The following is a 57671-nucleotide window of genomic DNA, read 5'->3' as shown; positions in this document are numbered from 1 at the left end:
GCGCTAAAAGCTTTGTCGCGTGCTGTCTTAAGACGCTTAACCGCCTCTGAGCGATTGACTGAATCTAGATAGCTATCAACATAGTCATCCTCATAGTACAGCGAACTTGCTACAAGCGTCGCGGCTCTGTCAAAAAACTCAGATACTGACCAAGAGTAATCACTGATAGTAGACGTAAATATCTGTAATGCTAACACCTCTATATGAAATGATTGCAGGTAGTCGCCATGCTGTTTATTCCACCATTTTATCATTTTGATAATACGTTTGAATTTATCCCCGCAAATACCATTGCGATCCGTCAATGCACTGGAGTGTTTTCTTGGTCGTGATTTAAGCCAGGTCTCATTATTCATGTTGGGAACATTGTAGTGATTTACGCTACCATCATCGTTAACTGTTCTCGATACGGGTACAATATCAACGTTAGGCCAAGTGTCGTAGTAAAGTGTTACTGCCTGTCCATTGCGTCTTACCCTTGTCTTATACCCACTTAGGCTTTTCTGAATCTCTGCCAACACCTCAGACGGAAGTTTATCTTTCATATGCTTTTCATAATGCAGAGCGACCATTATATCTAAGTCAGCATATCCTGATATAGCAGTGTAACGAGGAATTGAGCCTGTAGAAAACGAGTCTAAAATTGTAAAATCATTCTTCAATAGTGAGACTAATCTATCCCTACGCTTATTGGCGGTGTCATGATAAGTACTTGAAAGGCTAATATTCTGACAGAATTCATCAAACGCCGCTGAAACTGTATAGACCATAATACTTGTGGATAATTTTCCTATTGCTTAGGTTTTCTTTAGGTATTATAGTGAAAGCATTAAACAGGTGTCAACAAAGTCGCTGGGGCATCAAGCAGAAATATTTGACTTCATCGAAGCGTTTCAAAGAACAATATAAGAGTTACAATATTAAATAATTGTAATAACATAATATTGATTAACTTTCAATACATACTAGCGCATTGTTATAAAAAGTGCAAAAATTCCTCTTGGCTGGGCCGGAGGGATTCGAACCCCCGAATGCCAGGACCAAAACCTGGTGCCTTACCACTTGGCGACGGCCCAATACCAAGGATTAGTGTAGCATAATAATCACGTAATTACCAGCCTTGCGATTGGGCTCAAAACGCGCTACAATCGTCATATGCATAAGCAGTATGGTTTTACCATCGTCGAAATTATCATTATCATCGTGGTCATCGCGATCCTCGCTACCTTGGGCGGCCTCGTGTGGCGCAATACGTATAACACCGCTCGCGACAATGAGACCAAGTCAAATATTTCAATGCTCAAGGAAGCAATCGAGAAATATCGCTCGGATAACGGCGAATATCCATGGCCGACGAGCGCCTGCACCATTTATAACACCGCTAATATGAAGATTTGTAATGGTGGTGAGCTCGGCGCACTCCTCATTCCACGCTACATCAAGCAGCTGCCAAAAGACCACGAAGGCCGCGATTATTGGTATCTCGCAGCCACTGACACGACCCTCGCTTCCAGCGTCGTGCCGACCCGCTACGCCATAAAGGTGCCGCTCTCAGATGGTACCACCTGCCGCACTGGCCGCAATATGCAGAACGGCTGGTTTGGCGGCGTGCCAGAGTGTAATTTCTAATCTGTTATAATAACTCTTGATGAGACGGCAGATTTTTGAGACGCTGACACTGGAGAAGATCGTTGGCGGTGGACAAACACTAGGGACGCTGGCCGACGGGCGCAAATGTTTCGTATGGGGCGGACTACCTGGTGAGACCGTCACTGTTCGCATTACCAAAAAGAAGTCGCACTTCGTCGAAGCGATTGTCGAGGAAGTGGTCTCGCCAAGCCCCGACCGCATCCGGCCACACGACCCAGACAGTTATCTTTCGACCAGTCCGTGGCAAATCATGCCGCTCGAGATTGAACAGGCGTACAAAAGGCAACTGATCGACGACGCCTTCACGCTGCATGGTATTGCATTACCAGAGACAATTGACATTTATTGCGACAATGTCGCATATGGTTATCGCAACAAAGTTGAATTTAGCTGGTACAGCGAATCGGTAGTATCCCGAGCGGTATCTCAGAAAAAATCTGGGCTTGTCTCGGGTTCCGGATTATTTTCTGATGATACCCGAGAAATAGACGCTGATAGCGACCGTGAAGAATCATCTGGCGATACGCTTGATTTAGCATTTTTTCGCCGCGGCAGCAAAGGCAAGACTGTCGTCGATGGCACGAGCTTAGCGCACCCTGCAATCAATAACCTGGCACGGACTATCCGTGATTTACTGCACCATAAACGCGTCGTGGCGCGCCAGCTCAAGACCTTGCTCGTCCGCTGTGATCAATCGGGAAGCTGTGTATGGCAGTTGTATGTCAGGGATCGCTTGCCCGAAATAATTACCGCTGATGAAGCCGCCAAGCTACCGGCTCAGGGCGGAGAAATTATCTATTCCGATCCGCGCTCGCCAGCCAGCCGCATCACCGAACGCTTGGCGCATTTCGGCAATACCACCTTGACTGACACCATTCTTGGTGTGCCATTCCGCTACGCCTGCGAAGGCTTTTTCCAAGTCAATGTTCCAGTTTACGAGCAGGCGCTGCGCGATATGAAGGAGTGGGTGCCGTACAATAAGGCACACCAGGAGCGCCAGCTGGATCAGTTGGAGACACATGGCTACACCGATAATCAACAGCGAGCAATATCTCAGAAAAAATCTGGGCAACTTCACGTGGGTCCCGGATTATTTTCTGATGATATTCGAGCTGTCAGATTATCAACCATCGACCTCTACGCTGGCGTCGGCACCATCGGCCTGACCATTGGCGGCAGCAACGTCACGCTGGTGGAAATCAACGCCGACGCTGTCCGCGAAATGCAGCGCAACATCGCCGAACTTGACCGCACCGACGCCCGCGCTGTCCTCGCTCCCAGCGAACAAGCCCTCGACTATATTACAGACAAGGAAATCGTCATCGTTGATCCGCCGCGCGCCGGCTTGCATTCCGATGTTATTGCGACATTGTTGCAAAAACTACCGCCGCGTATTATTTATCTCAGCTGCAATCCTGTCACCCAAGCCCGCGACGTCGCCTTGCTCCAGCAACACTACCGCATCGCTTGGCACCGCGGCTACAACTTTTTCCCGCGTACGCCGCATATTGAACACTTAATCATTCTTGACAAAATTTCATAATCTTATTGCATTATTGACAAAAACCCTTGACGTTTTGTTCTCGTATTGATATATATCAGCCTTTCGTGCAATTTCGCACTGGGTTCGCATTTGACTCGTGCCATGTGTCAAATGTGCCGTTTGCGAGAAGGTCCATTCTCGCCCGACTCCAAAAGGAGTTTACTATGGCAACTGGACGTCCCCAAAAGGGATTGAACAGCAACAGGAACCACCACGACAGCTTCGGCCAGAGCGGCCAGCAGCGATTCGGTGGATCCCCGGGAAGCCTGCCGAAGGTGACCTTCAGCGGGCTCCCCACCTCCAAGTCGTCGACCCCGAAGGCCGACGCGCCCAGGTCGTTGACCAACCGTAGCGACTCGGGCACCTTGAACAACAAGGCTCCGTTCAAGAGCTTCTGAGTTCAAGAAGACCCCACCCCGGTAGCATAAAAGCGCTGGGGTGGGGCACTCACCCTTGTTATAATGAACCCATGATCCACAAGCTATATTCCGCCTACAACCTGCCAGCCGATCACGATGTTTGCCATTTGTTTGAGCACTTGGTTATTCGGCGGTTCTTACGGATGGTAGAAAAGTCCGGCGGCGAACGCGCCTTTGTTGGCGAATTGCATGGCACGACGTCTGAATCAAGCGTGTTTTTTGACGTCGCGTTCTTTACTGGCGAATCAATTACGCTATTTGAAAAAGTCATCGCTGACGTAAAGCCGTTTGATTTATCCATGATTCACGAATCCGTCGCCCATATCGAGGCGGAGATGAAGTCAAGCGTTGTCATCTGGGATGAAGCCGAATTACGCAAACAACTGGCTCGCTGTCAAAAAGCTTTCGCCAGGCGCCGCTCCGCTAGACCTGGAGAAATTACCGAACCAGTCACAAGCTCGCCGCTGGAAATTGACTACCAGCCAGAGGATTTTATAGACATCACGCTGACGATTGAGGTTCCCGATGCCAGCAAGCAGGTAACTGCCGCCTTTTTCTGCATGTATCCGATACTGCTCGACCTGGTGCGCAGCGCGTGCTTTGACCGAGTCTCGGCCTATCCGTCCAGCCATAGCGAATTCACCGCCTATCATGACGGCAACTCAGTCGGTCAAACCTACACCGTGAAAAAATCTTTTGATTGGCAAAATGCAGGCAAAACAGCGCAGAATTATTTACGAACATTTGACCCTGCACCGCACGCCAGCCGCCTAAATGATCTCGCCGAGGCGTTCACGACCGACCCATTCTATAATTCCGCGCCAATTTATTTTTACCAGAAAACCGCCACGCCGCTGACAAAACATGAGCTAGCGAAGGCCATCACCGCTACAAATTTGCAGACGATTTTGAGAGCGATAACGGTGACCATCTCCGCTGCGAAACATCTAGGCGAGTCATAATTAGCGACCCAGCATAGCGCGGGGAGGATGGGGCAGCCACTCACGGAAAACACCGGCTACTATTTTCTATAAAAAGTTGTCCATGATCATAACAGGGGTAAGAAAAAGTATTACACCATATTTTTGACAAAATCCATTGACATTTTATTCTATTAGTGATATATATATATCAGCTTTTGTTGACGAGTTGAGTGAATCCTTGTCCGAAAGTGTATTTTGACAAGCAGAGAAAGTTTTGATTTGAGATGGGATGTTGCGGTGCGTCACAAGAAGCACCAAAACACCCCATCTCGAGTCGACCCATTCGGGTGTCGACCAGTGTTTTTCACACGAGCATCCGCTCGGGTGGGGAGGAAGAGTATTATGCCCAACTATAAGGTTATTTCAATTAGTATAAAGTTCAATGATGGCACTAACCTGCTTAGCGCCATTATTGACGCGAAGATGCTTGCTCAATTGCACGACCGGGAGGGGCAGACTGTGGTTAGGTTCAAGTTCAATAAGCACACCATCCAAGTATGTTCCAATTCCGATCCAATCTCCATAACGAAGGCTCTCATGAAAGCAAAGCAAGGGGGACCATTGGACCGTGACCTACCTGTACATGACTCAAAAGGAGGTGATTGATAGATATACACTAGTTACGAACTGGCGGGCAAAGTTAACTTTCCTCCACCTTCTGCTTGTCAGTTCGCTCCATAGATGCGTGTCTATGCTGATGAGTCGGAAACGACGAAAGCGAACAATTTATTCAAACATCACTAGTTGCGCCGCCAAGGCTTCGCGCGTAATTTCATCCGCTCGTTTGCCGATGAGCACGATTTTTGCCGCCTCCTCAGGCCTGGCATTAGTTAGCTGAATCTGCTGCTCGGTTGCCTCCACATGCTGGCGCGCGCCGTTGTCGTTGATGAAGCAGCCCTTCATTCGCCGCAGGCCATACGCCGCAAATAATTCCGGCCATATTTTTTCCAAAGTCGCTGCCGTAATTTTCATGCCTGAAACGTCCAGCACGGCGTACGTCGGATTATCCGGCACCGCCAGCTCGCCGTCGTACGTATCAAAAAATGCCAGTAGCCCCGACGGCGTGGTTAATTTACTGAGTTCAAACCGACCGTGCGGCGCGCTGAACACCTTGGCGTAGGGCAGAGTGTGCAATTTTTCCTCGTACTCGGCGCGCTCATTTTCACTTAGCAAATCTTCCTTGGTCACTAAAATCACGTCTGCTGCTTGCAGTTCAACTTCGTGCGCTGGCTCAATCCCGCGCAAAATCTCGTGCGCATCGATCACGTAAAAACTCTGCATCAACTCATACTTATTGAAGATTTGTGCATTAATGAGTTTTTCCACCAAATTCATCGTTCGCGCCACGCCCGTCGCCTCGATAAACACTGGCGCCGGAGAATTCCGGCAGAAGTCCAGCAGCATCCGCGTCAGCGCGTGCTTCGACGAGCAGCAGACGCAGTCGCCAGCCAACGTCGTCACCATCTCCGCTAGTCCCTCCAGCCGGTAGCCGTCGACATTTTCATTGGCATATTCATTTTCAATCACCCGCGCACCCTTATAGCCACTTTGTTGCAATAAGAATTCCAGCACACTGGTCTTGCCAGCACCCAGCGAGCCATTCACCAAATATAGCGGCACCTTGTCAACAACCGCCCGCGCCTCGTCAAACGCCGCATTAACACTAAATTCCAAATCATCATCGCGTTTCGCCATACATCTATTATACGTCATCCTGGCCAAGGTGATATACTAAGGCTATGAAAGTCATTCTGGCCCTTGGCAATCCTGGCGAAAAGTACGTTCACACGCGGCATAATGCTGGCTTTTTGGCAATTGACCAGTTGGCGGCGGAGCAGGGTGCACAATTTAGCAATAAGCCCAAATTCTTTGCGGATATTGCTAAGCTAAATAATGTCAAGCTAGCCTCAACTGCTGACGCAAAGTCGTTAACTGCTAGTCCGCAGGAAAAAGTTCTCTTGGTCAAACCAACGACGTACTATAACGAAGTCGGCGTTGCCGCGCGGGCGCTCATGGATTTTTATAAATTGACACTGGATGATTTACTAATTATTCACGATGACACTGACCTTGATTTTGGCAAAATCCGCGTCCGCAAGGGCGGCCGCGACGCTGGCAGCAACGGCTTAAAATCGCTACATACTCACATCGGCGCTGATTTCTGGCATATTCGTATCGGCACCGACAATTTACTGCGCCGGCAAATTGGCGATGTTGATTTCGTCCTTAGCAAGTTCAATGCCAACGAGCGAACAATCCTGCGCGACTGGACGATTCCCGAATCCATCAAGCTAGTCGGCACATTTCTTGACGGTACCATCGAACCGCTCAGCGTCAAGCTCTAGTCCCCGGCACATCGCTACGCCACTACGCTTGCGACATTAAACCAAATAAATTCTTATTGCAACAATGTCGCAATAAGCAAACGCTCACGCCCGAAAATAAAAATCCAAATACCAACTACCGCCGCTTCCGCGACACAATCCTCGCCGCGCTGTGTTTCAGCCGCCGCTCAGCACTGTGCAATTTCGCCGCGGCTGCCTCTTGCAGATTAATCGCTCGCGTCTCTAGCATGCTGCTACCTACCGCCAAGCTCACAAACAGCAGCCCCAAACCGCCCGTTGCCCACTCCGGCAGCTCCAGATGAAACAGCTTGGCGATCATCATCATACCCAGCGCCATGATGGCCCAATGCGCGCCGTTTTCCAGATATTTATACTTGCCAAGCACGCCCGTCCGCAGCAAATACACCGTCAGCGACCGCACCCAAATCGCTCCGGCGCCGAGCCCCGCCACGATCAGCAACACACTGCTGGTGATGGCAAAAGCGCCGATAACGCCGTCAAAGCTAAAACTAGCATCCAACACTTCCAGATAGAGCAGGCTAGCAAACGCCGCCCAGCCAGTTTTAACCTTGACCGATTTAGCATCATCCTCATGAAAGAATGAGCCGAACAGCTCCAGCCCGATGTGCAGTATAATCCCCAACACCGACGAGATCAGCACCAGCGCCCGATGCGGCGGCTCAACCGTGAAATACAGCATCGCCGCTACGCCGAGCATCAGACACACCTTGAAATTCTCAAACCGGCCAGCCTTGGCCAGCCACGGCTCGACATGCCGCATCCAATGCACGCGCTTGTTATAATCAATGAAATAACTGAGGCCAATCATAATCAGAAACGCGCCGCCAAAAGCATCAATCATCGGCGAGGCTTCGTGCAAAATATGACCGTATTCCGCCGGCTTATTCAGCGCCAAATCAACCACTTCCATAAACCCATGACCGCTCGCCACCATCACAATGATAATCGGCAGCACGAACCGCACCACAAACACCGCCACGAAAATTCCAACCGTCAGGAAAATCTTCTGCCAAACCTGACTCATACTGGCCAGCACCTTGCTATTAATTACTGCGTTATCAAAGCTAAACGTCACTTCCAGCACCACCAAAATCGCAAACAACCACAGACCATTAAGGCCTAGTTGGGTGAAAATCAGCCCGCCCAAAGCTAGCGTCAACAACGCCGAAAACCAAAAAATCCGAAATGGGTGATGTGAGTAGAGCCAATGTTTCATACTGAGTTTTAGTATAGCATGCTAGGCAGAGAGTAGTATAATAGAGATTGTGTCATCACTTCATACCACGTATCAGCGCATGACCGCCTGGCTCAAAGACCATAGCGACGCAATCCGATGGACTGTCGTCGGCTTATTTGGCATCGTTGTGATGCAATACGGTTTACAAATTGACCTCTGGCTGATCGCGCATCCGCCGCAAACGTGGGCCGGGACACTAGCACCGCTGGCACAAGATTTTCTGACGCTAACCTGCAGCGTCATCGTTGAGGCCACGCCGTTTCTCATTATCGGCATCATCGTTTCTGCTCTCATCCGTCGTTTCCTGCCGCCAGACCGACTACTGAAAATCCTACCCAAACATACCCTCATCCGCCGCATTCTCCTCTCGCTCGTCGGTATCGCGCTACCGGTCTGTGAATGCGGCAATGTGCCGGTCGCCCGCAGCCTCCTAGCGCACGGCCTCAAGCCCGCCGACGTCATCAGCTTTCTCTTAGCCGCGCCGATCCTCAATCCGATCACCATCATCGCCACCATGACCGCCTTTAGCTTTGAACCGCGCATGGTCTGGTGGCGTATCGGCTTTGGCTTTCTGATCGTCCAGCTGACCGCTCTGATCGTCAGCTTTATTCACCCGAGGCACGTCCTCCAGCCGTCATTCGCTGCTTCTTGCACCGACCGTCATCCAACGACCTTTCGCCACATCCTCGCTGATTCCCGCAACGAATTCTGGCAGCTCACCACCATGCTCGTCCTTGGCGCCATGATCGCTGCCGCCACCCAAGTTTTCGTTCCACGCTCCATCATCAATGCCGTTGGCGGCGACATCATCCTGTCGGTCATCGCCATGATCGGCCTCGGCTTCGTCGTCTCCATCTGCTCTAGCGTCGATGCGTTTTTTGCGCTGGCTTATGCCCGTATCTTCACCAACGGCTCCGTCCTCGCCTTTCTGCTGACTGGCCCGATGATCGACATCAAGCTCATCCTCCTCATGAGAAGCACCTTCCGTCCGCGATTTATCCTGCTGGTTATGCTCATTATTTTCAGCCTGTCACTCGCGATAGGGATCGGAGTCAATCTATATGCGCGCTAGGTTCGGCTCATTGTTACGCGCTAGCGGCGGGCTACTCGCCTGTAGCTACATCATCCTCATCGCCGTCCGCGGCCAGCTCGGCTTTTACATTCATCCGCGCTACCATCTGCTCGCTGTCGTGGCGACCGTAGCTGGTGGCATGTTACTAATCCTCGATATCGTTCTAGAGCTGCGCCACACGCTAGCAGGGAAGCGGCGAGCCTCCGCTGGCGTAACGACCACGGAGCATCCAGAAAAGCCGCGGCGCAAGATCCCTATTCTCTCAATCGTCACCGCCGGCATCCTCGCCCTGGCCATCATCCTGCCGCCGCGCCCACTGTCCTCGTCCAGTGCTGCCAACCGCGCCACGTCTGGGCCGACCAGCACGACCGGCCGCTGTGAAAAACCAGAGCCGCTTGATGGCAAGCCCGTTTCCATGAACCGCTGGCGTAGCGCGTTTGATGACTGCCCGAATGACAGCTTTTTTGACGGCGTAACCGTTAACGTCACTGGCTTCGTGGCGCGCGACCCGAGCGGCTTTTACGACAACCGCTATTTCGAACTCTCACGCTTCGTTATCAGCTGCTGCGCCGTCGACAGCACCCCGATCAGCATCCTCGTTAAATCCCCAGACGCCGAGCGTTACCGCAACAACCAGTGGCTACGCCTAAGCGGCCAGGTTAAGCGTGAACTATCCGGCGGCCGAGCTGTCTACGTCCTCACCAACCCCACCATCACCCCAACCACCGAACCAGCCAACCCATACGAATTCCTCGGCGTGTAGTTATGTATCATTATTGCGACAATGTATCAATTAGTGCTACACTTCGTCACTGCACGGGCTTGTACACGAAGACTGAATTAATAATATCATCGGTCGGATGGTATTCCTCCATCAACTGCACGCCCTTCATGGCATCAGCATCAAACCCTGGGTAGAGCAGGGTACGCGCCCCGTACGCCCCGCGCGCGAGCAGTCGTCTGTCTGGTTTGAGTGCTGGTCGTACATGATCAACAATTGCTTGCTTTTCCGCCAGCGTTTCGCCAGCCAGTCCCGCTACATATATCGCATCATATCGCCCCTCATCCAACGCTACCGACTGGCCCAGACCGGTCATAAATTCACACGGCCAATCAAGCGCCGCCGCAAGGCCGCGCGATAACTCAATTGCCTCATCCGACGCGTCAATATGCGTAATCCGCGCTCCCGTTAATTGATGCAACCACCATCCCGTCAGCGGCAACGGCCCACTACCAATCATCGCCACCTCTGACGAACAACCACATAGCTGCAGCCCAGTCCGTCCCAGCAGCCCAATCTCACGCCGCGTCAACTCCTCATAATTTTTATGGTACGGAAACTCTTCTAACTTCGCCCACGGGTTGTCCGCCTCCGTGATACGCCTCGACCAGTGTCGTTCCAACTCTCCTTCGGCTACCGCGCAGCGCCGCTGCACCTGATGGCGAATATCCTCGTCGCATAGCAGTGACTCTTCACCGTGCACCACCACCGCATCAACTAATTTGGTAAATGCCGCATTAACTTCCTCAGAAGGTGTGAGCTGCGGCAAGCTCAGCACTCGTTCAATACATTCTTTCATAGCTCATCAGTATGGCGTATTGTGTGGCTTATTGCAATTTTGTCGCAATAAGTGCTACAATTGCGACATGGATACCTTACGCGACATCTTTCGCCAAGCCGACCTTCGCCTGACCAAATCACGCTGCGAAGTCTTTACAGCACTCGAATCCATCGACGTGCCACTGACCATCGCCGAAATCGCCAAGCGCTGTCCGAATACTAACCGCACCAGCATCTATCGTATCCTCGAAACCTTTCACGAGCTCCACGTCATTAACACCATCCACATCGGCTGGAAAGTCCGTTATGAGCTCGCCGAGCCATTTATCAAGCATCATCACCACCTCTACTGCACACGCTGTCATAACGCCGAACCGCTAGAGACACCAGAGCTAGAGCGACTCATTGCCTTGATCGGTCAGCGCCATCACTTCCGTGTCGAGCGCCACCACTTTGAACTCGAAGGAGTATGCCAGGCCTGCATGGCAGCTGGTGATACGCAGCCTGGCTCAACCAAGACGACGAGCCAAGCCTAATCGGTCGCCGGCAGCAGTTATCTCAATTCCAACGAACCACACACGGCCAGATATCTCTCCTACAAACTACACCTCAAGCTTTGCCCGTAGCATATCCCGCTCACGTGTCAGCGTCCGGTAGTGCTTGAACGCACCCATCAGTTCGTTGCGCGCGGTCGCGTCTAGGTCAAAAATTGCTAGCAGCACCGAATCAATTTCCTTGACCGCCCGCTGCGCCTCTGATAAATTCGCCACGCCCGGCACCGTATCGAGGTACTCCTCGCGAATCGCTTCGGTCTTTTTCTCGTATAGTGCCAGCCGCTTGGCCGGGCTCTCGGCCGCTTTTTTACTCAGCCGGCCCAGCGCCTTTTCGTACTCCTGTCGCGCTGCCAACACCGTCACATAATCAATATTCAGCCCGAACAGCCGCGCCGCCAAGCCGCCGCGCTCCTGCTCAATCGCCACCATTTCTCGCTCAATTGCCGCCAAGCGCCGCGTTACCTCGCGCCGCAGTTTCTTGACCTGACGGCCGGCCCGCAGTCGCTGCCAGCATCGTACCAGCCCCCAGGCCTGCTTGTCCACCACAGTCATACCAACCTCACCGAGCACCGCCCGGTACAGTTCGTACCGCATAAAATCTTCAACCTGCTGCCGACAGACCTCAATTGGCTGCCGGGCAAACGCTAGCGTTCGCTGATACGGCTTTTTCTCTCGCCTTGACGTAAACTGCGACCCCGCAAAGGCCAGTCGCTCCTCCTCGAGCCGCACCGGTATCATCATGGCGATCAGCCGTTGCTGCGACGACGTCTCGGCCAGTAAATCCTCCCGCAAGGCTTGTTGCAACATTGTCGCATTATGCGCCGAGGTGATCGTCTCTAGCCTCGGCAACCATTCGTCTCGCCACGCCGTCAACATGTCGTGCATCGTGCGCTTGCTACGATTCAGCACCCGCGCGTCTCGTCGAAATCGCCGCGGCACACGTGCCAAGACGGCGGCCGCTTGGGCTCGAAACACCAACGGGCGCTCTTGGCTTAACTTGACTAAGGTATCGTGCTCAATTATCTGCGTCATATGTATTCACTATACTATTTTAGAGACAAAAAGTCAATATTATGCTCACGCATATCCACCCAAAAATTCACTTTCTAGCAAACCATCCCACACCAATTCACACCCAACCTCCATTTACACGGTGCAAGATCACATCAAAAACCCAACTAAAAAAGCGCCAGGTAAGGGTGGGCATCACCTGGCGCTTTGTTACCCTTCAACCCACCCGAGCTCCCGTCTCAGTGAAGCGTCGTGACTAAAACTCCAAAAGTCCGCGCCTGATTATAATATCAACACCATCCAGTGCTCACCTTAACAGAGGTCGCCTTCAAAAAAGGGCAGTTAAAGGGGTTAGTATGCGCGTAACGTTGAATCGCAAAAAGTGGAGGGTAAGAATACTTAATGCCATTGCGCGCAACCTAACTTATTAGTTAGAATAGGGGGTATAAGGTGCTTTTGATTAGCGCTTTAACTAACCAATCGCTCCTGATTATAGCAAGCATTTGACAACATGTCAATACTTTTTATCACAAAAGTCATGGAAATCAATAGAATCCGTCCAGATGAGCATAATTTTACCCAGAGGTTGGCAAGTATTGCTAATCCGCCGAAAAGCTTGTGTTTCATGGGAATATTGCCGACGAGCGACGCACCGGTCGTGGCAATCGTTGGCTCACGCAAACCCTCGGCGTACGGCCGGGAGGTGACTGAGCAGCTGGCGGGCGACCTGGCAACAGCCGGCTGCATCATCGTCAGTGGCTTGGCGCTCGGCATCGACGGCATCGCCCAGAAAGCTGCCCTGGAGGCTGGCGGCACAGTCATCGGCGTCATCCCCAATGAACTGCCCGACATCTCGCCGCAAACCAATTACAAACTAGCCATGAACATCATAAAAAACGACGGCGCTATTCTGTCCGAGTGGAAAAAAGGCGACGGTAAAGTCGTCAATCGCTGGAGCTTTTTGGAGCGCAACCGCTTGGTCTCCGGCTTGGCTGATGCCGTTATCATCACCGAGGCCACCGAGCGTAGCGGCACGCTAAACACCGCCGCCCACGCCTTATCCCAAGGCCACGACGTCTTTGCTGTGCCGGGTAACATCACCAGCCCGCTATCTGCTGGCTGCAACGCGCTGCTCAAACAAGGCGCCCTCGTCGCCACCACTGCCACGGACATTCTCGACGTCATCGCCCCATCAAACGCTCGATCGGCTACCGACCAAGCCGTCATCCCCCTCGGTGAAACCCCGGCCGAAAACACTATCATCGACTTACTCCGGACCGGCCTCAGAGACGGCGACCAACTGCAGCAACAATCCGGCCTCAACCCAGCCGACTTCGCCACGGCACTAACCATGCTAGAGATCAACGGCGTGATCAAGCCGCTCGGGGCGAATAATTGGACGCTGCGATAATTGCGATAACATTGCCAATTTGACAAATTGATGATAGGCTACATCTTATGAAGGTAGGTCGGGAACTGGTATCTAGCAGCGAGGCGGTCAATGACGATGGTATCACCACCTTTATTAGGGACGCCTTGACCATTCCTAATGCGATGAGTCTAGCGGGCGGAAAGTTGACATGGGACGGTGCGGAAAACCTTGAGGAGGTTTCTGGCTTGGCACAGGTAATTATCGGACGATCAATTGATGTTGCCGACGGGGCGGTCGCCCGCGCAACAGGACAGACAAGTAATGTCGGCGCAGCCGTTGACGCAATCACCGATAAAGTGGTCACGCTCAAACTACTCTATGAAATGTTGAAAAAAGGCGCAGCGCCAAAGTCGGTTATCGGCACCATCGCCGTGTTAAACACGATAAACGCCGCCGCAACAGGCATCGCCAATTATCGTAGTAAACACAAAGGTGAAACGCGCCCAACTAAATCTGGCAAACTAGGCATGGCTGGTGAGATGCTGGCGTTGTCTGCCTACGCGGGCGCCCACACCGCCGAACAGAACGGTAAACCAAGGCTAGCCAAAACCCTCCGCAAGATTGGCCGCGCTGCATTTATTGGCTCGTTGCCGCTTGCTGCTCATGCCTCATGGACCTATATCAAACGAGCTATTTTTGGCGGCAATAGCGATGAGGATACGCCAGAGGCTTGACTTTTTCTCCAATAATTGATATATATATCAGGTTTTCGTTGAAAAACGGAGATTCGTCCACTCAGGAAGTCTGAGTGTTGATAATCCGGACAGAGAGAGAAGGTCTGACATGGCGAACTATGATGATTTCTTCGTCATCAAGGCTATGAATGGTGACATCACCATCCGTACCAACAGGGAGCTCTATAATGAGCACCTGTGGCAAATAATCCAAATCAACGGCGTGGAAGCCGCATGGGCCATTGATGAGTCTACTTTTGGCTTTAGGGCTAGCTATAGCGACCCCTTGGTTGTGGCCAATGTTCTGCTCGACTGTTTCGGCACTGGCGCCTGGCGAATCACTGGTGATCTCGCCGATGAAGTCAGGAAGTGGTGCTATACTATGCGCAAAGCACAGTACGAACAACTCCTCCACGAGGCCGTTATTGCAGAGGATGAAGATAAGTTTCTGAGATACCATGATCTCCTAGAGGAGTTGCTCGAGGAAGAGAGTATCGTTAGACTCATCTAGCGCCTCCGCGAGGACAGACCCATCTCTCTGTCCTCGCAACCAGAGCCACCGAGAAACACCCTCGGCGGTTGTGGTTGCGAGGTGATTTGATATAATATAGAGTTATGAAAAATCTCGTCATCGTCGAGTCGCCAGCCAAAGCTAAGACTATTGAGAAATACTTGGGCAAGGATTTTCACGTTTTGTCAAGCGTGGGACACATCCGCTCAATCGTCAAAAAAACCAAGGACGGTACGCCGCCAATTGATGTGGCAAATGATTTTTTTGCCGTCTACGAAGTCGATCCAGAGAAAAAGAAAGTCATCACCGAGCTCAAGAAAAACGTCAAGGCCGTCGGTAAAGACAACGTCTGGCTGGCGACCGATGAAGACCGCGAAGGGGAGGCTATCGCTTGGCACCTCTGTAAAGTGTTGGATTTGCCGGTTGAGACGACCAAGCGCATCGTCTTTCATGAAATCACCAAGGATGCCATCACCAATGCCATCCAGAACCCGCGCACTGTTGACATGAACTTGGTGCAGGCGCAGCAAGCCCGGCAGATCCTTGATCGGCTGGTTGGTTTTGAACTCAGCCCGGTAGTCTGGCAAAAAGTGCCAGGCGGTAAGTCAGCTGGCCGCGTCCAGAGCCCAGCGGTGCGGCTGCTGGTCGAGCGCGAACGAGAAATCATGAAATTTGAGGGCAGCTCACAATTCAAGGTGACCGCCATATTCATCCACGACAATCAAGAACTCAAGGCCGAGCTCAACCAAAAATTTGATTCCGAAGCAGCCGCTTACGAATTCTTGAACAGTCTCAAGCCAGCCACATTCACCGTCAGCGATATCTCGAAAACGCCTGGCACCCGCAACCCAGCCGCGCCGTTTACAACCTCAACGCTGCAGCAGGAAGCCAACGCCAAGCTTGGCTTCAGCTCCAAAGCCACCATGGCCTCAGCGCAGCGGCTCTACCAGGACGGTAAGATCACCTACATGCGTACTGACTCGGTCAATTTGAGCGGGCAGGCTATCGCCAGCGCGACTGATTTCATCAAGCGGTTGTACGGCCCGGATTATTCCACTGTCCGCAAATTCAAAACCAAATCCGCCTCCGCCCAAGAAGCCCACGAGGCCATCCGCCCGACCGATATCACCCGCGAAACCGTCACCTCAAACGAGTACGACCAAAAACTCTACGACCTCATTCGCCGCCGCACCCTGGCGTCACAAATGTCAGCAGCGAAGTTAGAGAAAACCACGGTGGTAATTGCTATCGGCGGCGCTCGGACATCTCATAAAACAATCCGGGACCCAAGACAATCCCAGATTTTTTCTGAGACGCCACTCGCGCCAGATGCGCCAGCAACAGCGACACCTTCTGCGCTGGGGCTATGGAGTATTCGCGAATAACGAGTGCTCCAGCCGAACGCTCGCGTAGTATCTCCAGTGGAGATATAAGCGAAAAGAGTACTCCAGCGCAGGAGTGTGGCGCTGGTGATGCTGATTTTGCTGACGATGTCCGAGAGGCGACCGCAACAGACCTGCACTTTGAGGCCAAAGGCGAAGTCATCGCCTTTGACGGCTTCCTGCGCGTCTACGGCGGCGGCAAAGACGAACTCTTACCAAAACTCCACACCGGCGACACACTTGAAACCCACGACATCACCGCCCGCCAAACCTTCGCCCGTCCACCGGCCCGCTACACCGAAGGCTCACTGGTTAAGAAGCTCGAAGACCTCGGCATCGGCCGGCCAAGCACTTACGCCACCATCATCGATACCGTGCAGACCCGCGGCTACGTTGAAAAAGGCGACAGCGAAGGCCAGCCGCGCGACGTCATTGTCCTGAGTTACAACGGCGAGGAAGTCAGTCGTGACGTCATCCAGGAAAAAACCGGCTCCACTCGCGGTAAACTAGTCCCAACACCAAGCGGGGAACTAATCGCTGACTTTTTAACCGACCATTTCACGCAAATCGTTGATTATGATTTCACCGCCAACGTCGAGACTGAATTTGATAAAATCGCCGCCGCTGACCTAGCGAAAAGCGCCATGCTCCATGGATTTTACACACCGTTTCACAAACTGATTGAGCAATCAGGCGGCATCGACCGCAGTAAAGTCGGCGCCAACCGTGAAGTCGGCATCGATCCAAAATCTGGCAAGCCCATCCTGGCACGCTTCGGCCGCTTTGGCCCAATGCTGCAGCTCGGTAATACTGATGACGAGGACAAACCGCGCTTTGCACCACTACCGAAGGGGACGAAAATTGAAACCGTCACCCTGGAGCAAGCACTAGAAATGTTCAAATTGCCGCGCGTCGTTGGTCAAACCGAAGACGGGCAAGACATCAAAGCCAACATCGGTCGCTTCGGTCCGTACATCCAAGTTGGCAAACTCTTCGTCTCCATTAAACCTGAAGATCCACACACCATCACCCTAGAAAAAGCCCGCGAACTCTACGCCGCCAAACTCCAGGCCGAAGCCGAGAAAAATATCGCTGATTTCGGCGACGGCGTCAAAGTCCTCAACGGCCGCTTTGGTCCATACATCACTGATGGCACGAAAAACGCCAAAATCCCCAAAGACACCGACCCAAAAACCATTACTCACGAGCAAGCCTTGGAGCTTCTGAAGGTCGCACCCGTGAAGCCCGCCCGCCGCGGCCGCACCTCAACCAAACCATCCAAATCCCCGAGAAAAAGCAGCCGCTCAAAGAAGTAATTGACCCATAAAATAACCCAATCAAGCCACATTTCATTAGGGCTGTATAGACCACATCCCCATAATTCACAAAATCAAAAACTATCACACCATTTCATTGCAAAAATTGTTAAATACATGCTATAATTACGGCGTACTACACGACTTGCTTGACACGAAAATATTTTATTGTATAATAGCAATATCGTCATATATCAACATAACTTCTGAGGTGAGGCAGAGAGGATTTAACATAAAGCCATGAGCGACATACAAGAACAGAGCGCACCAGACAGGCAGCTTCGGCAAGCAGCCGAGGATGTTTTGGCGCAGATTCCGCAAGAGCGCGAGAAAGAGATTATTAGCCGTCGCTTTGGCCTATACGGCAATAAAGAGACGCTGGAACAGATCGGCGACATGCTCGGGATCACTCGTGAGCGTGTCCGACAGCTAGAGAAGGCCATCCTCGTTCGCCTGCGCCTGTTGGTGGCTGACGGCGGTATACCAAGTGCCTCGGCTGCTGAAAAGATGGTTACCTCACACCTGTCAGAAATGGGTCGGGCGGCGCCACTACATAATCTCGCCAAGCACGTCCTCGGCCGTGATGTTACCGATAGCGAACGATCACATGTTGCCTTTATCGCTGAGCTCAATCCATCAATCAACATCATCACCGAGAACGATGACTATTACCACTCAGCCATCATCGGCACGCCGAACGACGAGAAGAATATCAAGAAGCAAGTCGAAGAAATCGTCAAAGCCATCAAACAGCACGGCCAGCCAGTCACCGCTGAGGAACTACACAAAACGCTCAATTACGAGCACCCATCCAACATCGCCGCGCTCGCCTCAATCAGCAAGAAACTAGCCCATCTCCGAGGGCTGTGGGGCCTGATCAAGTGGCCGCTCGTCAACCCAAAGACCATCCGCGACAAGATTTTCGTCATTCTCGACAGCAACGGCCAGCCAATGCACTTCTCGGACATCGCTAAGGCCATCAAGGACAGCGACTTCAAACGCAAAGATGTCACCATTCAAGCCATCCACAACGAACTCATCAAGGACAAGCGCTTCGTTCTGATCGGCCGCGGCATTTATGCCCTCGAATCGTGGGGCTACGCCCGTGGCACCGTCGCTGACATCATCGCCAGTGTCCTCCGCGAGGCCGGCGAGCCGCTGCACCGCGATGAAATCGTGAAGCGCGTCCTCGACAAGCGTCAAGTCAAAGAAACCACTATTCTGCTCAACTTGCAAGCCAAGCCGCAATTCCAACGCTCCGCCAAGGCCACCTACATTCTGGTCAGCGAAGCCTAGGTTTGCATTTATCTATAAGGGGTGAGATAATGAAATAGCATGGAAATTATCTCTTCAATGATTAGTTTTTTAACGCAGTGGTACGTCTGGATACCCATCACAGCCGTGCTGTCATTTTTGACGTGGCGCAACTATCAGCGGGCCGACGAATTCGAACCGACCGAGAGCGTGTTATTAGTACTCGAAATCCCCAAAGCCAACGACAAGAAAGAACTAGCCGCCGAGCAATTATTTGCCAGCCTGCACGGCATCTTGCGCGACAAACGCGAACTTAGGTTATCGGGCGGCCGGCAGGAGCATATCAGCTTTGAAATCGCCTCGGTCAACGGTCAAATTCGTTTTTACGTCTGGGTGCCCCGGACGCTACAAAGTTTCGTCGAGGGACAAATTTACGCCCAGTACCCAACCGTTCAAATCCACGTCGCTAGCGAAGATTACACCGAGCACGAGCGCGAACACTCCACTGTGTACACCACTGAGCTAACCTTGACGGCGCCAGAGTTCTTGCCAATCCGCACCTTTCAAACCTTTGAAGTCGATCCGCTGGCGGGGATTACCGGCACGCTGGCCAAGCTAGAATTGACCGGCGAGGAACTCTGGGTGCAGGTACTCATCAGGCCGATCGCCGACAGCTGGCAACAGTCCGCTGATCGCTGGATCGCCAGCGTCAAGAGTGGGCATAAACTCATCCCCGGGCTCGGCGGCGGTGGCTTGCAATGGATTGGTACGCTACTGGAGGCCCTCTGGAGACCACCAGGCCAGGGAAGTGATAGCAAAAAAGCGCCCGAGCTATCTGAGCGTGACAAGACGCGCGTCTCTGAGGCAGAGAAGAAGGCCACCAAATTGGGCTACGACGTCAAGATCCGCCTGGCGTACCTTGGTGAAGATCAAACCAGTGCCAAGCTACATATGCAGGCACTGGTCGGTGCTTTTAAGCAATTCAACTCAACCAACCTCAACGGCTTTCGCACTGTCAAGGGTGCGTTCGGCAAGGAGTTCCTCGACAAGTACCGCAAGCGCGCGTTTTACGGCGATGGCTACATCCTGAATATCGAAGAACTGGCCTCTGTCTTTCACTTGCCGCACACCAATGTCGAGACGCCCAACATCGTCTGGGCCAGCGCCAAAACCGCCGAACCACCGTCCAAGCTACCCGTCCTGACCGGCAGCGACGCTAATGACGACCAAATTTCCGCCTTTGGCGTCACCAATTTCCGCGGCATCAACCACCAATTCGGCATGCTGCGCTTTGATCGCTCGCGTCACGTTTACATCATCGGCCAGACCGGAGCAGGGAAGAGCGGTTTGTTGGAATTATTCGCGCTCAGCGACATCTTTCACAGCCAAGGCTACGCCATCATCGACCCGCACGGTGATTTTGCCATCAACAACATGAAATTCATCCCCGGCTCACGGCTGAACGACGTCGTCTATTTCAACCCGGCAGACACCGCCTATCCGCTCGGTTTCAACCCGCTGGAAGTCACCAACCCGAACCAAAAAACCAACATCTCATCAGAGGTCATCGGCGTCCTGAAGCGCATGTTTGGCGAGAGCTGGGGCCCACGGCTAGAGTACATCTTGCGCTACACCATCCTGGCGCTGCTCGACCGCCCAGAAACAACCATGCTCGACATCACTCGCATGCTGACTGATAAAAACTTCCGCAAAGAGACGTTGGGCTATTGCCGCGATACCGTGGTCTTGCAATTCTGGAATGTCGAATTCGCTAGCTGGAACGACAAGTTCGTCGCCGAGGCCGTCGCACCAGTCCTCAACAAAGTCGGCGCCTTTACCGCCAACCCCATCATCCGCAACATCATCGGTCAGCCCAAATCCACCTTCAATATCCGCCAAATCATGGACGAAGGCAGAATTCTCATCGTCAATTTGTCCAAGGGTTTGATCGGCGAAGACAACGCCGCCATCCTCGGCTCATTCCTGGTCACCAAGATTCAGCTGGCTGCTATGAGCCGCTCTGACATCCCCGACATCCGCGACCGCCGTCCATTTTACCTTTACGTCGACGAATTCCAGAACTTCGCCACTGACTCATTTGCCACTATCCTGTCCGAAGCCCGCAAGTACGGCCTCAACCTGACCGTCGCCAATCAGTACATCTCACAGATGAATGAAACTGTGCGCGACGCAGTCTTTGGCAATGTCGGCACTATGATTTCATTCCGAGTGTCTGCTGACGACGCACCGATCCTCGCCAAGCAATTTGAACCAAACTTTGAATCAGTCGACCTCTTGCAAATGCACAATCGTAACTTCGTCATCAATATGGTCATCGGGGGAGAGAAGACCCCGGCTTTCTCCGCGCGCACCCTCGAGCTCCCACCAAGCCAAGCCGACAACACGCCGCACATCATCGAATATTCGCGGCGCATGTACTCACGGAGCCGAGAAGACGTTGAGCGAGAAATTGCCGCCGTCATCATGCCGCCACGCCCGCAAAAACAGCCCACCCAGCCGCGCCCGCAAGCCGTCGCCGCGGCCGCACTGGCCCGGCCCGTTCAAATGGCTGCCAGCCAGCCGACCCAAAAAGTCAGTGCCGCCGCTAGCGCCCAACACCCCGCACCACAACCCGAACCCGTCGCACCCGTCACAGACAGCGGCGAAGTCATCTTGCAAATTCGCGGCAACAGTGCATTTGAATCAGCAGCTACCGACACCGTCACACCAAAGAAACGCCGACGACGACGGAAGAAGAGTGCTGCATGATATACAATAATTAAGCCCCTCGACAAAAATAGAAAACTTCTACACGGTAAAACAGCCCCCAAAGACAGTATAAAAACTGTAACTATTCAAATTTTTATCCTTTATTGATATACTGAATTCGTCTAGATCTGACTGGGTACCGCATGGTCTAGTTCACTTTGCAAATGGGCAACCATTGTGCGATAAAGTGGACGCATGCGTTCCCTTGTCAGATCTAGACAGTCAGCAAATGGCTGTCCTTTTTTATGACAGCTCGGCAGGCAATCTATATTATTAATAAAATCCTGAGGGGGGATTATGGGCAAAAACGAACAAAAGAAATCTGGGCTAGTCACAACAGGATTAGTTATAGGTATTATCGGGCTGGTACTATCGGCAATCCCGATTATTAACAACTTCGCCGCAATACTTGGCGTGCTCGCTATATTTTTTGGCATAGTTGGCATTGTTGGCGCTAAGAGGCACGACGGCGCGGGCCGCGGAATGTCAATTACCGTTTTAATCATAGGCTTGGTCTGCGTTGGCATCGTGCTAGCCAGTCAAGCGATGTACGGCAAAGCAATAAACGATGCTGGTAAAGCCATCCAGGATTCAGTGGATACATCGAGCGGCAAAAAGACTGATGAGCTGCTCAAAAACGATGTTAGTGTTGAGGTTGGCCAATTTTCAGCAACTACTGATGCATATGGTATCAATAAAACCCTGTTAAGCGTTAAGGTTACAAATAAGAATGCCGAGACAAAATCATATACTGTTAAAATAGAGGCTGTAGATGCTAGCGGCACACGACTTGCAGAAGATACGATTTACGCTAACGACCTCAAAAGCAATGGGTCTGGATCATACGAAGCATTTAAATATGTAGAGGCTGGTAAAGTAGATAGTCTAAAAACCGCAACATTCAAGGTTTATTCTGTTGGTCAAAGTTAAAGTTAAAATATAAAAACTATGCAAATAACTAAGCCAGCTTTTAATCTGGCTTAGTTATTTATTTTTGGTACTAAATGCGTTATTTATGCTTATCGCAAGCTATGCCGTCGCCGTCTCTATCAAGGTGCGGTGCGTACCCTGGTTGACCACGATGCATATGGCTATAACCAGCAGTGCGTGCCTCTTTACAGTTACGAAAGTGTAGCTTTCCGCCCGACGATGAAACTTAATAGTTTTATTACCGCGGCGTCTACCGTCAATAACAGAAATGATAACCTCACTGTCGCCATATTTGATATTTTTGATCTTACATTTAACATTACCAGTCGAGTCTTTACGCTCGCATATACTAGCTCTATCATCAGCCACTTTCACTTCAGCGAGCAGGTTTTGAACCATTGGTAATCCCCAAAATACCACCATTTTACTTACATTGGCAGAATAACCTCCATGTAACCCCCATAACCATACCACAAAGCAATACAGCACGACAATCCTAAAAAACCCATTTACTTAACCCGTCATAACATATTATAATTTCCCTTATGGAAATAAGTATAATAATTCTTATCATCATTGTCGTCTTTGGAATAATTGGGGCAAAAACAAACAGACGAACCACTTTTTCTAAGCCAAAAACAGGGGAGTATGCATACACCAAAAAGGAGCGCATCATAACACAGTACGAACTGGCCTTCTATCAAACCCTACACGAAGTAGTCAGCGGCTGTATCATTATTCCTCAAGCCCATCTGAGCATATTCTTGAATCATAAGGTGCGCGGACAAAACTGGAGCAGGGCATTCTCAAGAATCAATGGTAAATCAGTAGACTTCCTCATCTACACCAATGACATGCGACCACTTCTCGCCATAGAGCTTGATGATATCACTCACAATCGCCCTGACCGTCAACAGCGAGACGCTTTTGTCAATACAGTTATCACTAATGCACACATACCCCTGCTACGATTCACCGCCAGCGGCTGGAATACCGACACCATCAAGCAGCAAGTTGCCCAGGCCCTGCACGCATCAGTATTCGAAAAATAATAGAACAAAAAGAGAACTTATCGCATTAGCGGTTCAAGCGGCTTTAGGCTGCCAAGATTACGCACATACAGGCTGTATCGTTGTATCGCAGTCCATATATAGCAAGCCTGGGTGAATACGGCAACGGGTACGATACCGATCAGAAGCGCTCAATCACCATAAAACATAAAACGCCGAGGTAATAAAACAAATCTAAGTTTTCAATAAATTCCGCAAAACCGCATTTGGTAGATTTATCCGTCAGTCACGATATGGGGGCGTCCAGTAAAGGGCAGTCAAAGCTAAGCTAACATTACATACAAAACAAAAAATATTATCGCGAAGAGATGATAGAGTATGCGTCTTTTCGTAGATAATTTAATGTCGCACAAGGTAGCTTTTACGTATTATAGTTATTTTGATACACTGAACTTCGGTTATACATACACTTAATATACCATTTATAACTTTTTCGCCTAGCATCTCTTACGAGCGGGGGATCTCCTCCGGGTTTTCACCGCACTACGGTGAGTGCTAATACGGGATACGTTCAAGCTACCATAAACAAAACAGACCCCCATACTAATCACTTTCGACTTTCAATCGGGGGAGTTTGGGATACCTCCAGCGCCAGCGTCGTCTCCGCCTCTCAAATAAATATCGAGCTAGGCCTTACCAAACTGAACGTCGTTACGGCCTAGGCAAACTCGTAGACTTTTCCACATCATAAGGCACCGCCCAGCATGGGCATATGGCACTTGTGTACGAGGCCGCGCACGACAAACACAGCATCCCGCGCTGGTTAAGCCTACAAAATATTTGACTTTTTCCTATTTTATTCCTCTGCTCTATTTTTCCACAAGCATCTTATTTGATTTTTTACTATTTTGATATTATAATTATGTTTTTCTTAATCATCTAATAAACGAACAAAAAGCGAACTAACAGAGTAATGGGCTCCGTCCCTACCCTGTTAGTGGTGCGGCCCCGTATAACCCGGTGAGACATAGATCACCCCTATCCGCTACTTGTAAAACACTCGCTGATTAACGCGCACATCAATATACGTAGGCGTCGCGCCACTACCCTGGAGGAACGTCATAGCCTTGACCGCTTGCGCCACCTGTGCCGCCGCTTCCCTGTCGGTGGTCATTTTAATACTGTATGGACGGCCCTTGATTGACAGAAGCGCCTGGCGAACGGTGTTTTGCGGCAAGATAATTTCCGTGACTTCGAGCTGGTGCTCACGAAAGCCGGCGACAGCTTGACCAAGAAAGCTAAGGAAATGGCGATTGATGACCTCCTGGCCGGCGGCAGTCGGCACACCGCTCTGGTCTTTGACGATGACTGACGGCGAGCTCACGTAGATGGTCGAGAATGTCACACCTGCGTCGTCAACAAAATAGCTTTTATCACCAGAAGTCCACTGGACGACTGGCTGGCGAAAGGTAAGTTTGAGGCGCGGCCTGACGAGCTGGTCGGCCTCGAGGCGAACCGTCTTGACCTCCGGGGCTTTCTCGAGGAAAAAACTAGCCAGCGACTGGTGATTCAGTACAAACAAGAATCGCTCGACCGGACGTGCACTGAGATATTCATCGATAAGACGGTGGTAGCGATCGGCCTCTTTGGCGCTCGCTGCGTCTGGCGTTTGCACCGATACCGTGACGGTACATTGCCATGCGAGTAGACCAATGACGATAAGCACCAGCGCACTGCTGAGTAACATAATCCACCGCGTCCGGCGACGCCGAGATTTCGCATGCTGAACCGTGCGCTCTGAGGTCTCGACCGGCGAGGCAGTGTGGCGGGTGTTGAGATTGCGATTGCGGCGATAGGCTGTCTCGAATGAACTATCCTCGTTAATTAGCGCCGCTTGACGACGAGCCGCAATTTCGCGGCGTGTGGTCGGCGTAGATTTTGCCCGAGAAAAGGGTAATTTCACCGACGTCTCCCCTGCCGACGAATGACGGTGAGGAGCATCGCTGCCATGTCTTTGGCGGCGTTGGGCTTGGCAAATGTACCGATGTTTCGCCCGAGACCAGCCAAGATCCGCGGCGACTTGACGAGGCCAATAACCTTCTTGCTCAGCACCTCTGGCGTCTGTTCCAGCGTCGACTCTTCAATGATCACTGCCGCCAGTGCGTCCTGATACACCTTGGCATTCTTGAGCTGATGACCAGCCGTTAACATGCCATTCGGCACGATCACCGCTGGCTTATGCAGCGCCGCCAGTTCCAGCAGCGTCGTCGCACCGGCCCGCGCCACCACCACATCTGCTGCCGCCAATACTTCGGCCATACCGTGATGGACGAACGCCTCTAAGCGCCAGCCCGCTCGCTCGTCAGTCCACTCCTTCAGCTCGTCAAACTGATGTTTACCAGAGATCAAGAACACCGACGTCTCAGCCAGCAGCTGCTCGCGCGTGGCTACCACCGCCTCGTTGAGGCGCGCTGCTCCCAGTCCACCGCCAGTCACCACCACCAGCGGCCGCGCCGGATCGAAGCCAAACTTCACCTTTAGCTGCCGCCGCTCAGCCGCGCTATATGGTCGAAATTCCTCAGCCACCGGAATGCCGACATACTCCGCCTTGACGTCAGGATAATTATAGTGCTCCAGCGGCGCCCCAGTGCCGATCTTGGCAGCAAATGGCGCCAGTAGTCGATTGGTCAGTCCTGGATGCGCATCCGAATCATGTAGCACCAGCGGAATTTTCAGCAGCCGCGCCGCATAACCAACCGGTAGGCACACGTAGCCGCCCTTGATAAAAATCACATCCGGCCGCCACCTGAGCAACTTACAAAAGCTCTGAATAAACCCAACCCCCACCAAAAAGATATCGCGCAGATTCGGCAGTAAAATTGACGGTCGAAGATGAAATGCCATACTTTTACCGTGATAGCGACGGATCTTGCCAGCGATAATCAACTCAACCGGGATCGTCTCATCAAATCTACCAAAAATACCGCGGGCGCTAACACCAAACTTCCGATCACACCAAAACCGCAATTCGTGATCACCCGATGATCGCAACTCCTTACACACTGCTACGACTGGCGTAACGTGTCCGCCCGAGCCGCCGCCGACTGCCAAGATCTTTGCCACTTCCCTCTCCTTCCATTAATGGTTTGTGCGCCGTATAGGCTGACAGTTGAAATGCCAGACCCAGCGCCGCTGCGATAAATAACATGCTGGTGCCGCCATAACTGAGCAGCGGCAACGAGATACCAGTCATCGGAATAATCCCGGTCATCGAGCCAATATTCATCAGCACATGCGATGCCACCCAGCCAAATACGCCCGCCACCACCAGCCGCAAGTGCATATCAGCCAGCCGCGACGTCACCTTGAGCAGGCTCAGCAGCAACGCCGAAAACAGTGCCAAAATAACTAACAGGCCAACAAAACCAAACGTCTCGCCCATCACTGCAAAAATCGAGTCATTAATCGCCTCCGGCAGATAGCCCGTCGCCTGCACGCTTTTACCGATACCGAGGCCCAATAGGCCGCCCGAGCCGATGGCGATGCGCGCTTGCTGGATGTGATAGCTATTTTCATCGCGACTAGCTGATTGATGCGTATCACCCTGAATAAAGGTCATCACGCGCTCGATACGGTGCGGTGACGAGAACGTCAGCATCAGCGCTGCAGCCGCGATCACCAGCACGATACGCCGCAGTAGCCGAGCGTCCATCCCCGACACCGCTAACACCGACAGCGCCAGCGCTACGAGTGATACACCCGTCCCCAGATCCTTCTGCAAGACTACCACCACAAATATCGATACCGCCATAATAATACCAAGTGGGATCAGCGTCTCGTTGATATCGTTGAGTTTGCCTTGGCGCACCCGCTTGGCCAAAAACCCAGCCACAAACAGTAGCAAGCCAAATTTCAATAACTCCGCCGGCTGAAAACTACCCAGCCCACCCAGATAAAACCAGCGGTACGCGCCGTTGGTGTCCGATGCAAATGGCAGATGCAGCAGCGCCCCGCAAACCACCAACAAGAAACACGCCGCCAAGCCCGCGATGAACAGTCGCTTGGCCCATGCCTCGGTTAACCACCGATACGGCAATATCGCCGCCACCCCAAACGCCACCACAGCAGTGATGACGCTGGCCAGCTGTTTATTGAAAAAGAAAGTGTCGCTATAATTCGCGCCGTGCGTATGATTCAACACATTCGCCCGCTGCGGCCCCAGCGCATACATCACCACCAGCCCCAACATCAACAGCAACCCCATATACAGCACGATCTGATACATCGGCCGGTGTCGACGCACCGCCTTAGCGGTTGAGGTGGTAGTGCGGTTACGCAATATGACCCCCCGCCAGAGCCAGCATCACGCCGATAAACGCCATCACACAGCCAATCACCCAGAACCGCATCGTCACTTTAGTTTCTGGCCAGCCGCTGGCTTCTAGGTGATGATGGATTGGCGCTGACAAGAAAATTTTGCGCTTAAAGAGTTTTTTGCTCACAATCTGAATCAAGCTTGAACCCGCCTCGATCACAAACAACAGCCCAATCACCGGCAATAATAGCAACGAATTAGTCAACATCGCCACCACTCCCAAGCTAACCCCATAGGCAAAGCTACCAACATCGCCCATGAAAAACCGTGCTGGATAGATGTTAAACCAGAGATAACTCAGTAGCACACCAACCACCGTGAAGCAGAATCCCGCCAGTAACACCTGTTGTTGCAGCAAGGCAATCACCCCAAACGCCCCAAAGCTAATCCCCAACAACCCGCCAGCCAGTCCGTCCATGCCATCAGAAATATTAACCGCGTTACCAGTCGCCACCACTGCAAAGGCAAACAGTGGGATGATCAGCCAGCCAATAGACACATCCCCCATGAACGGCACATGGAAGCTGGCCACGCCCAGCTTGATATAGAAAAACCAGCCAAGGACGATGCCGATAAGCATAATCAGCGCAAATTTCACCGGACTACGTAAGCCGGCCGCACCACCGCCCAGCCCGCGTAGATTAATAACATCATCAATAAGCCCAACCGCGGCACCGCCGATCAACGCCGCGAGCGGCAGCCATGTCTGCGCTCGATCTAAATTACAAAAGAACGTCACCACGAAAATCGAAATAACACCGATAACTCCGGCCATTGTTGGAATATTTCGCCGCAATTTTGCCGCTTGGAATTTAGCAAAAACCTTCAACTCTTTGCCGTCGGTACTCTCCGAGCGCTGCCGCTTCCAAAACCGATACCGATAGGCAAAAAACGTATAAATTGGCGTCAGAAACATCGCCAATAAGAACGCCCCGACACTGAGCAAAAATACGTGTGTCAATTCGTTGGTCATTGTTTGTAAAGCAGTTGCCATGGCTATCCCTTCGGTGCTAATTTCATATAATCAATCATCCAGTTGGAGATATCAGTAAAAATTGGTGCAGCGTGAATGTTACCCTGTAAGTTCTTGCGCTTGCCAGGCGCCGCGACACGTACCATTATGACATACTCGGGGCGATTTGCGCCACCATAGCCGATATACGTCGCTACTGTTTCGTCCATGGTATAGCTACCATTGATCAGCGTCTCTGAGGTACCAGTCTTGCCGCCGACATCATAGCCCGGCCTGTCTTTATCGGGCATACGCTGATTGAGGACCGCCCGCGCCGTCGACAACATGCCCCGCATCGTGGCTGATGACTGCTCAGAAATAGTCCTGCGCAGTGGTGAAGCAGCCGAAAATCTCAAACCACCATTCGCATCCACCGTTCCAGCTACCACCGTTGGCCGAAAATACTGCCCGCCATTCACCACCGAACAAAACGCACTGGCTGCCTGCACCATCGTCGCATTCATACCCTGCCCAAACGTAATATTCGCGTAATTCACCTCCGCCCCGGCCGATTCGGCGTATAGAGTAGCCCCGGCGCCTCCGCTAGCTCAATCCCCGTCGCCTCACCAAACCCAAATTTGTCGTGATAATACTCATACAGCGTCTGCCGCGCACTCGGGGTGATCGTCGATCCATCGCCCAGCCGCCGCGCAATCGTGATCATGCCGACATTGAGCGAATTATTAAACGCACTCTGCATGCTCGTCGTGCCGCCAAGCCCCCTTAGAGCATTACACATTTTCCGATCCCCCACCTCAGTACAATCAGTGTTCGAGTACGTTGACTGCGGCGTCACCACACCCTTATCAATCCCCGTCGCCATGCTGAACGTCTTGACAATGGACCCCGGCTCAAACGGCAGCATCGTCGTCGCATTGCTAAACACCGCTGCGTCTTTTTGCTTGGTGTACTCGGCTGGATTATACGTTGGATAATTAGCCATCGCCAGCACCTGACCATTATTCGGATTCATCACCATCACGCTACCTTCGGTCGCGCCGGCCTTGTCGATCCCTCGTTTGAGCGCTTCTTCGGCGTAACTCTGCACATTTCGATCAATCGACAACGCCACATTCTCGCCCGACTTCGCCTCGACGCGCACGTTATCCTTACTCAGCGTCAGCGGCACATTACGCACATCCGCCACCGTTTTGAGGAGGCCATCGCGACCCTTCAGCTTATCATTCAGCGCCCCTTCAGCCCCGTACTGCCCCTTGCCCTCGGCATTAACAAAGCCCAGCACCTGCGCCGCCAGCTGCCCCTCCGGATAGTTGCGAATCGACCCCTTTTGATACAAGATACCGACAAAATCCTTGGCCTTTAGCTTCTCGGCTTGCGTGCGCGTGATGTTGCGCGCCAGCACTTCGTAGCGAGAGGCAGTGCGCTCCAGCCGCTTGGCCGCGTCACTCACTACCTCGCCGCCCGCGACTTCTTGCAATGCTGCGATAATCTGCTGACGCTGCTCCTGCTTGACCGTCTGCGGATCAGCAATAACCGTATAGACCGTCTGGTTAAGCACTACAGGGGCAGCCACGCCGCCATCCATCATATATAGCTTGCCCCGCTCGGCTGGAATGATGAAATGCCGCTGCTGACTAGCCTGTGCCAGCGACACGTATTCGCTGTGTTTAATGATCTGTAGATAAAACAGCCGCATCACAAAAATCGCCATCATCCCCAACAGAATGATAGCGAGTACGCCGGTTCGAGATTGCGTTAAGTGACGTTTCATACCGCTTGTCCTATTGTACCACTTTTACCCCCAGGCTAGCGAGCATAGTTCGTCTGCGTCGGTGTTTTCATCGCCGATGCAACATTGCTGTGCTTGACCTTTTCGAGCGCCGTCAGCCGCGCATTCTGCACCTCTAACTCTGATTTTTTCGTCGCCAGCTCATTCAACTGCGAATCCAGCCCCTCCGCCTCGTAACCATAGGCCGTCGTCTTGGTCGCCTGTGTCAAGTACACCAGCCCCAGCACCATAATCATCAGCGCCACCAGCACCGTATGCGCCACCGGCCCGAGCTTGGTCTGTGATCGAAAACGGGTGGCGTTCTGGTTACGGCGAAGCTGCGGCCCAGGACGACGCGGAGTAAATGTGGTGGATGAGCGTGTGTGCATAAATAATTTCTGTGTGTGTTTAATTTGTTACGGTTTAATGCTTTTGGTAGCGCGTCATAAAGACACGGGAAAACGCAGCCGGCCGGCCCGCCCTCACCCTAGGAGAACGAGCCGCCGAGCTTGCATACTTTTTCCGGGAAAACTATCAAACGAGCTTACTTAGCCGCGGCGTACCGCAACGGTCTCAGCTGCTTCTGCGTCCTGGAATTGTACTTTGATGTGGATTGGCATGGTGTCGCCCTCCTTTTTTTGTTTATGTTTTCACGGCGTAGCGAAACTGAGCGCTTCGACTGCGCGGGTTGTGAACATCTTCTGTTCCAGACACCGGTTTTTTCTCTGGGACGATCAGCTCGGCCTCGTAGCCAGCAGCTGTTTGCTCCCAGAAATATCGCTTGACCAATCGATCCTCCAAGCTATGAAAACTAATTATTCCAACTCGCCCGCCCCGATTAAGAAGGCGTGGCAGCAGCGGCAACAATTCTTCAACCAGCCGAAGTTCGTGATTGACTTCAATGCGCAGTGCCTGAAAGGTGCGAGTCGCCGGATGATGTTTCATCCCGCCGCGACCGACAGTGTGCTTGATCAGATCAGCCAGCTCGGTCGTTCCCCGAATCGGCCGTGCTTTGGCGATTGCCTGCGCAATCCGCCTGGCCCGCCCTGGGTTCTCCTCGCCGTAACGAGTTATCAGCCGCGTCAGCTCATCAACCGAATACGAATTGACGATATCCGCTGCCGTGATTTCCGTCCGATTATCCATCCGCATATCCAGCGGCCCGTCAAACCGAAACGAAAAACCTCTCTCTGCTCTGTCAAGCTGCGGTGACGACACCCCCAAATCAGCCAAAATCACGTCAAATGTACGTCCCTGCTTGACCAAATCCTGCGCTGCGCTCACAAAATCCTTGTGAATTAGCGTCGCGCCTTTCTCAGCCAAATCGCCCAGCGTGTTAATCGCGTTATCGTCGCGATCAACCAGCACTGCGCCCAAGTAATTATCCGTTCTCGTCAAGAATTCCCTGGCATGGCCGCCGTAGCCAGCCGTCAGGTCGAGATACCTCTCGCCTCTGGCTGGCCGCAACCTATCCAAGGTCACCTCCAGGAGTACGGGAACATGAATCGGTTCGCTCACTTGAAGCGCTTCCGACTGTGGTGGATGTTCTTTAATACTCATCATTGCTTTATTATTGTATCATCGGTCGCGGCGATTCTTCGAGATTTACTCCTCTTTACGCGCCAGGCGACATTCGTCGCTTGGGCTGCAATCGCTGTACGGAGATAAATCTCGAAAATCTTGCGACCAGATACAGTAGCAATGCTCGAGATCACCTAACTGGATATTTAATTCTGGCTGTTTTGTATTTGTGTTTTGTTTGTTTTTGTTGTCTTAAGAGTGGAAAATGGATGATTGTCAGTGACAACCATAGTTTCCAAAAGAGACTTATGTGTGAGGTGGAGTTTTTTGGGAGGTGTTTTGAGGAAAGAACGTTGCCGTTTTTATCGTGGAGCAAATTGCCACCTGCCATCTTCAAATACCCAGATAGTTGATCTCGAGAGGTTTTCAAATTGTTAAAGTACTAACCCAGCTAATCAATCTGCATTCTCAGTCGCCATCAGCCGAAAATACGCGCCCGCCCGCACCGCCACGACTTCCCGGTCAATACCAGCATAGTCGAGTAAATGCTGCTCAATCGTCACTCGCCCCTGTTTCTGGTCGAGCGCCGAGGCGGTTTTACCGCGGCGGAACTTGACATTTAGGTCGGCCACGCGCTCATCCAGAATACTTCCAGTCAGCGCGCCCTCCACTTCCCGATCCCAGACTTGCTGCGGATATAAGTGAAGGTAGTTGCCAAACCCGCGGGTCAATACGACGCCGGATGCAAACTCCGCCCTGAGCTCGGCTGGGATCGTCAAGCGCCGCTTGTCGTCCAACTTTCGCTCAAAGTAATCTGTCTGCACGTCGTCCTTCCTCCGTGGTAGATTAGTTGGTTTTTCGCAGTGGATGTTTGTTTTGGTTGATGCTCTCCATCAACTTTCGTTCCACTGATTCCACTATACTACCCACAACTACCCACATGCAAGCCCTTTCACCCACTTTCTACCCATTTCCCTACCAAACTAAAACTTTTCCACGGTTTTGTGGAAAAGTCTAGTGGTGTGGTATAACGGCGGAGCGCTACTTTCTCTAGTATGTCGCCTTACATTCGAATCTAGGGTTATGCGAAGCTGGTCACTATTTCCGCAGCTTCTTGATCACCACCGCGAACCAGCGCGCGCTTGGCCGTACCGTCCGGGCCATGGTCTGCCGATCGACTGCCACCAGACCAAACTTTGGCCAATAGCCCTTGTCCCATTCAAAATTGTCAAGCAGGCTCCAGTGCAAATAACCGATTAGCTTAATATCGCGCTTCAGCACCTCGTGCATGGCCTTGATCGTCTCGGTCAGCCACCATTGCCGCTGACTATCAGTGCCGTCCGCCAGCCCATTCTCGGTAATCATAATCGGCAACCGATAGCGCTCGGCTACGTCCTCCAGTAGATACTGCAATTTATCCGGCTGCATATCCCAACCAAGATCACTGACCTTCAGGTACGGGTCATGTGCCCGATAGCCATAAATCCGCCGGGCAAAGTAATAATTGATCGCCAAAAAATCACTATGCCGCCGCACTCGACGCAGCACCCACGTGTTCAAGAGGTAATTTGCCACCCGCGCACTAGCTCGGCTGAGAATCGCATCATCGCCAGGATAGCAATAGATCAGATGATGCGCCATCGACACTTTCCACTTTTTGCGAGCACGTGTCAATTTGTAAACTTTTTTGTGTGCCACAACAAGGTTACAGAGTACGCGCAGCAGATTACGCTTGCGAGTTTTATTCGGTGGCCAATGCCCCTCGAGGTAGCTCTCGCCGGCGTACACGGTCGGCTCGTTAATGGTCACGATCCACTCGATGTCGCGCCCCAGCTCGCTCAAAACTTTCTCGACATAATACACAAAATATTTGATGTTGCGCCGCTTTTCAAAACCGCCCTTGGCCATAAACCACTCCGGCAGCGTAAAGTGAAACAGCGTCACCACCGGCGTAATGCCCATCTTCCTCAGTGTCCGCAAATACGTCCGATAGTGGGCAATCGCCGCCGCGTCCCACGCACCCTCCTGCGGCTCAATTCGCGCCCATTCGATACAGAACCGAAAGGCATTCATGTTGAGACTCTTGAGAATCGCGAAATCTTCCTCGTAGCGGTGATAATGATCGACACCCCGCCCTGATACGTAGTTGTCAGGCCTGGTCGCCTCTTTTTTGATGCGCGGCCAGCTGTCAATATCACCAAATTGATGCGGCGCCTGCACGGATAGCCGCTTGGCGTGCTCGAGCTCCCACGTCGTCCACTGATTCACCAAGCCACCCTCGACCTGATGCGCCGACGTCGCTGCACCCCATAAAAACTTCTTCGGAAACACGATGCGTTCAGATTGCTTCGCTGTCATCAAAATATATTATACCAAGTTATCAGCTCATCTGCCAGCCCGGGGCTACTGCACCACATCCTCCCCAAAATGTTTCTGCAGCCGCATCTTGATTGAGCCTTCATGTCGGCCAAGTTGTTGACTAAGCTGCTGGATAGTTGCGCCCTGTAAAAATTCTTGTTTGAGAATGTCGTCGTCGGCTTTTTCCCACGGCATGTATGCTTTAGGATAGGTTTCGCGCATTTTGGCAATTTTTTGCTGCCAGCTGCCAGACTGAGGCTTCTTGCCGGATTTTTTCGGCGGTGGCTGTTTTCGCTTCATCTCCTCGAGCATCGGACGATAGTGTTTGGTCACCTCACTACTTGCTCGCTGCAACACTTCATCAATCGCCAACGCATCGGGCAAGACAGCCAATGCCTTGCGGTTAATGCCATATAGATACAAGTTATCCAAATCTCGTACCCGACTGAGCGCCACATAACCCATACCTTCAACAAACGCTTTTCTCAGGTCAATTTTTGCCGCGTCCAGCGTCATGCCTTGGCTTTTATGCACCGTGATGGCCCAGGCCAGCCGCAGTGGCACCTGCGAGATACTGGCCCGCTTGCGCTCACCGTCGCGTAGTTCCCACACATCCGGCACCATCATCACCTGCCGGCCACCACGAAACTCCACGATCGGATAATCGGTCAGTGGCTCGAAATCCACCACCGTGCCGATACTACCGTTGGCGTACAATTTCTGGGGCGAATTTTTCACCGCCATCACCAACGCGCCCAACTTCAACACAAGTTCACTCGGCGCCAGCACCGACCGCTGCAGACTCTCGACATACACTTTTGAACCAGTCGTCGTCTGCTGATACGTCCGCTCATCGCCCGCCAGCTCCGCCAGCTTCTGGCTATTGATGGCGTCAACATCAACATTGACGGTGTGTAGTTCGGTGATATCACCATCAGGCAGCTCGACTTCAGTCCGCGCCAGCAGCGTCTCGGCATGATGCCGCCTAATATCGTCATTTCTCAGTGCCGTCAAAATCTCGAGGAGCTGCTCGTCATTTTGCCGATATTGCCGCTGCAGATACAGCACCGCCGGCTGCAATTCCTGCCACGCTTCCGAATACACCACAAAACCGCCGCCCTGCTCGCCCGGACGATTGATCGGTGGCAATTGGAAAAAATCGCCACTCATCACCAGCTGCACACCACCAAACGGCTGGTCGTTTTCCCTGACGCCGCGCAGCACCCGGTCAACCATATCCAGCCGAAAATCATGCAGCATGGAAATCTCATCAATCACCAGCACATCAGTCTTGGTAATCACCTCACGCCGCGTTTTTGACAGCCGATCAAAAAAGTTGTTCGCCAAATAATCACTGACACCAATACCGCTCCAACTGTGAATCGTATTGCCGCCCAAGTGCGTTGCCGCCAAGCCCGTCGTCGCTGTTACCGACACCTTTTTACCCTGGTCACGTGCCTGTGCAATAAAAGTATTCAGCAGGTGCGTTTTGCCCGTCCCAGCCGCGCCCGTCAGCAGCGCCGACCGACCGCTCATCAAAATCGCCAGCGCCAATTCCTGGTCCATACTTAACCTCGCGGCGGCTCGCCCTCTGGCTCGCCCAGCAGTTTTTTCGACGTAATTTCGTAGCGTTTGCCGGTAATTTTGCTCTCAATGTAATCCTCGTTGATCAGGTTCACAAACATGTCGAGATCATTACCATCCATAATGATAATCGCACCGTTATCGTCGCTCATCAGCTCTAGCTGCATCTCGTCAGCATAGTCCAGCACCTGCTCCTGCTTGACCTCGCCGATCTCCAATTTCTGCAACTTATTAATGGTCTTTTTGCGTTCCTTGACCAACGCATTGAGGTCTAGTCCTTCAGGAAAACTCAATTTATATTGCTTTTCAATCTCTGCCACTTTCTTATCAGCAATCACCTGCTTCTTGTATTCATAGCCAAACATGCGCTCAAACTTGCCTGGATTAAAGGCAAATATATCCTGACCGATGATCAGCACCTGGTTATCGTCTGGCACCTTAAACCCGACTTCCGCCTTAAACGCGCCAAACTTGCCGTCAGAAAACTCCCACGCCAGCGCGCTTTTCAGCGTCTGCCCCTGCTGAATTAATTTGGCGGTGTAAAAGATTTTTTCTGGATCATTTGGGTCAGTAAACCGCGCTATCACGCCCTTCATCCGCTTGAACTCATGCTCGGTTTCCGAGAATTCCACGATGTCGCCGCGCTCATGCTCAATCAAATGAAGCAAGGTTTCCGCTCGGCCAACCTTGGCGAGGTCTGCTCGCAATAGCACGTTATCTTCCGCTTCGCTCAGCTCATAGTCGCGCACACTGAGGCCGGTACCCGCCCCCAAATTAACTTGATTGATATAATCAAACAAAAATAGCGGCCGCAGCTGCTGCTCAACATCGCCTTTCAAAGGCATAACATACGGCGTATAATTTTTATTAAATAAGAACAGCTCTATCTGTAAATCGTTCTTCTTCGCATCAGTTTGATTGGCCCACAAAAAAATATCAGTCGTTTCCCTCACTTCTTCCATGAGGGTAATTATAGCAATTTTTGTCAGATGTCGCCAGCTGCTATTTAGTTAATCGCTCGCCTTCACGCGCTCGGTTGGCCCACTCATCCGCCAGCTCATTGCCCTCGTCGCCCTCGTGGCCACGCACCCAGCGGAGTTCCGCCTGCGACTGCACATATAACTCGTATAATTCCTGTACGATATCCAAGTTCTTAATCTCGCCACCCTTCTTTGTCCAGCCGCGCTGCCTCCAGCCTGGCGCCCACTTGGTCACCACATTGATCCAAAATTCGCTATCAGTATAAATCACACATGGCGCGCCGTCAGCGTCCCGAAGCGCCGTAATCAGCGCCTTGCCTTCCATGCGAATATTCGTCGTCTCGCCGTTCTCCGAACCCAAAATCCACGGCTGAAGATCCTTGATCACCGCGAAGCCGCCCGGGCCGGGATTGGGGCTAGTCGAACCGTCAGTGTAGTAAATTGTCATATTCTGATTATACATAGTTTGCCGAGACTAGGCGAGCTCATGACACAAGAAATGATATAAATCCTCCAGCAACGCATCACGCGCCGGAGTTGAACGCTCATTTACTTCCAGATCATGGCTGGCATAGTCGCGCCGCTGGTGGATCTGCTCGAGCAGCTGAGACATCTCTCTAGCAATGGAATGTTTATCTTTGTCAGAGACTGAGTTCTGCTGCTCTAATTTATCTTCATCAGAGACTGGGCGCTGCCGCTCCAGCTGACGAATATATTTATAAATAATATGCGCCACCTCTCCCGTCCGCGATCGCCGACGCTCATCCTCGGTGACAAACTGCACTTCGACCGGCACGCCCTTGTCTAGCCCTGGATAATCCATCAGGAAAGTCGTCTTGGAAACCTGATATTTCTGACCGCGCTGCTGCACACTTTCAGCATCCTGGACCACAAACTCGCAGCGCTCTGTATCAAACCCGCGTTGCTCCATCTCCCGGCGAACGGTAGTAACATAATCCACCGTACCATGGACACAAATGGCACTGGATTTACTGGCAGCCTTTTTTAGCTGAAACGCTGGGGTTGTATCAATTCGCTGCTGCAAAAACGCCACAAAATCACGTGCCTGATCCGCTACCGTATCTGATATAACGGTCAGGCCGAGCACGTCCATCGGCGTATACTCCGGTTTGCCATTCTGACGAGCTTCATGCACCTTGGCTGCCCACGACCCCACGGTTTTCAGGCGATATTTTCCATAGACCACCTTACCGTTTTGCGCTACAAAATCTCCGATGTGAACTGACCGATTGTGACACGATGCTTCACTGCGCAAACCAACCACTGCTTCGGTCTCGACTTGTTCAGTACCAAAAATTGTATTAACTAAATTACGGACACCAACGTGGCGAGTTTTTTCATACTGCTCGCGGATCTCCTCGATGAGCTTACGCTTGCCCTGCCCCTCCAGCCGAATGATATGCGCCTGTGAACGCAGGCTTGCCGCCAGCCCGTCAAATCCCATCACTTCACACAGCGGCGCATAGAATGACTCCGCCTCCAAGACATCCTGCAGTTTGGCAGACTCACGCGATGATGACGGATAGCACATATTGTCGAGTAGCTCACAGGCCTTGATGATCACCGCCTCGATATTGGTTTTATCGAGGAATTCAGCCATCTGCTCCACATCAACAAATGGCTCGATCTGCCGCCATGCCTCAGCCGGTACCGATTCTTGATAATGATCAGTGATAATCTCTCTGATATCTTCAGGGATAGTAGTGGCCACCCGCACTCGGTGATGAGCAGAGGCCTTTTCCGTTGCAATAAAGTCCGCTAGGAGCGACGCTACATATGAACCCTGCGCACACGTCACCCCAGTTTCAGGATTCGTAAATACATCGGCCAGAGCCAAGCCAGCAGCCTGTCGACGCTCCGGTGTGCACTTCTGGCTGTCTCTGTTGTGAAAACGGTCGACCACGTCATGCAGCAGCACGGCATAAAGCGCTTCGGGCGGTAGTTTCAAGCCGGCAAACTCCTCCACCAGTTCCATCGTCCGCTTAGCATGCTCTATCAGATCTTCTCGCTCACCCACTCCATCGGCTTGGAAATATTCCTCAAGCGCCAACTGAAAAGGAAACTCAAGAGATGGACGTTCGAGGTCTATCGTTTTTTCAAATTTTTGCGGTGTGCTTGGCTCTGGCTGCTCACTGCGCGAAGAACATAATTCACTCATAATTCAGTTCGTTGTCAAACTGGGCTATTATAACAGATGAATTAAATTTAGTCAATAAAATACGCGCCGGCATCCGGATACGCATTGTACCGTTTCAGCGACATGCTCTGGCAATACGCCCCCGCATCAAAGATCACTAGCTTATCACCAATCTCCGCCTGAGTTAGTCGTCGCGATTCGAGATTTTCTGGATTACTGGGTGCCGGTGTCAAGATATCGCCCGTCTCGCAGCAATGCCCTACCACGATGTACTCTCGCTGCTCCTCGCGACCCGACAACACCATCATCTCGTGCTGCGCGCCATACATTCCCGGCCGGGTGATGTCATTCATACCGGTATCAAGGCGCAAAAATGTATGACCATCCGCCCCGGTATCAACAATGTCCACCACCTCCGCAACCAACACACCAGCGTGCGCCACCAGCCAGGTTCCCGGTTCAATTTCTAGATGTAATTGCCGCCCGGTTTCTTCAGAAAACTGAGCTAATTTCCGAGAAAACACCTCGCAAATTGCTGCCAGATCCGCCTCCTGCTCATCACCGAACCGATACACCTTAAAGCCGCCGCCAATGTCTAGAGTGGTCACCTCTGGCAGTCGCCCAACAAGCGCCAATGCCGCATCCATCGCCTCGCCCCACAACCGTGGATCAGCACCCGAGCCGATGTGAATATGCAGCCGATCAATCGTTATGTTATGACGCCTCGCCAGCCCTAGCGCCTGCTCGGTATACGCATGCCACAAGCCAAAGCTGGAATTAACCCCACCGGTCATCGTCCGATTATTATGCCCCGAGCCCATGCCAGGATTGAGCCGCAGACCGACCGTATTTGGGCGGTATGGACTCGAGGCAAACAGCTCTAATTGACGAAGCGACGTCGCCACGTAACGCACGCCAGCCTGGAGCAGCTCATCAAGGTTGTGCGCCGGCTGCTGGCTAGAGAGGCTGATTGTTGGGCCGCTCACCCCCTGCTTGAGTAATAGCGCCGCCTCGTAACTTGAGCTGGCATCAAATTGCAACCCCAACTTATCAAATAATCGTATAATCTCGGGGTGCGAATTTGCCTTGGCCGCGTAACGCACCGTCAAGCCGAACGGCACTTGGCACGCCAACGCCTGCCGCGCCTGCTCCCGTAGCATCCGCCGCGAGTATACAAAACTCGGCGTATCAAGCGCTTCGGGCAGTTGATCAATTGGAAAGTTCATACCTATCCACTATCTCAGGAATCTGACTCAATGCTGTCGCCACTAGCCACGCTGGATGTTCTGGCGCCACAATGCCGTTATATTCTGCCGTTTGGATAAATCGCACAGTATCAGGTAGATCACCGCCAATTGGCTTATCATCAACCATCCACGCCTCACTAGTAGGGTGCTGCTCGCGGAAATAATCACCTTTCGGCTGCAAGGTAGTGATAATCTCTATCTCCTTAAGCGACGGGCATAGCGCCGCCTTGAACTGCTGGTAATCCTTTGGCCCATAGGTCAAAACATGCACAGATCCGCACTGCCTGGCCCACACCACCAGCTCAGCCACTCCGTCGTATTCCATTCGCCCATCAGCCAGTGCCGACTGAAGCAAGAACGAGAACGTCTCCTCATCATCAAGTCCCGCCGCCCGCACATGCGCCGCGAAATCATAATAGTATGCTTTCTCAGTGCGCACATGAAAGTCAGTCCGCCGCGCCAGCTCTACCTCGCTATCAATACCAAACTGCCGCCCAAGCAGCCCCCACTCTGCCGCATCCAGTTCACTCGTCCGAAACAAGGTGCGATCAAGATCAAGAAACAACTTCAAACTCATGAAAAGTAAATCCTCATTAGTTCTCGCGCGATTTTATCGCTGTCGTGACGGATCAGACTACGCAGCGCCGCCAGCGGATCGGCCTTTTTATTATGCTGGCGAACGCCGTTAGCGATCAGGTGCTTGCCCGAAGCATAATAATGCTTTTTCTTGAGCTCCGCCTCGTCCCATTCCACCAAATATTCACCATTGTGCGCGTATTTATCAAGCAGTGCCTGTGGCGGACGATAATTGTTATACAGTACATAATCCATGCTCACCCCAGCAAACCGCTCGATCTCGTCAACAAAATCCGCCACCGTAAAGCCATCGGTCTGCGTCGGCTTGGTCACTAGATTACAGACATAGACCTTCTTAGCCTTGGTCTCAGCCAAAGCCCGCGTTACACCGCGCACCAGTAGTGCTGGCGCCAAACTACCATACAATAACCCTGGCGCTACCACCACGAGATCAGCATCCAGAATCGCTTGCCGAGCATGCGGATTAATCGTTGCTGGCGGGCTGAGTTCCAGCCACGGCCGCTCATCGCCTGGAATATTCGTCACCTCAATAGCATGCTCGCCCTCGACGATTGTGCCGTCACGCAGCCTCAGCGATAGCTTGGTATCATCCAGCGTAATCGGAAACACCCGTCCGTTAACGCCGAGCACCTCGCTGGCTGTCTCGACTGCCTGCGAAAAACTCCCCGTCATCTTTTCCAGCGCCGCCATGAACAAATTACCAAATGCATGCCCCTTCATACTACCCTCGTCAAACCGGTAGTTGAACAGATCGCGCACCTTTGGCGAACTGCTCAGCGCCACTAGACATTGCCGCACATCACCCGCCGGCAACACACCCAGCTCATCGCGCAGCATACCTGTCGAGCCGCCATCGTCAACCATGTTGACCAGCGCCGTGATGCTGTGGGTATACTTTTTCAAACCCGATAGCAGCGTGAAACTACCAGTTCCGCCGCCAATTACTACAATTTTTACTCCAAAATATTCTCTATTCAATTCGTACGTCATGCCCGCATTATAGCACTTCAGCGAGGTTAGACCAACGTACCCTTTGGTAGTGGCCATTCGAGGAATGTCTGGTACTGCGTGTTAACGGCGATCAATATATGCTCAGCCACCTTGGCTGGGTCATTGAAAAAGACATAATCATCCGGCCGATGTCCCCGCCAAAACGGTGTTTTCATCGCCCCGGGCAAGAATAGCGCCACGCGAATCGGTAAATGCTGCTCGTCCGCCTGCAAGGCCAAGCTGCGCGCCAGCCCCGCCTGGGCGTGCTTGGTCGCTACATACACCGCTTCGTCCCCGCGAGCTTTGATACTACTGGTTGAGCCGATTACCGTTAGTGTGGATCGTATTCGCTGCTGCGCCATCCTATGCCAGGCCCACTGCACCAGTGGCAACGGACCAGCGAAATTAACCTCCGCCATCGAGCGCGCATCAGGCTGATCCTCGAAATTACCGCGCCAGCCATAGCCCGCCGCCCAGACAAACTGCTCAATATCATCGCCGCCCAACATCTGCTCAATCCGCGCTGATGCCGCCGCTACTTGCTTGAGATAGTACACGTCCAACGGGAATCCCTCGCCGTGCTCCTGAACGTTATGCGTCTTCCCCAACACCAGCACGCGCTTGCCACTTTCTCTGAGCTGCCTGGCCATCTCCAGTCCAAGCCCGCTCGTCCCACCAAGAATAATATGCATATGGTTAGTATAGCAGGAGGAGTGATGGACTGTAAAATGCCAAGCGTAGGCACCTCAGTTAAGATAATTGGGTGTCTTTACTGCGCCCTCAACTTCTTCATTAGGATATCATAGCCATCAGTCACCTCATCGTCACGGCTACTAATCCCCAACTCGGCCATCTCGCGCCACAGACAATTGACTATAGCAGCAGGATCAGCATCCTCATCGGCTAATTGCTCCAATTCCATAAAGTCACCTAAGCCCTCCACCGAGTCGACACATACTTCTGTACCATTCAACGTGCCAGTCTGGCGAATCTTTGACATATCCGAAAATGCTACAAAGCCTAGACCCTTAACGATAGCGATCATGGCATCTGGATCATCGACCCCTGTTTCATGCTCAATACTGTCCAGCTGCCCAGTCACTGATCGTTTGAAAGTGAATAACGCCCGCTTCGTTTCATCTTCACCTTGTCTACGCGTCTCGGTACGCACCCGTAACCAAGGCGCTGTATTGCCGTCACCGCCAGCTTCTCCTGGCGAACCAAACACCTGATCACGCTGATGCACTGGCTCGCTGAGGACAACACCCTTAGCCGCCAGCGCAGCCAGCAACCCTTCTTTATCTCGCAATTTAACTTTTATCTCAATTTCTCTCATACCTAAATGGTATCATACTCAGGACACGCGCATTTGCGAATGACACTTCAGCCAATCAGCAATCGCATCAATATCGAGATGATCGGTCGCGGCGCGGACAGCGAAATTTTCTAGTTCACCTCGCTGTGCTGTAAAATTATACCCTTTCACCTCCAGCAAAGTCAGCCCGGCTAGCATTGCCGTCCGCTTATTACCATCAGCGAACGGATGGTCGCCAATAATCCCGCGCATCAACGCCGCTGCCTTGGTAAATACTGTTGCGTACAATTCCTCGCCAAATACTACTTGATGCTGTGTTGACACCGCAGCCTCCAGCCGTCCGACGTCACGCACGCCATCTGCACCGCCGTCTTTTACAAGAACTAGCGCATGAAGTTGCAAGATCTGCTCGAGGGTCAAACTAACCATTAGCGCTTCGCCAAGTGAGAAAAGTCCTCTTTGTATCGCTCAAGGAGCGAATTTGCAACCTTTAATACTTTATCACCATCGACTGCCACCGTCCGCTTGCGTATCGTAACCTCAATCTCATCACCATCACGAACGCCCAGCACCCGTAGTTGCTTAGCCGGCAACGTCACGCCGCGGCTGGAACCAATCTTGATAATCTTCTGAATTGTAGTGATTGTCATGCAAAAATTATAACAAATTTATAATTTTATTGCAATATTACTATAAATAGCCTAGATGATCCGCTCCATCTAAATTCTGCGTCATGAGATCTCCGCTTGGGAAGATTCGTCAAGGACATAAACAAAATTTCTTTGATAAATTTATATCTTATCCGCTTCTTTCTTTATTAGCTTTACTGTGTTAGTTTAACAAGCTGGGAATTACCTACTCGTGATACTCTTTTATTTTACCGGCATATTCAGTTAAAAGATTCTTTGAATAAATTTTTTCATTTTTTGAATTTCTGACTTCTTTCCAAAGAATAGCAGCTACTTTTAATTTGTTAGAATAGTCGCGGCTATTTTCATCTGCACAGAAATCCTTTAAGAATTGATTCCATTGACAAACCGAATTATCATACTTGGCATAATCTGACTCTCCATAATAAACTTTTAGCATATCTTGAATTGTAAAACTCAAATCTTTTTCTTTCTTTACTTTTCTCCAAGCGGTAGCCATATCAGCAGTAAATTTAAATGGTGAGATACCCGTTAAAGCAGAAAAATATTCTCTGAATTTTGCGTTAAAGGAAAAACCACATTCAAGCAATAGCGTATCTAACGTAATATTTTCAACTTGCTTCTTTTCATTTTTTATTGATGACTTTTTAATCAAATTACCCTTAAAGTATTGCTCAATAATATAATTGAGTTCCTGTTTTGTACCTTTATATTCTAATCCTAATGACCTACATATCTGTGAAATTTCCTCACGATACCAATAGTATTTATTAAACTCAGCAAACGATGTAATTTTATCAAACTCAGGTCTATTTTCTATCAATATTTTAGCTCCTCAAAACCAATTTGCTTTTTCATGTCTAGATCTGCAACCCCTCAACCCTCACTCTCCTCTGCGCCGTCGTATCTCGCTCGCGCACGGTGACGGTGCCGTCCTCCAGCGTCTGGAAGTCGATGACTACGCAGTGCGGCGTGCCGATTTCGTCTTGGCGGCGATAGCGTTTGCCGATGTTGCCATTGTCATCCCACATCACCCGACCGGGGTTAGATTTGGCGAGGCTCGCGTAGACGTCGCGGGCTTTTTCTACCAATTCTGGCTTGTTCTTCAGTAGTGGCGAGACGGCAAATTTGACTGGCGCCAGATGCTCTGGCAACGCCAAATACACCCGCTTTTCACCGTTTTGCTCGTCCTCACGGTACGCACTCGACAGCACCGCCATCAGCGCCCGCTCCACGCCAAACGACGGCTCAATGACGTGCGGAACAAATTTTGTGTTCGTTCCCTTGACGGTATATTCCATGCTCTTACCACTGGCACGCTGGATGTTCACCAAGTCAAAATCAGTCCGGTACGCGATACCCATCAGCTCCTCGCGACCAATTGGATAATCGTATTCGATGTCGATCGTCTTTTTGCTGTAATGCGCCCGATCCTCCGCCGGCACGTCCAGCTCGTGGATGTGCTCTTGTCTCAAGCCCAGCTCTGCCAAAAACGCATGCGTCGCCGCCAGCAGCTCATCAAACGCCTCCTGCCAATGCTCAGGGTCGACGAAATATTCAATCTCCATCTGCTCGAACTCACGAGAGCGGAAGACGAAATCGCGCGGCGCAATCTCATTACGAAACGCCTTGCCCTGTTGAGCGATACCAAACGGCAGATTAGGATAAAAACTATCGACGACGTTTTTGAAATTGGTGAAGATACCTTGGGCAGTTTCGGGGCGGAGATAGCTGATACTATCCTCACTCTCGGTCGCACCAACGTGCGTTTTGAACATCATATTGAAGGTGCGCGATGCGCTCAGTGGATTACCATCCGGGCTTTTGATGCCTTGTTCTACAATCGCCGCATCCATCTGCGCCATGGTCATACCATCCGCGTCAACACCATTATCTTTGAGGAGATGATCGGTGCGGTAGCGGCGGTGGTTGACCGTATCTTCGCACAGCGGATCAACGAAGGTATCGACATGCCCACTGGCCTGCCAGACCTTCTGGTTCATCAAAATCGCCGCATCCACACCGTACATGTCATCGCGCTCGTCGACAAACCGGCGCCACCACAAATTCATGATATTACGCTTCAGCTGCACACCCAGCGGACCATAATCCCACGTACCGCTCAGACCACCATACACATCCGACCCCTGATAAATAAAGCCGCGGCGCTTGCACAGGCTGATAATATCTTCCATTTTTGCTTGACTCATCAAAAACCTTTCTCCATGTTGGCAACATGGCGATTCATTAACTAAGGTTTATTATAGCATGCTTGACGGTCGCTATTTATTGTGCAACAATCGCACATAGGGAGTATCAATGGTGTTATGAGTCAGGAACAGTACAACACATCGTCTACAGATAAAATTTTTCCAGATTCCCCTGTAATACGTCACCCCCAGGAATACTCATTGGAGGAGGTCCGTAGATTACTAGAGATTTCTGATAAATACGAAGGAGCGGATGATAGAGCTAGAAGCATAGTCGCCGAAGGGATCCGCGTCACTGGTTTCGCTGCTTTTAGCTCCACAAGCCCGCTAACAGCTCAGGAGCAAGGTAAAATTAGAGAATACTTTGGGCAATGGATGCTACTCAGAGATCAACTCTCAGGACTCATCACCCCCTATGAACACAATACTTTTCTCTCGGCAAAGCGTAATTTTGACTCTGCCTGCACCAGTAAAGTGTCCGACCAAGTAAAGGTGGCCTTCCTAGATCAAGCACTAGAAGATGCTCACAGTGTTTACGCCAGTCAGACCAAAAGAACAGATATTTCTTTTAGTTCCGTCCTCAATAAAATATTCCTAGCGCGCACGTTACGCGATCTCGCCGCGATGGGTCGATTTGATGACGACGCTAAAAGAAGCGCGGTTGCCCTGCTCTGGGAATGTGCCGATGAGATTATCAAAATAAGTAAGCCAGATCTCGAGCTGGAGTACTGCAAGGAGTCTTATTTACATGAGATTGAATATTTCCGTGGCCAATACTCGGAAGAGATAGGAATTAACCCCGAAGAGAACCCCGATATTTCAACACATAACATACTCACCAAGCTCGATCAGTCGAATATTGAGTCCAGGCAAAACCCTAATACTTTCATGGAATCTGCCTTCTCCCCCCCTACGGAAAGCAATTGTGAAGCATGCTCTACAAGACACAGTTACACCGCGGCATGCTGCCTAGCTACCAGCCAGCAACTAGCGATGACTGGGCCGAGGCCACCGATGTGGGTGAGGTTTTCCAGCGGCTTGGCCTGGATGAGGCGCAGCAGCTTGATATGATCGGCCGTTAGATCGCCCTGCTCGCTTGGCCTTAGGGCTTTTTCGCTTGGATCGTACATGTATGATTTATCGCTCGTCAGCATCCGCCCGGCCACGTCAGTGCGGAGATTAAGCTCGTCACCCAACAGCCCGGCGTACTGCATATAAAACCACGTCTCGACCAGCAGCCGATCAACCGCCGGCCGATCAAGCCACGCCAACACCTGGCTAAGCACCGCGAACCACTCCGGCCCATCAACGGTCTCGGTCGCCTGCGCCACCAGCTTGAGCGCCTGGTAAGCGAACTGCATCCGCTCATAATCCTCGAGGATATGCCGATAAAACGCGCTGAGCCTGGCACTGGTCAGCAGCCCCAGCTCGCCGCGGCCCGAACGAATCACCACGTCACACAGCGCCAGGAGTTCAATGCCGCCAGCCAGCTTGCTCCGCTCGCGGCGCACCCCCTTGGCGATCACCGCCCGCCGCCCCTGAGGCGTTAGTAGCTGCAACACCCGATCGGCTTCTGCATAGTCCGTCCGCCGGAGCACGATCGCCTTGAGCCGCTCACCGTCTTTCATTCAGCCTCCTCGCCTAGCACGCTGAGCGCGGCTCGCACGTCGTCGGGCGTCATTCGCGCCTTATCGAGCACCGCCCGCACGCCAAACGACCGCAGCTGATCCAGGTCAAGCACTACGTTACTACACACCACCACTGGCAGCCGCGCCAGATCCTCGTGGCTTTGCAGTTCATTCAGTAGCGCCATCCCCGTCTCACCCGCCAGCAGCATATCGAGAATCAAGCCATCCGGCCGCCACTCATCAAGCATCGCTATCGCCTGTCCAGCCGCCACCACTATTCGGGCCGTATACCCCGCCTCCAGCGCATACCGCTCCAGCACTGCCGCCCACTGCGGATTATCCTCGATGATCAGGAGTTTTTTCATAATAAGCTCATCTGCTCGCTGAGCGGCACATCAACATAAAACGTCAGTCCGTCTCGGTGGCGTATCAGCCCGATCTGCCCGCCCATCGCCCGCGCGAACGTTGCAGCGATATACACTCCGAGACCACTGCTATCCGGCCGGGTTCTGACTGATTTACGCGTAGTCATCTCATCCACCAGCCGCCGATACTCAGCCAGACTCATCATCGGCCCAAAATCCCGTACGCCCAGCCGCACCATCGTCCCTGCCTGGCGAACAGTCACGCGAATTGCGGCCCCAGCCTCGCTATAGCGCATCGCATTATCGAGAAAATTCATCATGATCCGCCCGAGCAGCAATGGATTAGCCACCACCAGCCGCTTTTTGCCCGTACGCGGCCACGTCACCCGTCGGTCATACAGCCGCAGCATGTCGCGCGACTGGTGCGCCAATTGGGTCAGTAGCGCCAGTGGATTAACCGGCTCCAGCGGAAACAGCGTTGGCTGCACATTCACGGTACGCGCTAAGTCCTGTACCAAGGCCAGCGAGCGCTCCGCCGTCAACGTCAGCCGTCGCTGCATCAGCTGCGCCTCAGCTGGACTGAGCTGGCCGTCCTCGATCAATAAACTCATCTGCCGAATCAACGCCAGCGGCGCTTTTAGCTCATGCGCCGCCACCGCTATGCTGGGCATTGCGGCAAACTCCCTATCACTCCACTGTGGCTGCGCCATATACCTCTAGTATAGCAAACCGAGGCGCCAAAAAGAACCGCTGCCGCTCCGTATCATTTCACGCACCAGCCGCGACCAAGAAAATTACTGTACAAATTTCACTGTTTTAAGGATGGCCTCAAAATCTGGCTTAAACGTATCAGCATCGGTTGAAAAACGCAGTGTCTTGTCGCGCACCTTCATCAGCACCACGGAGCCGCGCAGATCCTTACTAAACGCACCGTCAATGCGCGTGGCGGTGTTGCCGTTATATTCGACGCTACTCGAGGTCAAATCACCCTTTTTCAGCAGGCTGGCGTACTGATCTAGCGTCTTGTTGAAGTCACTGTTAAGAATCTCGAGGCGCAGCGCAAACTTGTTTTGGTTGCTACTATGTGTGTTCGTTGGTGGCACGATAACCGGATGGAGATATGCTTTATAATCACCGCGATCGCTGCCGTCAGCCGCTACGTAAACACTCCAGGTCTTTGGGTACATAAACGACACGCGGCCGTACTGCTCAGGGCCAACGAATTCAATACGTGGATTTTTGGCTTCTTCGTTAAATTTCTCGCGGTCAGCCTTGGATTGCTCTTCGCGCGCCTTGGCCGAAGCCACCGCCATCCGGCTCTCGACCGCAGTTTTTTCCTGTGAATATGCAAGGTACGCCCAGATCGCCGCGCTACCAGCCGCCACGAACAGCACGATCGCGCTAATCGCCACAATCATCCAGCTATTGACATATCCCTGTTCCATCTCTGTTTTTCTACTCATATGCATCAGTATAGCTTATGCTTCGGGCGATGTAAAGCCTCCCGGCAGCCGATAGAGAAAATAGCCGTGGTATTCTTTTGTCGGCTGCGTGCCGGGGACAGAAAATCCGTAGCTCACGAAGGTCAGTGGCCCGGTCTGGGCGGCTGCTTGACGCTCGGCCAGCTGAAACATTTTTGCGATATCGCGACCATCGCTAAAGGTGTACATCACCGTCACCTTGTCGAGCACCGACTGCCGCCAGATATTCGCCCAGCACACCTGCGCGCTCGGTAGTTTTCGCAGCCGCCAGCGCGATATTAACACCAGAAATGGATTAATCTCATAGCCAATCACCCGTGCACCCTGCTGAGCTGCCACCATGAGCACCACACCGTCGCCCGATCCGATATCAAGCACCACATCACCTTTACCGAGCGGCAGCGCCTCAGCAAACAGCCGCTGCACCTCGCGCGACCGTGACGGCACATACGGCGCACCGATCAGTGCTGGCAGTGCAAAGATCATCAGAATCGCTCCGCCAAGCCACACGGGCCATATCACGCGCTAAAATCCTCGCTAATCACTGTAATGTCGTGCTGCATGCCGTCCAGCGCCGCCGTGATGTCCTTCGCCAGCTGCCGCGCCTCAACAAACCGCTGCTTGGCCTCGTCCAGATTAAAATCATCGCCCTGAAACCACGCAATTCTCTCGTTCAACTCCGCCATCATCTGCTCAATCGTTTTTTCATTTGTTTTATCGTTTTTCACTACTCTCAATCCTCGCTTTCATAATCATATCTTTTGTTGTAATCTTTACAATACTACCAATTTGACGATCGCCGCTGATCATCGCATACCCACGCCGCAGCACCATCTCTGGATCGTACTCAGCGATCATTCGTTGTTGCGACAATGCCCTATTTATAGCGATCTCGACGCGGTGCGACCACTGTTCGAGCGCCGCTTGTTGCAACATTGTTACGTGAAGGCGCCGCTCCTGAATCTGCTGCCGAATCACTTCCGTCACGCCACCCAGCCGCAGCGCTAACTGCCGCCTCACCTCGTGTTTATCCGGAAATAATAGCTGCGCAGCATTACTCGGCGTGGCCGCCCGCACATCGGCCGCCAGATCGCACAAACTCTCGTCAACCTCATGCCCAATACCAGTCAGTACCGGCACGCGGCTACCAGCCACCGCTCGCACTAAGCATTCGTCACTAAAACTCGCCAAGTCCTCCGCGCTACCGCCGCCACGAATCAGCACAATCACCTCTGGCGGCTCCGCCAGCTGGTTGCAGTGGGCGATCGCCCGCACCGCCTGATCAGCCGCGCCGTCGCCCTGAACCTTGACGTTAGCAACGATAAACTGCACCCCACCCCAGCGCTCACCAGCAATTTTCATAAAATCCGCGTAGCCCGCCGCTTGCGTGCTAGAAATGACCGCCACACGAGCAGGATATGGCGGTAAGGGGCGCTTCCGTTCCGCATCAAACAACCCTTCGGCCGCCAGTTTCGCCCTGAGTAGCTCGGCGCTACGTTTGAGGTGCCCCGCACCCAGCGGCTTAACTTCTTGTACTGTCAGGCTAAACTTACCCTTGGCAGTTAGCTTGGCCGAGGCTCGCACCACCACGCGCATCCCTTCCTCGATCGGCGTCCTGAGCTGCCAGGCCATCATGAAACAATTGACCGCACTCTCATGGTCCCTGAGCGTAAAAAAGACAAACTTCTGCTGACGCATGGTGAACTCAGCGATCTCGCCTTCAACCTCGACGACTGGGACAGCCGTCTCCAGCACCTGATTGACGACCGCTACAAAATCGCTAACGCTAAACCGCGGCGCCATCGTCATCATCTGGCTGCCCATATTTGATCAGCGCGTGCTGGTAGAACATATACCCAAAGATAATCGTTCCCGCGAGCAAGATCACCCGCGTCAGCACAATCCCAGCGATGGCAACGTCCGGCGCCACACCGGTCATACTCAAGAAAACGATCATAATTGCTTCGTACACGCCCGCACCACCCGGCGTAAAGGCCACCAGGCTCGCCAGCCCCGCCACGCCGTAGCCGATGATCAGCACCGCCGGATTGACCGACACACCCAGCGCCCAAAAGGCCACGATGAACATCAACACATCGAAAATGGCATAAATTGCGCCCCAGACCAGCGGCTTGATGAGTAGGCGCCGATGTTCTGACAGTTCCACGAAATCATCATGCATCTCAGCAAAAAATGCCTCAATTTTCGTCGAAACCAGCAACCGCTTGATCTTGCCCAGCGTCGCCCAACGCACCACTGCATTCACGACTCGCGACACCCGCACCGCCGTGTTGTGCATACGCTTTCGTGACGAGAACATAAAAATCAGCCCAAATGTCAGCGCCAGCACCACCAGCACGAGGAGGAAACTTGACGTCACGATGTAGCGATTGACCTGCCCATCAATTGACAAGATCAGCACCGCCAATATCAGCAGCACCATCAGCGACAAAAAGCCCGTCACGTAGCGGATCACCTGAGCAAAGGTCGAGCGTGCCGAGCTGACGCCGAGCTTGTGCATCCGCCACGTTGTGTAGGATATACCGCTGACGCCACCTGACGGGAAAATGTGATTGACCAGATTTAGCTCCAGCGCAATCCGCGTCTGCTCAAACCGCGAGATATGCCCGATCAGTTTTTTGTCGCGAAGATAGGCAAAAATCATCTCGCCGCCCGCGAAATACACGATAATCTGAAACGGCACCAGTAGCATCAATAGCCAGATATTTGCTCGGCCAAATAATTCCCATGCCCGCGCTAGCTCGGCGCGCGACAGAAAAATAATCAACACCAGCACCGCCAGCGTCACGATACTCATGATCGTCCGCGGTGACTTTAATGCCTCCAAAAGTTGCCGTATCCCTTTTGATACCATATCGTCAATTATATCACGCGGTTTTTGCTATAATCAAACCATGTATATCGCCCTGCTTGGCCGCCAGCCAGAGATCTCGCTCGCCGAACTTGCGGCGGTCTTTGGCGCGGACTGCGTCAACCGTATCAGCCAGCAATTTGCCAAAGTTCAAACATCTCAATTTGACATTACTACATTGGGCGGCACCATCAAATGCGCCAAAGTGATCACCGAGCTCCCAGCCAGCCGCACCGACAAGGCCTCGCTCCTCGCCGCTTCACGCTTCATCACCCAGCATTATCACGCCAAGTGGGCTCACTCGCCGCACAAAATCACCCTCGGCCTCAGCGCCTATAACCTGGCTGTTGGCACCCGCGACGTCCAAAAAACTGGCCTCATCCTCAAATCATCCCTCAAAAAATCTGGCACCAGCCTCCGTCTCATCCCAAACGACCAGCCGGCTCTCTCTACCGCTACTGCGCACAATAACAAGCTTGGCGAATCATCACATAAAGTCGAGCTGCTACTCGTCAAAACAACCGACCACCGCCTCATCATCGCCGAGAGCTGCGGCGTCCAAAACATCACCGCCTACACCCGCCGTGACCGCCACCGTCCCAAGCGCGACGCGTTCGTTGGTATGCTACCGCCCAAATTAGCGCAGATTATGCTGAATTTAGCGCTGGGTGCTGGGTCGCTAGCTCATCAAAAATCGTGTAGTAATTCTGCGACGGGGTCGGCTTCTAGCCTCTCTGACAAGTCGATGGTTCTGCGGACGGCGTTGCCGGATGCATTCGACTTGGAGGAGATGGCTGGAGGCCGACCTGTTGTGACAATCCTCGACCCCTTCTGCGGCACCGGCACCGTCCTGCAAGAAGCCCTACTCGCTGGCTATGATGTCGTCGGCACCGACCTCAGTCAAAAAATGGTTGACTACACGACAGAGAATCTATCGTGGCTACAATCAACTTTCACCACGCCCGGCAACGTCATCGACATTCATCAAGCCGACGCCACCACGCACCGCTGGCCAAACAGCGAGAGCCTAGCCGCTATTGTCTGCGAAACTTACCTCGGCCAGCCCTTCTCAGCGCCGCCCACACCCCAAAAACTAGCAGCAGTTGTTGGCAACTGCAACCACATTATCACCAGCTTTCTCACCAACATTCGCCCGCAACTGGCGCCGAACACGCCGCTGTGTATCGCCGTGCCAGCGTGGTACGACGCGTCCGGCCAGGCCACTCATGTGCCGCTGATAAAGCACCTCCAACAGCTCGATTATCACCATCTCAACCGTCGTACACCGCTCATATACCGCCGCCCTGACCAGGTCGTCGCCCGCGAGCTACTGATCCTGCAGACTACCTAAGCACCGGACGATTAAGTTGTAGCGCCGGATCATAGTCTGCGAGCTGCCCCAAGCGACCTACCAATTCCTTTTCCAAAAGATCAAGCTGCGCTTGACGCGCCTCTGCCATTTGCTTGGCCGCAGAAGGAGCGATCGCCTCCTGATGATACTGTTGACACATCGCTAGTAAATCCTTAGCGCTCAGACCGATCCGCCGCTGATTCAACACCATGATCAAAAATGCCAAGGTCGGCCGCGCCTGCTTGGTTATTTCCGTCGTCATTTGTTGATCGGTATCAGCAAACATATCTTGCCCAATCTGGCTCAATAGTCCATCCACCATATTCGCCCCGGCTGACGCATATGACCCCTCGTCTGAGATATATTGCTCAAGCGGCTCGGAAAGCGCCACCTCAACCTTTGCCGTTGCACCACTCTCGTGCTGCAGTGTCGCTGCAATCATCTTTTCCGTTGTCGTCTGACCATTGACACCGCGCTCAGCAACCTCTGCCGCCGCCGTCTGTACCGCGTGTAGTGCCTGCAGCGCTTCTCCGTCACGAGGCATTTCTCGAGATTCGTGCACAGCACCACCGAATGCCACTGCACCAACGGTGCCCAAGCCACCCAGTAGTACCGTTCTTCTATCCACTCGTCTGTTGAAAATAGCTTCCATTGTCGTCATATTCTGCTCGTTCATAGCCCCTAGTTATATAACACTTGGCTAATCAAGTAAAGCCCCTTGACTTTTTATCAGCCGTCACTTATACTGGTACAGATTAGGTTTAGAAAATTTAAGGAGTTTCAATGTCAAAAGTCAAAGCTGGTGGCTCAAGTAAGAACATCCACAACAACCCTGGCCAACGCCTCGGCGTCAAGCGCTTCGGCGGCCAAAAAGTCAACGCTGGCGAGGTACTCGTCCGCCAAACAGGCGCCACAAAAATCGCTGGCGAGGGCGCGTACATGAGCCGCAACTACACTATCCACGCCGCTAAGTCTGGCGTCGTCACCTTCAAACAGGTCAAGAAAACCAAATTCACCGGCAAAACTGAGCGGCGAACTCAGGTTTGCGTCGGCTAGTCAAGTATCATCTTGTTCACAGCGCCGCTGGTCGCGTTCGTTTTTTCAGCCGCTTGCCTTGCTCTGCAATTTTATTACTGTAACGCGCACCTTCGACACGGTCGTCAGCGTACCCATCAATCTGGTCATGTAGCTCACGACCCACGACTGCCAACGCCGTAAATATGTCACCGAGCACTTGATTATCAGGTGTCTCGCCCTGCAGGGCATAGAAAAACGCCATATCATCTACCAGCTCGACATCGAAACAAGATGACTTGTCAACCAGCGCCGCCATAACATCCGGCGTCAGTACGTAGCGCACATCAACATCATACTGCTTTGGCGCGTATAGTGTGAAATACGTATCAAAATCGCCCTCCAGACTGATGCGCTGACTGTTCGAAATCACCACCGGCAAATTACTGATCAGCGCCTTGCCCATCACGATTCCGTCATTGGATTTCGAGTCCAGCACCAAGTGCGGCACCCTGCGAGGTAGGCGCATCCCAGCGTAGTACCAGGTATACGTCCGCCGCTGTTTACCGCTACCAACCGTATATTCGTAACGACCGACTTCCAGTAGTCGCTGTCCGTCGCGTCCATACGACAACACGCCGCGATAATGCCGCGAATAGCCGACATCAAACAATAGACCAAGGCCGATTGTGTCAGCTTTACCGACTGGATCATATTCCAATCCACAACAAGACGCAAAGTCAGCCATTCGTATATGCCGACGTATCGCCCGCCTTGAGGCGCGGAAAAAGACAATCATTGACGTGGTGGCCAATATACCAATCATCACCACCAAAACGAGCCAGTGCGGCACAAGTGACATCAAAACAGCAAGTCCGATACAAAAGATAACCCACACGACCGCCAGCACCGCCATGTCGGCTAGCGACGTATCAAACCCCAGCGACCAACGAGAAAGTCCCATACGCCGCCGATACTCCCTCGCTTCTGCCAACGAGACCGGCCGGCGTAGTACTGTCAGCGTATCTTCGGTAATTTTTGGCAACCATTCCACGCCCTTATTATAGCAAACTACCTACGCGGGGATGGCCCAACCTAGTTTTCAAACGACTGCGACATGCCCAAATGATGCTTCACTCGCGCTACCACATCGCCGATCACCACCTGTGACTTGACGAGGTATTCATCCACGCCCAGCGCCTCTGCCCGCTCTCGGTCTTTCTGCTGGCTGAGCGCCGTCAGCATGATCACCCGCACGTTGGTCGTTTCTGGCGTATTGCGCAGGATATCGAGCACGTCAAAGCCGCTAATTTTCGGCATCATAGCATCCAGTACGATCAGATCCGGCCGAAACGCCACCGTTGCCGACAGCGCGTCCTCACCATTATGCACCTCACGAATCTCAAAGCCCTCCAGCTCCAGCCGCGACCGATAGACTGCCGCCAGTGCTGTATCGTCTTCAACCAATAGTATTTTTTTCCTGTGTTGCATATCGTTACCCTCCCCTTTTGAGCCTATACACTCTTTGCTTTTTCCAATTGTGGATCGCGTCCATTATCTGCCGCCCCAGCCGTCATCTCGACCTTAATATCTGGCTCGATACCCGACTTGTCAATATTCTTGCCATGCGGCGTATACCAGCGCGCCTCGGTCACTTTTAGAACCGAGCCATCCGCGAGATCAATCGGCCGCTGCACACTGCCCTTGCCATAAGTTTTTTCGCCAACCAGCGTCGCCTTGCCGTGATCCTTGAGCGCCCCCGCCACGATCTCGCTGGCGCTGGCACTACCACCGTTAATCAACACAACCGTCTTGATATCACCGAGAAGCGGCTGGCCGGTCGATTTCTCCGTCGAGATAACCTGCTCACCGCGCCGTTGGGTCATTACCACCTCATGATTGAGCCACAACCCCGCTAACGCCTGTGCGGCCGCCACCGTACCGCCAGGATTTCCTCGAAGGTCGAGGATGACTTTCCTAACACCTGCCGAGCGAAACTCCTCGGCGGCTTGGCGCGCTTGCTTGCCGGTGTCATCATTAAAGCGACTGACCGTCAAAATACCAATCTCACCATCAACCTTCCACTCGGCAGCCGGCGCGACGACCTCCTCGCGTGTCACCGTTATATCTTTACGCTCGCCGCCACGCGACAGCACCAACTTGACCGTCGTGCCAACGTCGCCACGAATACGCTGCACCACTTGATCAACCGGCATATTAGTCACCACCGTGTCATTGACCTTGACGATGGCATCACCAGCTTTGACGCCCGCCTTTTCGGCTGGGCTATTCTTTAGCGGCCGGATGATCGTCGGCACGTTATGCCGCTTGGCAATTTCCGCCCCGATACCGCCACCAATATTGCCCGACAAGTTCTTCTCAAACTCCTTGGCTTCATCCGGATCCATGTACGCCGTGTGCGGATCGCCCGTCGCTGCCACCATACCGCGCGCCGCCCCACGCGTAAGTGCTTGCTCATCCAAATTACCGTCATAATGAGCCTTTAGCTCACGGTACACGCGCTGCACCGCTGATAAATCCAGCGACCCCGTTGCTGTTC

59 protein-coding genes, 1 tRNA gene and 1 pseudogene (2 of these 61 cut by a window edge) are annotated in these 57671 nt (G+C 52.4%); 19 read left to right on the top strand and 42 right to left on the bottom strand.

The genetic code is table 11. From position 1 onward, the window contains the following. Together GWK76_01505 and GWK76_01500 are read right to left on the bottom strand one after the other, a co-directional pair. Positions 1-770: the 5' portion of a hypothetical protein gene (locus tag GWK76_01505; GenBank protein ID QHU92001.1), read on the bottom strand. 100 nt of this gene lie to the left of the window's left edge; the window shows 770 of its 870 coding nt (coding positions 1-770); its start codon is at positions 768-770; the stop codon falls past the left edge of the window. A gap of 231 nt (positions 771-1001) precedes the next feature. After that, positions 1002-1076 (bottom strand) — tRNA-Gln (locus tag GWK76_01500). A 79-nt stretch (positions 1077-1155) separates the two neighbouring features. Between GWK76_01500 and GWK76_01495 the strand changes: the two genes are divergently transcribed. The 4 genes from GWK76_01495 to GWK76_01480 all read left to right on the top strand — a co-directional run bounded on the left by GWK76_01495 (position 1156) and on the right by GWK76_01480 (position 4574). Next, a complete protein-coding gene (locus tag GWK76_01495) occupies positions 1156-1629 on the top strand; it encodes a hypothetical protein (protein ID QHU92551.1) in 474 nt (157 codons plus the stop codon). A 19-nt stretch (positions 1630-1648) separates the two neighbouring features. Continuing rightward, the gene (locus GWK76_01490) at positions 1649-3193 is read left to right on the top strand and encodes a TRAM domain-containing protein (protein QHU92000.1); all 1545 of its coding nucleotides are present in this window, start codon (positions 1649-1651) and stop codon (positions 3191-3193) included. 164 nt (positions 3194-3357) lie between these two features. After that, entirely contained in the window at positions 3358-3591 is a 234-nt protein-coding gene (locus GWK76_01485) for a hypothetical protein (GenBank protein ID QHU91999.1), read from the top strand. 71 nt (positions 3592-3662) lie between these two features. After that, a complete protein-coding gene (locus tag GWK76_01480) occupies positions 3663-4574 on the top strand; it encodes a hypothetical protein (GenBank protein ID QHU91998.1) in 912 nt (303 codons plus the stop codon). A gap of 747 nt (positions 4575-5321) precedes the next feature. Here GWK76_01480 and GWK76_01475 read toward each other — a convergent pair. Next, entirely contained in the window at positions 5322-6290 is a 969-nt protein-coding gene (locus GWK76_01475; GenBank protein QHU91997.1) for a hypothetical protein, read from the bottom strand. A gap of 44 nt (positions 6291-6334) precedes the next feature. Between GWK76_01475 and GWK76_01470 the strand changes: the two genes are divergently transcribed. Then, on the top strand, positions 6335-6940 hold the full coding sequence (locus GWK76_01470; protein QHU91996.1) for an aminoacyl-tRNA hydrolase: 606 nt from the start codon (positions 6335-6337) through the stop codon (positions 6938-6940). A 115-nt stretch (positions 6941-7055) separates the two neighbouring features. Here the strand turns inward: GWK76_01470 and GWK76_01465 are convergent, their stop codons facing one another. Further along, positions 7056-8177, bottom strand: a complete 1122-nt coding sequence (locus GWK76_01465) for a DUF475 domain-containing protein (protein ID QHU91995.1) — start codon at positions 8175-8177, stop codon at positions 7056-7058. A gap of 49 nt (positions 8178-8226) precedes the next feature. Here GWK76_01465 and GWK76_01460 point away from each other — a divergent pair, with 49 nt between their 5' ends. Together GWK76_01460 and GWK76_01455 are read left to right on the top strand one after the other, a co-directional pair. Continuing rightward, a complete protein-coding gene (locus GWK76_01460) occupies positions 8227-9270 on the top strand; it encodes a permease (protein ID QHU91994.1) in 1044 nt (347 codons plus the stop codon). After that, positions 9260-10033: a TIGR03943 family protein gene (locus GWK76_01455; GenBank protein QHU91993.1), complete on the top strand. Its 774-nt coding sequence runs from the start codon at positions 9260-9262 to the stop codon at positions 10031-10033. Before GWK76_01460 ends, GWK76_01455 begins: the two co-directional genes overlap by 11 nt. A gap of 46 nt (positions 10034-10079) precedes the next feature. Here GWK76_01455 and GWK76_01450 read toward each other — a convergent pair whose 3' ends face one another. Continuing rightward, entirely contained in the window at positions 10080-10850 is a 771-nt protein-coding gene (locus GWK76_01450; GenBank protein QHU91992.1) for a hypothetical protein, read from the bottom strand. 67 nt (positions 10851-10917) lie between these two features. Here GWK76_01450 and GWK76_01445 point away from each other — a divergent pair, with 67 nt between their 5' ends. Then, positions 10918-11367, top strand: a complete 450-nt coding sequence (locus tag GWK76_01445; protein ID QHU91991.1) for a hypothetical protein — start codon at positions 10918-10920, stop codon at positions 11365-11367. 66 nt (positions 11368-11433) lie between these two features. Here GWK76_01445 and GWK76_01440 read toward each other — a convergent pair whose 3' ends face one another. Further along, positions 11434-12417 (bottom strand): hypothetical protein, encoded by a 984-nt coding sequence (locus GWK76_01440; protein ID QHU91990.1) that lies wholly within the window; start codon positions 12415-12417, stop codon positions 11434-11436. A 517-nt stretch (positions 12418-12934) separates the two neighbouring features. On the opposite strand from GWK76_01440, the gene dprA reads away from it, so the two are divergent. From dprA to GWK76_01400, 8 genes are all read left to right on the top strand, one after another. Continuing rightward, positions 12935-13807: a DNA-protecting protein DprA gene (gene dprA, locus GWK76_01435; protein ID QHU91989.1), complete on the top strand. Its 873-nt coding sequence runs from the start codon at positions 12935-12937 to the stop codon at positions 13805-13807. 47 nt (positions 13808-13854) lie between these two features. Further along, positions 13855-14502 (top strand): hypothetical protein, encoded by a 648-nt coding sequence (locus tag GWK76_01430; GenBank protein ID QHU91988.1) that lies wholly within the window; start codon positions 13855-13857, stop codon positions 14500-14502. A 109-nt stretch (positions 14503-14611) separates the two neighbouring features. Next, complete coding sequence (locus tag GWK76_01425) at positions 14612-15013, top strand: hypothetical protein (GenBank protein ID QHU91987.1); 402 nt, start codon at positions 14612-14614, stop codon at positions 15011-15013. 104 nt (positions 15014-15117) lie between these two features. After that, positions 15118-16398 (top strand): type I DNA topoisomerase, encoded by a 1281-nt coding sequence (gene topA, locus GWK76_01420; GenBank protein QHU91986.1) that lies wholly within the window; start codon positions 15118-15120, stop codon positions 16396-16398. Continuing rightward, entirely contained in the window at positions 16380-17711 is a 1332-nt protein-coding gene (locus GWK76_01415; GenBank protein QHU91985.1) for a hypothetical protein, read from the top strand. Before topA ends, GWK76_01415 begins: the two co-directional genes overlap by 19 nt. A 240-nt stretch (positions 17712-17951) precedes the next feature. Beyond that, the gene (locus tag GWK76_01410) at positions 17952-19007 is read left to right on the top strand and encodes a hypothetical protein (protein ID QHU91984.1); all 1056 of its coding nucleotides are present in this window, start codon (positions 17952-17954) and stop codon (positions 19005-19007) included. Positions 19008-19064: 57 nt separating this feature from the next. Beyond that, complete coding sequence (locus GWK76_01405) at positions 19065-21734, top strand: type IV secretion system DNA-binding domain-containing protein (GenBank protein ID QHU91983.1); 2670 nt, start codon at positions 19065-19067, stop codon at positions 21732-21734. Positions 21735-22031: 297 nt separating this feature from the next. Next, positions 22032-22664, top strand: coding sequence for a hypothetical protein (locus tag GWK76_01400; protein ID QHU91982.1), 633 nt, complete (start codon positions 22032-22034; stop codon positions 22662-22664). Between the two features lie 79 nt (positions 22665-22743). Here the strand turns inward: GWK76_01400 and GWK76_01395 are convergent. Further along, positions 22744-22869: pseudogene (locus GWK76_01395) on the bottom strand (nuclease). Positions 22870-23209: 340 nt separating this feature from the next. Here GWK76_01395 and GWK76_01390 point away from each other — a divergent pair. Further along, positions 23210-23716 carry a DUF2726 domain-containing protein gene (locus tag GWK76_01390; GenBank protein ID QHU91981.1) on the top strand — a complete coding sequence of 169 codons (507 nt, stop codon included), beginning with the start codon at positions 23210-23212 and terminating at the stop codon, positions 23714-23716. A 1003-nt stretch (positions 23717-24719) separates the two neighbouring features. Here GWK76_01390 and GWK76_01385 read toward each other — a convergent pair. From GWK76_01385 to GWK76_01235, 31 genes are all read right to left on the bottom strand, one after another. Next, complete coding sequence (locus GWK76_01385; GenBank protein ID QHU91980.1) at positions 24720-25637, bottom strand: hypothetical protein; 918 nt, start codon at positions 25635-25637, stop codon at positions 24720-24722. Next, positions 25634-26797 carry a hypothetical protein gene (locus GWK76_01380; GenBank protein ID QHU91979.1) on the bottom strand — a complete coding sequence of 388 codons (1164 nt, stop codon included), beginning with the start codon at positions 26795-26797 and terminating at the stop codon, positions 25634-25636. Before GWK76_01380 ends, GWK76_01385 begins: the two co-directional genes overlap by 4 nt. Beyond that, the gene (locus tag GWK76_01375; GenBank protein ID QHU91978.1) at positions 26730-28013 is read right to left on the bottom strand and encodes an FtsW/RodA/SpoVE family cell cycle protein; all 1284 of its coding nucleotides are present in this window, start codon (positions 28011-28013) and stop codon (positions 26730-26732) included. The genes GWK76_01380 and GWK76_01375 overlap by 68 nt, the downstream gene beginning before the upstream one ends. Continuing rightward, positions 28006-29043 carry a phospho-N-acetylmuramoyl-pentapeptide-transferase gene (mraY, locus tag GWK76_01370; protein ID QHU91977.1) on the bottom strand — a complete coding sequence of 346 codons (1038 nt, stop codon included), beginning with the start codon at positions 29041-29043 and terminating at the stop codon, positions 28006-28008. The genes GWK76_01375 and mraY overlap by 8 nt, the downstream gene beginning before the upstream one ends. Before the next feature lie 2 nt (positions 29044-29045). Beyond that, the gene (locus GWK76_01365) at positions 29046-29558 is read right to left on the bottom strand and encodes a hypothetical protein (GenBank protein QHU91976.1); all 513 of its coding nucleotides are present in this window, start codon (positions 29556-29558) and stop codon (positions 29046-29048) included. Further along, on the bottom strand, positions 29555-30793 hold the full coding sequence (locus tag GWK76_01360; GenBank protein ID QHU91975.1) for a hypothetical protein: 1239 nt from the start codon (positions 30791-30793) through the stop codon (positions 29555-29557). The genes GWK76_01365 and GWK76_01360 overlap by 4 nt, the downstream gene beginning before the upstream one ends. Before the next feature lie 35 nt (positions 30794-30828). Further along, positions 30829-31179: a hypothetical protein gene (locus GWK76_01355; protein ID QHU91974.1), complete on the bottom strand. Its 351-nt coding sequence runs from the start codon at positions 31177-31179 to the stop codon at positions 30829-30831. Between the two features lie 253 nt (positions 31180-31432). Next, positions 31433-32350 carry a 16S rRNA (cytosine(1402)-N(4))-methyltransferase RsmH gene (gene rsmH / locus GWK76_01350; protein ID QHU92550.1) on the bottom strand — a complete coding sequence of 306 codons (918 nt, stop codon included), beginning with the start codon at positions 32348-32350 and terminating at the stop codon, positions 31433-31435. A gap of 416 nt (positions 32351-32766) precedes the next feature. Next, positions 32767-33135, bottom strand: a complete 369-nt coding sequence (locus tag GWK76_01345) for a hypothetical protein (GenBank protein ID QHU91973.1) — start codon at positions 33133-33135, stop codon at positions 32767-32769. Positions 33136-33409: 274 nt separating this feature from the next. Continuing rightward, entirely contained in the window at positions 33410-34669 is a 1260-nt protein-coding gene (locus GWK76_01340) for a family 1 glycosylhydrolase (GenBank protein ID QHU91972.1), read from the bottom strand. 45 nt (positions 34670-34714) lie between these two features. Further along, positions 34715-36235, bottom strand: a complete 1521-nt coding sequence (locus tag GWK76_01335) for an AAA family ATPase (GenBank protein ID QHU91971.1) — start codon at positions 36233-36235, stop codon at positions 34715-34717. A gap of 2 nt (positions 36236-36237) precedes the next feature. Continuing rightward, a complete protein-coding gene (locus GWK76_01330; GenBank protein ID QHU91970.1) occupies positions 36238-37215 on the bottom strand; it encodes a DUF4868 domain-containing protein in 978 nt (325 codons plus the stop codon). 40 nt (positions 37216-37255) lie between these two features. Further along, the gene (locus tag GWK76_01325; protein QHU92549.1) at positions 37256-37681 is read right to left on the bottom strand and encodes a ribonuclease HI; all 426 of its coding nucleotides are present in this window, start codon (positions 37679-37681) and stop codon (positions 37256-37258) included. A 27-nt stretch (positions 37682-37708) separates the two neighbouring features. Then, a complete protein-coding gene (locus GWK76_01320) occupies positions 37709-39412 on the bottom strand; it encodes a hypothetical protein (GenBank protein QHU91969.1) in 1704 nt (567 codons plus the stop codon). Positions 39413-39459: 47 nt separating this feature from the next. Beyond that, positions 39460-40617, bottom strand: coding sequence for a diaminopimelate decarboxylase (locus tag GWK76_01315; protein QHU91968.1), 1158 nt, complete (start codon positions 40615-40617; stop codon positions 39460-39462). Continuing rightward, on the bottom strand, positions 40601-41215 hold the full coding sequence (locus GWK76_01310) for a hypothetical protein (protein ID QHU91967.1): 615 nt from the start codon (positions 41213-41215) through the stop codon (positions 40601-40603). Before GWK76_01310 ends, GWK76_01315 begins: the two co-directional genes overlap by 17 nt. Further along, a complete protein-coding gene (gene yvcK / locus GWK76_01305; GenBank protein QHU91966.1) occupies positions 41212-42225 on the bottom strand; it encodes a uridine diphosphate-N-acetylglucosamine-binding protein YvcK in 1014 nt (337 codons plus the stop codon). Before yvcK ends, GWK76_01310 begins: the two co-directional genes overlap by 4 nt. 26 nt (positions 42226-42251) lie before the next feature. Further along, the gene (locus GWK76_01300; GenBank protein QHU91965.1) at positions 42252-42917 is read right to left on the bottom strand and encodes an SDR family NAD(P)-dependent oxidoreductase; all 666 of its coding nucleotides are present in this window, start codon (positions 42915-42917) and stop codon (positions 42252-42254) included. Positions 42918-42994: 77 nt separating this feature from the next. Further along, positions 42995-43561 carry a class IV adenylate cyclase gene (cyaB, locus tag GWK76_01295; GenBank protein ID QHU91964.1) on the bottom strand — a complete coding sequence of 189 codons (567 nt, stop codon included), beginning with the start codon at positions 43559-43561 and terminating at the stop codon, positions 42995-42997. Positions 43562-43579: 18 nt separating this feature from the next. Further along, entirely contained in the window at positions 43580-43969 is a 390-nt protein-coding gene (locus GWK76_01290) for a type II toxin-antitoxin system death-on-curing family toxin (protein QHU91963.1), read from the bottom strand. Next, a complete protein-coding gene (locus tag GWK76_01285) occupies positions 43969-44190 on the bottom strand; it encodes a hypothetical protein (protein QHU91962.1) in 222 nt (73 codons plus the stop codon). The genes GWK76_01290 and GWK76_01285 overlap by 1 nt, the downstream gene beginning before the upstream one ends. 205 nt (positions 44191-44395) lie before the next feature. Beyond that, positions 44396-45013, bottom strand: coding sequence for a hypothetical protein (locus GWK76_01280; GenBank protein QHU91961.1), 618 nt, complete (start codon positions 45011-45013; stop codon positions 44396-44398). A gap of 37 nt (positions 45014-45050) precedes the next feature. Then, the gene (locus GWK76_01275; protein QHU91960.1) at positions 45051-46400 is read right to left on the bottom strand and encodes a glycine--tRNA ligase; all 1350 of its coding nucleotides are present in this window, start codon (positions 46398-46400) and stop codon (positions 45051-45053) included. Positions 46401-47350: 950 nt separating this feature from the next. Next, positions 47351-48028 carry a DNA repair protein RecO gene (gene recO, locus GWK76_01270; GenBank protein QHU91959.1) on the bottom strand — a complete coding sequence of 226 codons (678 nt, stop codon included), beginning with the start codon at positions 48026-48028 and terminating at the stop codon, positions 47351-47353. Then, positions 48025-48393 carry a response regulator gene (locus tag GWK76_01265; GenBank protein ID QHU91958.1) on the bottom strand — a complete coding sequence of 123 codons (369 nt, stop codon included), beginning with the start codon at positions 48391-48393 and terminating at the stop codon, positions 48025-48027. Before GWK76_01265 ends, recO begins: the two co-directional genes overlap by 4 nt. Beyond that, positions 48390-49103, bottom strand: coding sequence for a hypothetical protein (locus tag GWK76_01260; protein QHU91957.1), 714 nt, complete (start codon positions 49101-49103; stop codon positions 48390-48392). The genes GWK76_01265 and GWK76_01260 overlap by 4 nt, the downstream gene beginning before the upstream one ends. 84 nt (positions 49104-49187) lie before the next feature. Beyond that, positions 49188-49856, bottom strand: a complete 669-nt coding sequence (locus GWK76_01255; protein QHU91956.1) for a hypothetical protein — start codon at positions 49854-49856, stop codon at positions 49188-49190. 15 nt (positions 49857-49871) lie between these two features. Next, positions 49872-50360 (bottom strand): methyltransferase domain-containing protein, encoded by a 489-nt coding sequence (locus tag GWK76_01250; protein QHU91955.1) that lies wholly within the window; start codon positions 50358-50360, stop codon positions 49872-49874. Between the two features lie 32 nt (positions 50361-50392). Further along, positions 50393-50602 carry a hypothetical protein gene (locus GWK76_01245; GenBank protein ID QHU91954.1) on the bottom strand — a complete coding sequence of 70 codons (210 nt, stop codon included), beginning with the start codon at positions 50600-50602 and terminating at the stop codon, positions 50393-50395. After that, a complete protein-coding gene (gene xseA / locus GWK76_01240) occupies positions 50589-51698 on the bottom strand; it encodes an exodeoxyribonuclease VII large subunit (protein QHU91953.1) in 1110 nt (369 codons plus the stop codon). The genes GWK76_01245 and xseA overlap by 14 nt, the downstream gene beginning before the upstream one ends. Continuing rightward, entirely contained in the window at positions 51661-52749 is a 1089-nt protein-coding gene (locus GWK76_01235; protein QHU91952.1) for a flippase-like domain-containing protein, read from the bottom strand. Before GWK76_01235 ends, xseA begins: the two co-directional genes overlap by 38 nt. Positions 52750-52789: 40 nt before the next feature. On the opposite strand from GWK76_01235, the gene GWK76_01230 reads away from it, so the two are divergent. Then, entirely contained in the window at positions 52790-54097 is a 1308-nt protein-coding gene (locus GWK76_01230) for a methyltransferase domain-containing protein (GenBank protein ID QHU91951.1), read from the top strand. On the opposite strand, the gene GWK76_01225 is transcribed toward GWK76_01230, so the two are convergent. Continuing rightward, on the bottom strand, positions 54090-54773 hold the full coding sequence (locus GWK76_01225) for a hypothetical protein (protein QHU91950.1): 684 nt from the start codon (positions 54771-54773) through the stop codon (positions 54090-54092). The genes GWK76_01230 and GWK76_01225 overlap by 8 nt on opposite strands. A gap of 107 nt (positions 54774-54880) precedes the next feature. Between GWK76_01225 and GWK76_01220 the strand changes: the two genes are divergently transcribed. Further along, a complete protein-coding gene (locus tag GWK76_01220) occupies positions 54881-55153 on the top strand; it encodes a 50S ribosomal protein L27 (protein QHU91949.1) in 273 nt (90 codons plus the stop codon). Between the two features lie 16 nt (positions 55154-55169). Here the strand turns inward: GWK76_01220 and GWK76_01215 are convergent, their stop codons facing one another. The 3 genes in view from GWK76_01215 to GWK76_01205 are tightly spaced (at most 41 nt apart) and all read right to left on the bottom strand, a layout consistent with a single transcriptional unit that may run on beyond the window. Then, entirely contained in the window at positions 55170-56165 is a 996-nt protein-coding gene (locus GWK76_01215; GenBank protein ID QHU91948.1) for a hypothetical protein, read from the bottom strand. Between the two features lie 41 nt (positions 56166-56206). Then, on the bottom strand, positions 56207-56602 hold the full coding sequence (locus GWK76_01210; protein QHU91947.1) for a response regulator: 396 nt from the start codon (positions 56600-56602) through the stop codon (positions 56207-56209). 23 nt (positions 56603-56625) lie between these two features. Continuing rightward, positions 56626-57671, bottom strand: partial view of a PDZ domain-containing protein gene (locus GWK76_01205; GenBank protein ID QHU91946.1) — the 3' portion only. The gene runs 133 nt beyond the window's last position; the window shows 1046 of its 1179 coding nt (coding positions 134-1179); its start codon lies beyond the right edge, outside the window; its stop codon occupies positions 56626-56628.

This window comes from Candidatus Saccharibacteria bacterium oral taxon 488, from assembly GCA_010202465.1.
In the GTDB taxonomy this organism is placed as follows: Bacteria; Patescibacteriota; Saccharimonadia; order Saccharimonadales; family Saccharimonadaceae; genus Nanosynbacter.
Note: the sequence above shows the minus strand (reverse complement) of the source record. Positions and strands in the feature narration are given on the sequence as shown.

Coding starts and splice junctions, on each gene's coding strand:
- GWK76_01495 (QHU92551.1), top strand. CDS start 1,156: ATGCATAAGCAGTATGGTTTTACCATCGTCGAAATTATCATTATCATC.
- GWK76_01490 (QHU92000.1), top strand. CDS start 1,649: ATGAGACGGCAGATTTTTGAGACGCTGACACTGGAGAAGATCGTTGGC.
- GWK76_01485 (QHU91999.1), top strand. CDS start 3,358: ATGGCAACTGGACGTCCCCAAAAGGGATTGAACAGCAACAGGAACCAC.
- GWK76_01480 (QHU91998.1), top strand. CDS start 3,663: ATGATCCACAAGCTATATTCCGCCTACAACCTGCCAGCCGATCACGAT.
- GWK76_01475 (QHU91997.1), bottom strand. CDS start 6,290: ATGGCGAAACGCGATGATGATTTGGAATTTAGTGTTAATGCGGCGTTT.
- GWK76_01470 (QHU91996.1), top strand. CDS start 6,335: ATGAAAGTCATTCTGGCCCTTGGCAATCCTGGCGAAAAGTACGTTCAC.
- GWK76_01465 (QHU91995.1), bottom strand. CDS start 8,177: ATGAAACATTGGCTCTACTCACATCACCCATTTCGGATTTTTTGGTTT.
- GWK76_01455 (QHU91993.1), top strand. CDS start 9,260: ATGCGCGCTAGGTTCGGCTCATTGTTACGCGCTAGCGGCGGGCTACTC.
- GWK76_01450 (QHU91992.1), bottom strand. CDS start 10,850: ATGAAAGAATGTATTGAACGAGTGCTGAGCTTGCCGCAGCTCACACCT.
- GWK76_01445 (QHU91991.1), top strand. CDS start 10,918: ATGGATACCTTACGCGACATCTTTCGCCAAGCCGACCTTCGCCTGACC.
- GWK76_01440 (QHU91990.1), bottom strand. CDS start 12,417: ATGACGCAGATAATTGAGCACGATACCTTAGTCAAGTTAAGCCAAGAG.
- dprA (QHU91989.1), top strand. CDS start 12,935: ATGGAAATCAATAGAATCCGTCCAGATGAGCATAATTTTACCCAGAGG.
- GWK76_01430 (QHU91988.1), top strand. CDS start 13,855: ATGAAGGTAGGTCGGGAACTGGTATCTAGCAGCGAGGCGGTCAATGAC.
- GWK76_01425 (QHU91987.1), top strand. CDS start 14,612: ATGGCGAACTATGATGATTTCTTCGTCATCAAGGCTATGAATGGTGAC.
- topA (QHU91986.1), top strand. CDS start 15,118: ATGAAAAATCTCGTCATCGTCGAGTCGCCAGCCAAAGCTAAGACTATT.
- GWK76_01415 (QHU91985.1), top strand. CDS start 16,380: ATGGAGTATTCGCGAATAACGAGTGCTCCAGCCGAACGCTCGCGTAGT.
- GWK76_01410 (QHU91984.1), top strand. CDS start 17,952: ATGAGCGACATACAAGAACAGAGCGCACCAGACAGGCAGCTTCGGCAA.
- GWK76_01405 (QHU91983.1), top strand. CDS start 19,065: ATGATTAGTTTTTTAACGCAGTGGTACGTCTGGATACCCATCACAGCC.
- GWK76_01400 (QHU91982.1), top strand. CDS start 22,032: ATGGGCAAAAACGAACAAAAGAAATCTGGGCTAGTCACAACAGGATTA.
- GWK76_01390 (QHU91981.1), top strand. CDS start 23,210: ATGGAAATAAGTATAATAATTCTTATCATCATTGTCGTCTTTGGAATA.
- mraY (QHU91977.1), bottom strand. CDS start 29,043: ATGGCAACTGCTTTACAAACAATGACCAACGAATTGACACACGTATTT.
- GWK76_01360 (QHU91975.1), bottom strand. CDS start 30,793: ATGAAACGTCACTTAACGCAATCTCGAACCGGCGTACTCGCTATCATT.
- GWK76_01355 (QHU91974.1), bottom strand. CDS start 31,179: ATGCACACACGCTCATCCACCACATTTACTCCGCGTCGTCCTGGGCCG.
- rsmH (QHU92550.1), bottom strand. CDS start 32,350: ATGAGTATTAAAGAACATCCACCACAGTCGGAAGCGCTTCAAGTGAGC.
- GWK76_01340 (QHU91972.1), bottom strand. CDS start 34,669: ATGACAGCGAAGCAATCTGAACGCATCGTGTTTCCGAAGAAGTTTTTA.
- GWK76_01335 (QHU91971.1), bottom strand. CDS start 36,235: ATGGACCAGGAATTGGCGCTGGCGATTTTGATGAGCGGTCGGTCGGCG.
- GWK76_01330 (QHU91970.1), bottom strand. CDS start 37,215: ATGGAAGAAGTGAGGGAAACGACTGATATTTTTTTGTGGGCCAATCAA.
- GWK76_01325 (QHU92549.1), bottom strand. CDS start 37,681: ATGACAATTTACTACACTGACGGTTCGACTAGCCCCAATCCCGGCCCG.
- GWK76_01320 (QHU91969.1), bottom strand. CDS start 39,412: ATGAGTGAATTATGTTCTTCGCGCAGTGAGCAGCCAGAGCCAAGCACA.
- GWK76_01315 (QHU91968.1), bottom strand. CDS start 40,617: ATGAACTTTCCAATTGATCAACTGCCCGAAGCGCTTGATACGCCGAGT.
- GWK76_01310 (QHU91967.1), bottom strand. CDS start 41,215: ATGAGTTTGAAGTTGTTTCTTGATCTTGATCGCACCTTGTTTCGGACG.
- yvcK (QHU91966.1), bottom strand. CDS start 42,225: ATGACGTACGAATTGAATAGAGAATATTTTGGAGTAAAAATTGTAGTA.
- GWK76_01300 (QHU91965.1), bottom strand. CDS start 42,917: ATGCATATTATTCTTGGTGGGACGAGCGGGCTTGGACTGGAGATGGCC.
- cyaB (QHU91964.1), bottom strand. CDS start 43,561: ATGAGAGAAATTGAGATAAAAGTTAAATTGCGAGATAAAGAAGGGTTG.
- GWK76_01290 (QHU91963.1), bottom strand. CDS start 43,969: ATGGTTAGTTTGACCCTCGAGCAGATCTTGCAACTTCATGCGCTAGTT.
- GWK76_01285 (QHU91962.1), bottom strand. CDS start 44,190: ATGACAATCACTACAATTCAGAAGATTATCAAGATTGGTTCCAGCCGC.
- GWK76_01275 (QHU91960.1), bottom strand. CDS start 46,400: ATGAGTCAAGCAAAAATGGAAGATATTATCAGCCTGTGCAAGCGCCGC.
- recO (QHU91959.1), bottom strand. CDS start 48,028: ATGAAAGACGGTGAGCGGCTCAAGGCGATCGTGCTCCGGCGGACGGAC.
- GWK76_01265 (QHU91958.1), bottom strand. CDS start 48,393: ATGAAAAAACTCCTGATCATCGAGGATAATCCGCAGTGGGCGGCAGTG.
- GWK76_01260 (QHU91957.1), bottom strand. CDS start 49,103: ATGGCGCAGCCACAGTGGAGTGATAGGGAGTTTGCCGCAATGCCCAGC.
- GWK76_01255 (QHU91956.1), bottom strand. CDS start 49,856: ATGAGTAGAAAAACAGAGATGGAACAGGGATATGTCAATAGCTGGATG.
- GWK76_01250 (QHU91955.1), bottom strand. CDS start 50,360: ATGATCTTTGCACTGCCAGCACTGATCGGTGCGCCGTATGTGCCGTCA.
- xseA (QHU91953.1), bottom strand. CDS start 51,698: ATGGGCAGCCAGATGATGACGATGGCGCCGCGGTTTAGCGTTAGCGAT.
- GWK76_01235 (QHU91952.1), bottom strand. CDS start 52,749: ATGGTATCAAAAGGGATACGGCAACTTTTGGAGGCATTAAAGTCACCG.
- GWK76_01230 (QHU91951.1), top strand. CDS start 52,790: ATGTATATCGCCCTGCTTGGCCGCCAGCCAGAGATCTCGCTCGCCGAA.
- GWK76_01225 (QHU91950.1), bottom strand. CDS start 54,773: ATGAACGAGCAGAATATGACGACAATGGAAGCTATTTTCAACAGACGA.
- GWK76_01220 (QHU91949.1), top strand. CDS start 54,881: ATGTCAAAAGTCAAAGCTGGTGGCTCAAGTAAGAACATCCACAACAAC.
- GWK76_01210 (QHU91947.1), bottom strand. CDS start 56,602: ATGCAACACAGGAAAAAAATACTATTGGTTGAAGACGATACAGCACTG.